This window comes from Lysobacter sp. TAB13, from assembly GCF_052113885.1.
Lineage (GTDB): Bacteria > Pseudomonadota > Gammaproteobacteria > Xanthomonadales > Xanthomonadaceae > Lysobacter > Lysobacter gummosus.
Window position 1 is genome coordinate 113758 of record NZ_JBFRDR010000003.1, and the last position, 54879, is coordinate 168636.

At 67.5% G+C, this 54879-nt stretch carries 57 protein-coding genes and 1 tRNA gene (1 of these 58 only partly in view); 26 read left to right on the top strand and 32 right to left on the bottom strand.

Annotation, left to right across the window (positions count from 1 at the left end):
- Positions 1–23 precede the first annotated feature (23 nt).
- The 9 genes from secF to AB4Y92_RS05195 all read right to left on the bottom strand — a co-directional run bounded on the left by secF (position 24) and on the right by AB4Y92_RS05195 (position 10216).
- A complete protein-coding gene (gene secF / locus AB4Y92_RS05155; RefSeq protein ID WP_441818663.1) occupies positions 24–989 on the bottom strand; it encodes a protein translocase subunit SecF in 966 nt (321 codons plus the stop codon).
- Positions 990–1004: 15 nt separating this feature from the next.
- Complete coding sequence (gene secD, locus AB4Y92_RS05160) at positions 1005–2867, bottom strand: protein translocase subunit SecD (RefSeq protein ID WP_441818664.1); 1863 nt, start codon at positions 2865–2867, stop codon at positions 1005–1007.
- A 58-nt stretch (positions 2868–2925) separates the two neighbouring features.
- The gene (yajC, locus tag AB4Y92_RS05165; RefSeq protein WP_441818665.1) at positions 2926–3285 is read right to left on the bottom strand and encodes a preprotein translocase subunit YajC; all 360 of its coding nucleotides are present in this window, start codon (positions 3283–3285) and stop codon (positions 2926–2928) included.
- 281 nt (positions 3286–3566) lie between these two features.
- Entirely contained in the window at positions 3567–4673 is a 1107-nt protein-coding gene (gene tgt, locus AB4Y92_RS05170; RefSeq protein ID WP_441818666.1) for a tRNA guanosine(34) transglycosylase Tgt, read from the bottom strand.
- 88 nt (positions 4674–4761) lie between these two features.
- On the bottom strand, positions 4762–5808 hold the full coding sequence (gene queA / locus AB4Y92_RS05175; RefSeq protein ID WP_441818667.1) for a tRNA preQ1(34) S-adenosylmethionine ribosyltransferase-isomerase QueA: 1047 nt from the start codon (positions 5806–5808) through the stop codon (positions 4762–4764).
- Between the two features lie 333 nt (positions 5809–6141).
- The gene (locus tag AB4Y92_RS05180) at positions 6142–6744 is read right to left on the bottom strand and encodes a response regulator transcription factor (RefSeq protein ID WP_057943648.1); all 603 of its coding nucleotides are present in this window, start codon (positions 6742–6744) and stop codon (positions 6142–6144) included.
- The gene (locus AB4Y92_RS05185; protein WP_057943649.1) at positions 6741–7928 is read right to left on the bottom strand and encodes a sensor histidine kinase; all 1188 of its coding nucleotides are present in this window, start codon (positions 7926–7928) and stop codon (positions 6741–6743) included. The genes AB4Y92_RS05180 and AB4Y92_RS05185 overlap by 4 nt, the downstream gene beginning before the upstream one ends.
- 166 nt (positions 7929–8094) lie before the next feature.
- Complete coding sequence (locus AB4Y92_RS05190; RefSeq protein ID WP_441818668.1) at positions 8095–9978, bottom strand: CIA30 family protein; 1884 nt, start codon at positions 9976–9978, stop codon at positions 8095–8097.
- Positions 9979–10018: 40 nt separating this feature from the next.
- A complete protein-coding gene (locus AB4Y92_RS05195) occupies positions 10019–10216 on the bottom strand; it encodes a hypothetical protein (RefSeq protein ID WP_441818669.1) in 198 nt (65 codons plus the stop codon).
- Between the two features lie 428 nt (positions 10217–10644).
- Between AB4Y92_RS05195 and AB4Y92_RS05200 the strand changes: the two genes are divergently transcribed.
- The 5 genes from AB4Y92_RS05200 (at position 10645) to upp (ending at position 14294) form a co-directional block, all read left to right on the top strand.
- Positions 10645–12144 (top strand): aminotransferase class III-fold pyridoxal phosphate-dependent enzyme, encoded by a 1500-nt coding sequence (locus AB4Y92_RS05200; RefSeq protein WP_441818670.1) that lies wholly within the window; start codon positions 10645–10647, stop codon positions 12142–12144.
- A 108-nt stretch (positions 12145–12252) separates the two neighbouring features.
- On the top strand, positions 12253–12495 hold the full coding sequence (locus AB4Y92_RS05205) for a hypothetical protein (protein WP_036101983.1): 243 nt from the start codon (positions 12253–12255) through the stop codon (positions 12493–12495).
- A gap of 32 nt (positions 12496–12527) precedes the next feature.
- Positions 12528–12974: a hypothetical protein gene (locus AB4Y92_RS05210; RefSeq protein ID WP_441818671.1), complete on the top strand. Its 447-nt coding sequence runs from the start codon at positions 12528–12530 to the stop codon at positions 12972–12974.
- Positions 12975–13014: 40 nt separating this feature from the next.
- Positions 13015–13326: a hypothetical protein gene (locus AB4Y92_RS05215; protein WP_441818672.1), complete on the top strand. Its 312-nt coding sequence runs from the start codon at positions 13015–13017 to the stop codon at positions 13324–13326.
- A gap of 332 nt (positions 13327–13658) precedes the next feature.
- Positions 13659–14294 (top strand): uracil phosphoribosyltransferase, encoded by a 636-nt coding sequence (gene upp / locus AB4Y92_RS05220; RefSeq protein ID WP_057943655.1) that lies wholly within the window; start codon positions 13659–13661, stop codon positions 14292–14294.
- A gap of 132 nt (positions 14295–14426) precedes the next feature.
- Here upp and AB4Y92_RS05225 read toward each other — a convergent pair whose 3' ends face one another.
- From AB4Y92_RS05225 to rsmD, 8 genes are all read right to left on the bottom strand, one after another.
- Positions 14427–15197, bottom strand: coding sequence for a TMEM43 family protein (locus AB4Y92_RS05225; RefSeq protein ID WP_441818673.1), 771 nt, complete (start codon positions 15195–15197; stop codon positions 14427–14429).
- Entirely contained in the window at positions 15194–16084 is an 891-nt protein-coding gene (locus AB4Y92_RS05230; protein WP_441818674.1) for an MBL fold metallo-hydrolase, read from the bottom strand. The genes AB4Y92_RS05225 and AB4Y92_RS05230 overlap by 4 nt, the downstream gene beginning before the upstream one ends.
- A 167-nt stretch (positions 16085–16251) precedes the next feature.
- Complete coding sequence (locus tag AB4Y92_RS05235; protein WP_441818675.1) at positions 16252–16836, bottom strand: hypothetical protein; 585 nt, start codon at positions 16834–16836, stop codon at positions 16252–16254.
- Between the two features lie 96 nt (positions 16837–16932).
- Positions 16933–18657: a gamma-glutamyltransferase gene (gene ggt, locus AB4Y92_RS05240; RefSeq protein WP_441818676.1), complete on the bottom strand. Its 1725-nt coding sequence runs from the start codon at positions 18655–18657 to the stop codon at positions 16933–16935.
- A 38-nt stretch (positions 18658–18695) separates the two neighbouring features.
- On the bottom strand, positions 18696–18944 hold the full coding sequence (locus AB4Y92_RS05245) for a YfhL family 4Fe-4S dicluster ferredoxin (protein ID WP_057943660.1): 249 nt from the start codon (positions 18942–18944) through the stop codon (positions 18696–18698).
- Positions 18945–19540: 596 nt separating this feature from the next.
- Positions 19541–20035: a hypothetical protein gene (locus AB4Y92_RS05250; RefSeq protein ID WP_441818677.1), complete on the bottom strand. Its 495-nt coding sequence runs from the start codon at positions 20033–20035 to the stop codon at positions 19541–19543.
- 42 nt (positions 20036–20077) lie between these two features.
- Positions 20078–20581 carry a pantetheine-phosphate adenylyltransferase gene (gene coaD, locus AB4Y92_RS05255; RefSeq protein WP_441818678.1) on the bottom strand — a complete coding sequence of 168 codons (504 nt, stop codon included), beginning with the start codon at positions 20579–20581 and terminating at the stop codon, positions 20078–20080.
- A 173-nt stretch (positions 20582–20754) separates the two neighbouring features.
- On the bottom strand, positions 20755–21399 hold the full coding sequence (gene rsmD / locus AB4Y92_RS05260; RefSeq protein WP_441818679.1) for a 16S rRNA (guanine(966)-N(2))-methyltransferase RsmD: 645 nt from the start codon (positions 21397–21399) through the stop codon (positions 20755–20757).
- Positions 21400–21464: 65 nt separating this feature from the next.
- Here rsmD and ftsY point away from each other — a divergent pair, with 65 nt between their 5' ends.
- The 6 genes from ftsY (at position 21465) to AB4Y92_RS05290 (ending at position 26417) form a co-directional block, all read left to right on the top strand.
- Complete coding sequence (gene ftsY / locus AB4Y92_RS05265) at positions 21465–22808, top strand: signal recognition particle-docking protein FtsY (protein ID WP_441818680.1); 1344 nt, start codon at positions 21465–21467, stop codon at positions 22806–22808.
- 6 nt (positions 22809–22814) lie between these two features.
- Complete coding sequence (locus tag AB4Y92_RS05270) at positions 22815–24161, top strand: hypothetical protein (RefSeq protein ID WP_441818681.1); 1347 nt, start codon at positions 22815–22817, stop codon at positions 24159–24161.
- 6 nt (positions 24162–24167) lie between these two features.
- Positions 24168–25322: an A/G-specific adenine glycosylase gene (gene mutY, locus AB4Y92_RS05275; protein ID WP_441818682.1), complete on the top strand. Its 1155-nt coding sequence runs from the start codon at positions 24168–24170 to the stop codon at positions 25320–25322.
- A gap of 58 nt (positions 25323–25380) precedes the next feature.
- The gene (locus AB4Y92_RS05280; protein ID WP_215057408.1) at positions 25381–25650 is read left to right on the top strand and encodes an oxidative damage protection protein; all 270 of its coding nucleotides are present in this window, start codon (positions 25381–25383) and stop codon (positions 25648–25650) included.
- Between the two features lie 154 nt (positions 25651–25804).
- The gene (locus tag AB4Y92_RS05285; protein WP_441818683.1) at positions 25805–26059 is read left to right on the top strand and encodes a hypothetical protein; all 255 of its coding nucleotides are present in this window, start codon (positions 25805–25807) and stop codon (positions 26057–26059) included.
- A gap of 100 nt (positions 26060–26159) precedes the next feature.
- The gene (locus AB4Y92_RS05290) at positions 26160–26417 is read left to right on the top strand and encodes a DUF6289 family protein (RefSeq protein ID WP_441818684.1); all 258 of its coding nucleotides are present in this window, start codon (positions 26160–26162) and stop codon (positions 26415–26417) included.
- A gap of 69 nt (positions 26418–26486) precedes the next feature.
- Here the strand turns inward: AB4Y92_RS05290 and AB4Y92_RS05295 are convergent, their stop codons facing one another.
- On the bottom strand, positions 26487–26996 hold the full coding sequence (locus AB4Y92_RS05295; protein ID WP_441818685.1) for a GNAT family N-acetyltransferase: 510 nt from the start codon (positions 26994–26996) through the stop codon (positions 26487–26489).
- Between the two features lie 71 nt (positions 26997–27067).
- A complete protein-coding gene (locus AB4Y92_RS05300; RefSeq protein ID WP_441818686.1) occupies positions 27068–27328 on the bottom strand; it encodes a YjhX family toxin in 261 nt (86 codons plus the stop codon).
- Positions 27329–27643: 315 nt separating this feature from the next.
- On the opposite strand from AB4Y92_RS05300, the gene AB4Y92_RS05305 reads away from it, so the two are divergent.
- The gene (locus tag AB4Y92_RS05305; protein ID WP_441818687.1) at positions 27644–28570 is read left to right on the top strand and encodes a hypothetical protein; all 927 of its coding nucleotides are present in this window, start codon (positions 27644–27646) and stop codon (positions 28568–28570) included.
- Positions 28571–28697: 127 nt separating this feature from the next.
- Complete coding sequence (locus AB4Y92_RS05310) at positions 28698–29882, top strand: hypothetical protein (RefSeq protein WP_441818688.1); 1185 nt, start codon at positions 28698–28700, stop codon at positions 29880–29882.
- 70 nt (positions 29883–29952) lie between these two features.
- Here AB4Y92_RS05310 and AB4Y92_RS05315 read toward each other — a convergent pair whose 3' ends face one another.
- The 6 genes from AB4Y92_RS05315 to AB4Y92_RS05340 all read right to left on the bottom strand — a co-directional run bounded on the left by AB4Y92_RS05315 (position 29953) and on the right by AB4Y92_RS05340 (position 36106).
- Complete coding sequence (locus AB4Y92_RS05315; RefSeq protein ID WP_441818689.1) at positions 29953–30867, bottom strand: lysylphosphatidylglycerol synthase domain-containing protein; 915 nt, start codon at positions 30865–30867, stop codon at positions 29953–29955.
- Entirely contained in the window at positions 30854–31915 is a 1062-nt protein-coding gene (locus AB4Y92_RS05320) for a glycosyltransferase family 4 protein (protein ID WP_441818690.1), read from the bottom strand. Before AB4Y92_RS05320 ends, AB4Y92_RS05315 begins: the two co-directional genes overlap by 14 nt.
- Positions 31897–32955 carry a glycosyltransferase family 2 protein gene (locus tag AB4Y92_RS05325; RefSeq protein ID WP_237049769.1) on the bottom strand — a complete coding sequence of 353 codons (1059 nt, stop codon included), beginning with the start codon at positions 32953–32955 and terminating at the stop codon, positions 31897–31899. Before AB4Y92_RS05325 ends, AB4Y92_RS05320 begins: the two co-directional genes overlap by 19 nt.
- Positions 32956–33069: 114 nt before the next feature.
- On the bottom strand, positions 33070–35142 hold the full coding sequence (locus tag AB4Y92_RS05330; RefSeq protein ID WP_441818691.1) for a hypothetical protein: 2073 nt from the start codon (positions 35140–35142) through the stop codon (positions 33070–33072).
- Between the two features lie 378 nt (positions 35143–35520).
- Positions 35521–35742, bottom strand: a complete 222-nt coding sequence (locus tag AB4Y92_RS05335) for a hypothetical protein (RefSeq protein ID WP_441818692.1) — start codon at positions 35740–35742, stop codon at positions 35521–35523.
- A gap of 43 nt (positions 35743–35785) precedes the next feature.
- Complete coding sequence (locus AB4Y92_RS05340) at positions 35786–36106, bottom strand: hypothetical protein (RefSeq protein ID WP_441818693.1); 321 nt, start codon at positions 36104–36106, stop codon at positions 35786–35788.
- Between the two features lie 979 nt (positions 36107–37085).
- On the opposite strand from AB4Y92_RS05340, the gene AB4Y92_RS05345 reads away from it, so the two are divergent.
- Positions 37086–37328 carry a hypothetical protein gene (locus AB4Y92_RS05345; protein ID WP_441818694.1) on the top strand — a complete coding sequence of 81 codons (243 nt, stop codon included), beginning with the start codon at positions 37086–37088 and terminating at the stop codon, positions 37326–37328.
- 12 nt (positions 37329–37340) lie between these two features.
- Here the strand turns inward: AB4Y92_RS05345 and AB4Y92_RS05350 are convergent, their stop codons facing one another.
- A complete protein-coding gene (locus AB4Y92_RS05350) occupies positions 37341–38582 on the bottom strand; it encodes an MFS transporter (protein ID WP_441818695.1) in 1242 nt (413 codons plus the stop codon).
- 352 nt (positions 38583–38934) lie between these two features.
- Between AB4Y92_RS05350 and AB4Y92_RS05355 the strand changes: the two genes are divergently transcribed.
- Both AB4Y92_RS05355 and AB4Y92_RS05360 read left to right on the top strand, forming a co-directional pair.
- Complete coding sequence (locus AB4Y92_RS05355; RefSeq protein WP_441818696.1) at positions 38935–39159, top strand: hypothetical protein; 225 nt, start codon at positions 38935–38937, stop codon at positions 39157–39159.
- A gap of 54 nt (positions 39160–39213) precedes the next feature.
- Positions 39214–39453: a hypothetical protein gene (locus AB4Y92_RS05360; protein ID WP_441818697.1), complete on the top strand. Its 240-nt coding sequence runs from the start codon at positions 39214–39216 to the stop codon at positions 39451–39453.
- Here AB4Y92_RS05360 and AB4Y92_RS05365 read toward each other — a convergent pair.
- From AB4Y92_RS05365 to AB4Y92_RS05380, 4 genes are all read right to left on the bottom strand, one after another.
- Entirely contained in the window at positions 39450–39680 is a 231-nt protein-coding gene (locus AB4Y92_RS05365) for a hypothetical protein (protein ID WP_057943680.1), read from the bottom strand. The two genes, AB4Y92_RS05360 and AB4Y92_RS05365, sit on opposite strands and share 4 nt — an antisense overlap.
- Before the next feature lie 222 nt (positions 39681–39902).
- The gene (locus AB4Y92_RS05370; RefSeq protein ID WP_441818698.1) at positions 39903–40253 is read right to left on the bottom strand and encodes a hypothetical protein; all 351 of its coding nucleotides are present in this window, start codon (positions 40251–40253) and stop codon (positions 39903–39905) included.
- A 214-nt stretch (positions 40254–40467) separates the two neighbouring features.
- The gene (locus AB4Y92_RS05375) at positions 40468–40881 is read right to left on the bottom strand and encodes an acyl-CoA thioesterase (RefSeq protein WP_441818699.1); all 414 of its coding nucleotides are present in this window, start codon (positions 40879–40881) and stop codon (positions 40468–40470) included.
- Between the two features lie 58 nt (positions 40882–40939).
- Positions 40940–41398, bottom strand: coding sequence for an Rrf2 family transcriptional regulator (locus AB4Y92_RS05380; protein ID WP_441818700.1), 459 nt, complete (start codon positions 41396–41398; stop codon positions 40940–40942).
- Positions 41399–41619: 221 nt separating this feature from the next.
- On the opposite strand from AB4Y92_RS05380, the gene AB4Y92_RS05385 reads away from it, so the two are divergent.
- From AB4Y92_RS05385 to AB4Y92_RS05400, 4 genes are all read left to right on the top strand, one after another.
- A complete protein-coding gene (locus AB4Y92_RS05385) occupies positions 41620–42510 on the top strand; it encodes an NAD(P)/FAD-dependent oxidoreductase (RefSeq protein WP_441818821.1) in 891 nt (296 codons plus the stop codon).
- A 247-nt stretch (positions 42511–42757) separates the two neighbouring features.
- Positions 42758–43150, top strand: a complete 393-nt coding sequence (locus AB4Y92_RS05390; RefSeq protein ID WP_441818701.1) for a GFA family protein — start codon at positions 42758–42760, stop codon at positions 43148–43150.
- Between the two features lie 116 nt (positions 43151–43266).
- Positions 43267–43821 carry an RNA polymerase sigma factor gene (locus AB4Y92_RS05395; RefSeq protein WP_441818702.1) on the top strand — a complete coding sequence of 185 codons (555 nt, stop codon included), beginning with the start codon at positions 43267–43269 and terminating at the stop codon, positions 43819–43821.
- A 36-nt stretch (positions 43822–43857) separates the two neighbouring features.
- Entirely contained in the window at positions 43858–44532 is a 675-nt protein-coding gene (locus AB4Y92_RS05400; RefSeq protein ID WP_441818703.1) for a serine/threonine protein kinase, read from the top strand.
- 236 nt (positions 44533–44768) lie between these two features.
- Here the strand turns inward: AB4Y92_RS05400 and AB4Y92_RS05405 are convergent.
- A tRNA-Phe gene (locus tag AB4Y92_RS05405) sits at positions 44769–44844 on the bottom strand.
- Positions 44845–45016: 172 nt separating this feature from the next.
- On the opposite strand from AB4Y92_RS05405, the gene AB4Y92_RS05410 reads away from it, so the two are divergent.
- Positions 45017–45475 (top strand): DUF6491 family protein, encoded by a 459-nt coding sequence (locus tag AB4Y92_RS05410; protein ID WP_441818704.1) that lies wholly within the window; start codon positions 45017–45019, stop codon positions 45473–45475.
- 1093 nt (positions 45476–46568) lie between these two features.
- On the opposite strand, the gene AB4Y92_RS05415 is transcribed toward AB4Y92_RS05410, so the two are convergent.
- On the bottom strand, positions 46569–47960 hold the full coding sequence (locus AB4Y92_RS05415) for a S8 family peptidase (RefSeq protein ID WP_441818705.1): 1392 nt from the start codon (positions 47958–47960) through the stop codon (positions 46569–46571).
- 336 nt (positions 47961–48296) lie between these two features.
- Here AB4Y92_RS05415 and AB4Y92_RS05420 point away from each other — a divergent pair, with 336 nt between their 5' ends.
- The 5 genes from AB4Y92_RS05420 to AB4Y92_RS05440 all read left to right on the top strand — a co-directional run.
- A complete protein-coding gene (locus AB4Y92_RS05420; RefSeq protein WP_441818706.1) occupies positions 48297–49175 on the top strand; it encodes a DUF6689 family protein in 879 nt (292 codons plus the stop codon).
- 150 nt (positions 49176–49325) lie between these two features.
- Positions 49326–50291, top strand: a complete 966-nt coding sequence (locus AB4Y92_RS05425; RefSeq protein WP_441818707.1) for a GAF domain-containing protein — start codon at positions 49326–49328, stop codon at positions 50289–50291.
- Positions 50288–53641, top strand: a complete 3354-nt coding sequence (locus tag AB4Y92_RS05430; RefSeq protein ID WP_441818708.1) for a protein kinase domain-containing protein — start codon at positions 50288–50290, stop codon at positions 53639–53641. Before AB4Y92_RS05425 ends, AB4Y92_RS05430 begins: the two co-directional genes overlap by 4 nt.
- Positions 53638–54354: a sensor histidine kinase gene (locus AB4Y92_RS05435; RefSeq protein WP_441818709.1), complete on the top strand. Its 717-nt coding sequence runs from the start codon at positions 53638–53640 to the stop codon at positions 54352–54354. The genes AB4Y92_RS05430 and AB4Y92_RS05435 overlap by 4 nt, the downstream gene beginning before the upstream one ends.
- A gap of 71 nt (positions 54355–54425) precedes the next feature.
- A protein-coding gene (locus AB4Y92_RS05440; protein WP_441818710.1) for a response regulator crosses the window boundary here: on the top strand, positions 54426–54879 show its 5' portion. The gene runs 194 nt beyond the window's last position; 454 of the gene's 648 nt are visible here — the first part of the coding sequence; it begins with the start codon at positions 54426–54428; the stop codon falls past the right edge of the window.

Genomic DNA, 54879 nt, shown 5'->3' on the forward strand with positions numbered 1-54879 from the left:
TTCCGTACAACCACCAAAAACCGTTACGGCCGGCGCGCCAGCGCCGCGTCGTCCTTGGCCTTGGGCAGCAGGTCCTGCTTGGTGACCTTCAGCAGGCCCAGGGTCAGCAGCGGGCAGGCGACGAAGATCGAGGACAAGGTGCCGATGATGATGCCGAGCATCTGCGATTCGGCCATGCCGCGCAGCGAACCGCCGCCGTAGATGTACAGGGCGATCACGGTCAGGAAGGCGACGAAGGAGGTGATCACCGTGCGCGACAGGGTCTGGTTGATCGACTTGTTGAGCACGGTTTCCGGGTCGGCGCGCATCGAGCGGAAGTTCTCGCGGACGCGGTCGAACACCACGATGGTGTCGTTGATCGAGTAGCCCATCACCGACAGGATGCCGGCCAGCACGGTCAGGTCGAACTCGTGGCCGCTGATGGCGAACCAGCCGGCGACCACGACCACGTCGTGCAAGGTGGTGATGATCGCCGCCACCGCGAACTTCCATTCGAAACGGAAGGCGATGTAGATCAGGAAGCCGACGATCACGAAGATCAGCGCGTACAGGCCGTTGAGGGCGAGCTCCTTGCCGACCTGCGGGCCGACGAACTCGTTGCGCAGCACCTTGCCGGTGTTGCCGCCCACGCTGACCGCCTTCATCACCGACGCGGCGGCGTGGCTGGTGGCGGCCGCGGTGCTATCGCCTTCGCGCGGCTGCAGGCGGATCAGCAGCTCGTTGCCGGCGCCGTAGGTCTGGACCTGGGCGCTGTCGTAGCCGTCGGCGGCGAGGCGGTTGCGCACCTCATCGAGATTGGCCGGCTTTTCCAGATGCACCTCGACCAGGTTGCCGCCGGTGAAGTCCAGGGCGAAGTTGAAGTTGCGGGTCACCATCGCGCCGATCGCGACGAACATGATGATCGCGGCGATGACGATCGACACCCACCGCATCTTCATGAAGTTGATGTTGGCGTCGTTCGGCAGCAGGGTCAGCGGGAAAATTTTCATGTCTGGGTTCTCCCGTCAGATCGCGATGGACTTGAGCTTGCGGCGGTTGCCGTAGATCAGCGTGGCGATGCCGCGCGACACGGTCACGGCGGTGAACACCGAGGTCAGGATGCCCACGATCATGGTGATCGCGAACCCCTTGAGCGGGCCGGTGCCGAACATCAGCAGGGCCAAGCCGGCCAGCAGCGCGGTCATGTTGGAGTCGAAGATGGTGCCCGAGGCCTTGTCGTAACCGGTGGCGATCGCCGACTGCGGCGGCATCCCGGCGCGCAACTCTTCTCTTATTCGTTCGTTGATGAGCACGTTGGCGTCCACCGACATGCCGACCGACAGGGCCAGGCCGGCGAAGCCGGGCAAGCTCATGGTCGCGCCGACGAAGGGCAGCGACATCACCGCGACCACCATCAACAGGTTGAGCAGCAGGGCCAGACAGGTGATCAGGCCGAACATGCGGTAATAGATCAGGAAGAAGGTCAGCGCGAAGATGAAGGAGAACATCACCGCGGTGGTGCCGCGCTTGACGTTGTCCGCGCCCAGGCTCGGGCCGACCACGCGCTCTTCGACGAAGGTCATCGGCGCGGCCAGCGCGCCGGACTTGAGCTGCTTGGCGAGGCTGGTGGACTCTTCGCGGGTCAGGCCGGTGGTCTGGAATTCCTTGCCGAACACGCCCTGGATGGTGGAGTTGCTGATCACGCGCTCTTCGGTGCGGGTGGTGCGCACTTCCTTGCCGTCCACGATCTGGGTGATCGGCACCTGTTCCACATAGACGATGCCCAGCGGCTTGCCGACGTTTTCCAGGGTGTGGTTGAGCATGCGCTGGCCGCCGATGGCGTTGAGCGTGATGCTCACCTGCGGCTGGCCGGTGCGCGAGTCGGTGCCCGGCACGGCGTTGATCAGCTGATCGCCGGAAACGAGCAGGCGCTTGGACAGCAGCACCGGCTGCTTGTTCTGGTCGTAGTAAACGCGCGCCTCCGGCGGAACGTTGTGGTCGCGCACCGCGGCCGCGGCGGCGGCGCGGTCGCCCACGCCGGCGCGGAATTCCAAGGTGGCGGTGGCGCCGATCTGGCGCTTGGCTTCGGCGGTGTCCTGCAGGCCCGGCAGCTGGATCACGATGCGGTCGGTGCCCTGGCGCTGGATCACCGGCTCAGCCACGCCGAAGGCGTTGATGCGGTTGCGCAGGGTGGTGAGGTTCTGCTCGATCGCTTCCAGCGAGATGCGCTGCAGTTCCGACTGCGGCACTTCCAGGGTCAGGGTGCGGGCGTCGAGGTTCTGGGTCAGGGTCGGGAAGGCGATGCGCAGTTGCTTCTGCGCCTTGTCGGCGTCGGCGTTGACGGCCAGCGTGGTGACTATGGCTTCGTTGCCGCGGCGCACGACCGAGGTGTAGGGCACCGAGTTGTCGCGCAAGGTCGCGCGCACGTCTTCCACGTAGGCTTCCAGGCGCTTGTCCAGCGCGGCGGCCTGATCGACCTGCATCACGAAGTGCACGCCGCCCTGCAAGTCCAGGCCGCGCGGCATCGGCTTGGCGCCGAGCGAGGCCAGCCAGTTCGGCACGGTCGGCGCCAGGCTCAGGGCGACCACGTAGTCGCTGCCCAACTGGGGCCGCAGCAAGTCGGAGGCTTTGGTCTGCTGATCGGTGTCGTTGAGCCGCACCATCAGGTTGCCGTCTTCGACCTTGATCGACTTGGAGGGGATCTTGGCTCCGGCCAGGATGCCGTCCACCTTCTTGGCCAGCGCCGCGTCGATCGCGGTGCCGCCGGTGCGCGCCGCGGTGATCTGCACCGACGGATCCTGCGGATAGGCGTTAGGCAGCGCGTAGATCACGCTGATGATCAGCACGACCAGAATGGCGAAGTATTTCCAGCGCGGAAAGGTCAGCATCGAGAACCCCTGCGGCGACCTCCCCGGCCGCCGCGTTTGAAGATGGCGTGGCGTCGGCTCAGGCCGACTTCAAGGTGCCCTTGGGCAGAACGTTGGCGATCGCGCCCTTCTGCACGCGGATGCGCACGTTGGCGGCGATTTCCACGGTAATGAAGTTTTCGCCGATATCGGTGACGGTGCCGGCGATGCCGCCGTTGGTCAGCACTTCGTCGCCCTTGGACAGCTTCTCGAGCATGCCGCGGTGTTCCTTGGCGCGCTTCATCTGCGGACGGAAGATCAGGAAGTACATGACGGCGATCAGCACCAGCGGCAGGACCAGCCCGCCAAGACCGCCACCGAGGAAACCGCCCGGAGCCGGAGCGCCGCCGGCGGCGCCTTGGGCGTAAGCGGGGCTGATCAGAAGGTCGAGCAGATTCATCTGAATGTCCTGAAACGAAAAATAGCCGGGGATTATGCCACGGCTGGGTTGGGGCCACGGCCGGGGCCGAAATGGGCCGCGGCGCACGCTTTCGAATGGGTTCCCCGCTGTCCGGGCGGGGCCGGACGCGGTTCGCCGGCCTTGGGGCCTGCCCGCGACTCCGGGGCCCGGCCGGGCGGCTGGGAGGGCGGAAACGGCGGGGCGGGCCCTCACCCCTGCCCTCTGCCGTGAACGGGAGAGGAGGACTGAGAGTTCGCCCGCTTGCGCGGGCGAACGGCTTTCTACTGGCGTGCGGCGTAGAAAGACTCGCGGAAGGCGGTAAAGGTTCCCTGCTCGATCGCCTCGCGCATCTGCGCCATCAAACGCTGGTAGTAGCGCAGGTTGTGCAAGGTGCCCAGCATCGGCCCCAGCATTTCATTGCAGCGGTCCAGGTGGCGCAGGTAGGCGCGGCTGAAGCCGTTGCGACAGGCGTAGCAGTCGCAGCCTTCCTCGATCGGGCGCAGATCGCGCTCGTACTTGGCGTTGCGCACGCGCACCGTGCCCTGGGCGGTGAAGTAGTGGCCGTTGCGGGCGTTGCGGGTCGGCATCACGCAATCGAACATGTCCACGCCGCGCGCGACCGATTCGACCAGATCCTCCGGCCGCCCCACGCCCATCAGATAACGCGGACGGTCTTCCGGCAGCTGCGGGCAGGTGTGTTCGAGCATGGCGTTGCGCTCTTGCTCCGGTTCGCCGACCGCCAGGCCGCCGACTGCGTAGCCATCGAAGTCCAGCGCTCTCAAGGCTTCGGCCGAGCGCGTGCGCAGCTCGTGATGCACGCCGCCCTGGACGATGCCGAACAAGGCCGCATCGTTGCCTTCGTGCGCGCGCTTGGAGCGTTCGGCCCAGCGCAGGCTCAGCTCCATCGACTTGCGCGCGACATCGATGGTCGCCGGATACGGCGTGCATTCGTCGAAGATCATCACGATGTCCGAATCGAGCACACGCTGGATGTTCATGCTCTCCTCCGGCCCGAGGAACACCTTGCTGCCGTCCACGGGCGAGGCGAAGGTCACGCCCTGCTCGGTGATCTTGCGCCGGTGCGCCAGCGAGAACACCTGGAAACCGCCGGAGTCGGTCAGGATCGGCCCGTTCCAGCGGGCGAAGCCGTGCAGGCCGCCGTGATCGCCGATCACGTCCAGGCCCGGACGCAGATACAGATGGAAGGTGTTGCCGAGAATGATCTGCGCGCCGAGTTCGGCGACGTGCTCGGGCATGATGCCCTTGACCGAGCCGTAGGTGCCCACCGGCATGAACGCCGGGGTTTCCACCGTGCCGCGCGGAAACGTCAGCCGGCCGCGGCGCGCGGCGCCGTCGTTGCCCAGCAGTTGAAAGGACATGCGGCTCATGCGCTTGCTCCGGAGTAAGCGGACGCAGTGCCGCGGTGGTTCGAAAGAGGACAACGCGGCGCGCCGCGCGCGCGGCCGGACGACCGCATCACGACGCCTGCGGCCACAGCAGCATCGCATCGCCATACGAGAAGAACCGGTAACGCTCGGCGATCGCATGCTCGTAGGCGGAAAACACCTGATCCTTGCCGGCGAAGGCCGACACCAGCATCAGCAAGGTGCTTTCGGGCAGATGGAAGTTGGTGATCAGCGCATCGACCGAACGGATCTGGTAACCCGGCAGGATGAACAAGCGGGTTTCGCCGGCGAACGGGCGCAGTTCGCCGTCGGCGTCGTGGTTGAGGCGGATCGCGCTTTCCAGCGCGCGCACCACGGTCGTGCCGACCGCGATCACGCGGCCGCCGGCGGCGCGGGTGCGGCGGATCTGTTCGACCAGGCCGGCGCCGACGTTGAGCCACTCGCTGTGCATCACGTGCTGGTCGAGATGGTCCGCGCGCACCGGCTGGAAGGTGCCGGCGCCCACGTGCAGGGTCACGTGGCCGAATTGCACGCCGCGTTCGCGCAGCCGCTCCAGCAGTTCTTCATCGAAATGCAGGCCGGCGGTGGGCGCCGCGACCGCGCCGACTTCGCGCGCGAACACGGTCTGGTAGCGCTCGGCGTCGTCGTGCCCGGGTTCGCGCTGGATGTACGGCGGCAGCGGCAGGCGTCCGGCGTGCAGCAGCCATTGCTCCAGCGACTCGGGCACGTGGAAGCGCAGGCGGTAGAACTCGCCCTCGCGGCCCAGCACTTCGGCTTCGCCGCCAGCGTCCAGGGCGATGCGCGCGCCTTCCTTAGGCGACTTGCTCACGCCCAGTTGGGCCCGCGCTTCGCTGCCGCCGAGCAGGCGTTCGATCAGGATTTCGACCCGTCCGCCGGTGCTTTTCTGGCCGAACAGGCGCGCCGGGATCACCCGGGTGTCGTTGAACACCAACAGGTCGCCGGGCTGCAGCATCTGCGGCAGGTCGCTGAAGACCCGGTCCTCGCGCGCGGCCGGCTGCGGCGGCACGACCAGCAGACGGCTGGCCGAACGCTGCGCCAGCGGCGCCTGGGCGATCAGCTCGGGGGGGAGTTCGTAGTGGAAATCGGACTTTTTCAAGGAAACCGGAGCAGTGAGCGCGATGCGCCGCAGCCACCGGCGCGGCCTAGAACCGGCCGAGGGTGGAGGACGCGGGCGAGACCCGGCGGCGGTGAAGGCCGGATTCGGTCTCGGGGAAGGCGGCCATTATCCGGGTGTTGGGGTGGATCGCCAAAAGTTGGCTTGGGGGAGTTAAGAGCAAATCCCCCCTGCCCCCCTTTTTTAAAGGGGGGAACAGCAAAAGCGGGGCTCGGGGAGGCTGGCGACCTTTACGCCACCACGCCCCGACCAGACCGGGTTCCCCCCTTTGAAAAAGGGGGGCCAGGGGGGATTTGCTCTTAGCTTTCGCTCTTCCTAGAGCCACCCATTCTGCCGAGCCCGCCGATACGCCTCGATCCGATTGCTGCTGTCGAGCTTGCCGATCGCCTCGGACAAATAATTGCGTACCGTCCCCTGGCTCAAATGCAGGCGCTCGCCGATCTCGGCCGTGGACAACCCTTCGCCGGCCAGACGCAGCACCTGCCGCTCGCGCTCGGTCAGCGGGTCCTCGTCGCTCCACGCCGCCACCGCCAGTTGCGGGTCGATCGCCCGGCCGCCGCGATGCACCTGACGCAGCGCCTCGGCCAATTGCCCGGCCGGCGCATCCTTCAGCAAATAACCGCGCACCCCGGCGTCCATCGCCCGGCGCAGATACCCGGCGCGGCCGAAGGTGGTGACGATCACCACCCGCGTCGGCATGCCCGAATCGCGCACCCGCATCGCCAGATCGATACCGGTCATGCCCGGCATCTCGATATCGGTCACCACCACATCGGGCTGGATGCGTTTGACCGCCTCCCAGGCCTGCGCGCCGTCGCCGGCTTCGGCGACGACTTCGATGTCGGGTTCCAGGTTCAGCAACGCGGCCAGCGCGCCGCGCACCAGGGCCTGATCTTCAGCGAGCAACAGACGGATCATGCGGTACCTCGTTCGAGCAGGGCCGGCTCGCGCGCGGCCCCTGGGAGAGTGGCGGCGGGCGCCGGCAAACGCCGCGCGGCGGCCAGCGCCTCGCGCGACACCAGCAGACTCAGGCGGGTGCCTGCGCCGTTCGGACTTTCGATTTCGAGCATGCCGCCGACCGAACGCAGGCGTTCGCGCATGCCGGTCAGGCCGTGGCCTTCGCCGGATACGCCGCCGCGGCCGTCGTCGGCGATCAGCAGCACGATGCCGCCGCGCGCGTCCTGGGTCAGTTCGACATCGACCCGGCGCGCCCGCGCATGCCGCAGCACGTTGGTCACCGATTCGCGCAAGGCCAGCGCCAGCACGGCTTCGACATTGAGCGGGATGTCCACCGGCGCGAGCTTGTGATCCAGGCTGATTTCGCCGCCCAGCAGCGCCAGCCGCGCCGCCGCCAGCTCGGCCTGCAGGCCGTTGGCGCGGATGCCGGCGACCGCTTCGCGCACCTGCGTGAGCGCTTCGCGCGCGACCCGTTCCACTTCGCAGATCTGATCCTGCGCGGCGTTCTTGTCGTGCTCCAGCAAGCGCGCGGCCAACTGCGATTTGAGCACCACCACCGACAGCGTGTGGCCGAGCAGATCGTGCAGATCGCGGCCGATGCGTTCGCGTTCGGCCAGACTGGCCAGACGCCGCACTTCTTCCTGGGTCAGACGCAATTCGGCATTGCGGCGCTCGCGCGAGCGCGCGGCCAACACGCCGGTGAACACGATCGAGCCGACCAGCAGATGGATCATCACGCTGAACACCGGCATGCCCACCGCCGGCAAGGTCATGATCGATTCCACGCCGAAGATCGCGAACAGGCCGATCGCCAGGGCGATGCCGCGGCGCAGCGGCAGGAAGCTGGCGATCATGCCGGCGGCGAAGATCAGATAAGTGCCGCCGCCGATGCCGAACGGCACGGTCGCGAATCCCACCGCCGCCACCGCCAGCACCAGCCACAGCCGCAACTTGGCGCCGCCGCGGTAGAACGCCCAGTACATCGGCAGGAACACCAGCACCGAGCAGGTCGCCAGCACGAAGATCCACCACGGCGCCGGCCAGGAAAACAGCGGGATGAAGACGAAGCTCAGATACAGCAGCGACGCCAGATGCCAACCGAGCAGGTTGTCGTGGGTGTCCAGCGGCGGTCCGGGCAGGCGCATGGTCGGAGTCCTGAAGTTCGATCGCGACCCGCCGAAGCGGGCCTTGATCAATGCATGTACGGCGGGTATTGCAGCCACGTCTTCACCTGTAGGTGTGGAATCGAGGCATGGCCCACGTGTGGTTCTGAATGATTCAGGCACCCCCGTGCCACGATCGATGCGGACTTTAGCGGAGTTCGACGGCCTCGATCTCGAATGAGAACGGCCCCGGCGCGCCCATCGCGCTCACCGCGATGCCGCGCAAACGCTTCAAATCGACGTTGGGCATGGTCGCCAGCGGCACGCGCACCTCCTGCCATTGCTTGCCGGCCGGGATCGTTTGCATGCCCGGACGGCCGTTTTTGTCCGCGCCGGAGAACACGAACAAGGTCAGGGCGTGTCCGTCGCCACGCAGGCGGAAGCTCAGCTCGCGCACCGCGCTCGCGTCGGCCACGCCCATCGGCACCTGTGAGGGATTGAACATCAATCCGGCCCAGGGCTGGGCGAAACCGGTCGTCAATTCGCCCTTGGCCTGGAGCGAAGGCGCCTGGCCGCCGCCCTGCCCGGCCTGCAGAACCGAGGTGGAGGTGCCGCCCATGTAGGCGTCGCTGGTGGCCAGCCAGCGCTCGCTCGGCTTGCCGTCGATGAACAGCGCGATCGGGCCCGTCGCGACCGTCGGCACGTTGGCGCCGATCGCGCGGCTCACCGGATAGCCGTTCTTCCAGATCGTGCGGACGGCGCGGGTGGCGGTGATGTCGGTGGTCGGATCGCCATCGACCAGCAACAGGTCCGCGCGCAGGCCCGGCGCGATACGGCCGCGATCGTCGAGCTTGAAGCTGCGCGCCGGCACCGAGGTCGCCGCGCGCAGGGCTTCGACCGGGGTCAGGCCGGCGCGCACCAGCAGATCGAGTTCGCCGTGTTCGCTGGCGCCGTGGGTGGTGCCGGGATTGCCGGCGTCGGTGCCGGCCAGCAGCGGCACGCCGGCCGCGTGCAGATTGCGCACGTTCTCCAGCGACTTATTGAGAACCTCCGCGGCGCTGGGCCCGGCGCGGAAACTGTTGCCCAATAGGTCTTTCTGCGGCTGCTGCAGCCACGGCGCGATGCGCGGATCGGCGGCGAGGCGGGCGCCTTCGCCCGCGCTGGCGACCGAAGCCATCACGCTCAGCGTCGGCACCACGAAGGCTTTGTTGCGCTTGATCGCGGCGATCAGCTTGGGATCGTCGATGCGGTCGCCGTTGATGTGGACCAGGCCGTCGGCGCCGGCATCGATCGCCAGCGCGGCCTCTTCTTCCAGCGATACGTGCACGACCGCCAGACGCTTGCGCGCATGCGCGGCCTTGATCGCCGCGCGCAGCGCCGGTTCGCTCAAGGTCGCCATGCGCGGCTTGCCGTTGGCGTCGCGGGCCTGTTCCAGCACCAGCTTGATGTAGTCCGAACCTTCCTCGATGCGCGCATCGACGAAGGCCTGGGCCTGGGCGGGATCGTCCAGGGTCGGGATCGCGAAGCCGTATTCGGTGCCATGGCCGCCCTTGGCCGTGACCAGGGTGCCGGCCGACCACAGATCGGCCTGCGTGGTCTTGGCGCGGCTTTCGCGCTCGCGCTTGGCCGCGGCCAGCAGGTGGTGGTCGGTGAACATGTCCAGTTCGGTGGTCACGCCGAAGCGCAGCGCGTCGCCGCGGGCATCGCCCCAACTGTGCACGTGCGAGTCGATCAGGCCCGGCAGCAGGGTCTGGCCGGCACCGTCCAGCACCGGCACGCCGTCGGGCACTTTCACCTTCGCGCCGACTTCGGCGATCAGGCCGTCGCGCACCAGCACCGTCGCCGACGGCAGCACGCGTTCGCCGTCGAACACCCGCACCTGGCGGATCGCGAACTGCAGCGACGGCGCGCCCGCGGACGGATCGGCCGGGGCTGCGGCTTCGGAGGCGGCCGGCGTCTGCGCGGCGGCGGCCGGCGGCTCGGCGGCGAAGGCCGCGGCGCTGGCGAGCAGGCCCAGCAGCAGGCCGGCGCTCAGCGCGGTGCGGGTCAGGGTTCGGGCCTGGCGGAACCGGGCCGGTGTCATCGGGTGCATACGGATCTCCATGAATAGGTACGCCTGCGGCAGCCGTCGTTCAGAGGCTGCGCTGCGGGCCGGCGCGGTCTTGCCGGCGCAGGCCTGGGAAAATGGGTTGGTATTGCGAACGCCGCGGCAGCGCGCCGACGGCGCGGCCATGAGCCGGACGCGCCGCCTTGGCCGCCGGGATCTCGCCCGGATCCGGTTGCCGCGCGGCCACGGCGACGACGCGATGGAAGGGATGGATCGCGTTCATGGCCGAACCTCACGCGGTTGCCGGAAGGTGCGGCCACTGTCGGTTTCGCGATCGTTCCGCGGCAGTGCACGAAGACATTCATCGCCGGTGACAAGCGTCACCAGCGGTACGAAACGCGGCCCGGGCGGGCAGTCTGAACCTGCGCAGGCAGGGGGTTATCGGCGAACGCAGCACGTGATAGACTCGCATAAATCATTGAAATGAAACGAAAAATCGTCAAAAGGCCATGGCCTTACGCAAAATTTTTGCGCGATGTTTCGGGGTTTCAACGAGTTACGCGGGGACTGCGTCCTGGTCCTCTTCGTTCGATGTGAGAGATGGCGCTTGGCGGCCGGGGGGCTGCTGCAACCGCGCGCGTCCAGCCATGAAGGCGGACCGGTCTCCCACGCAACACACGGCACGACGCCGACGACCTTTTGGAGATCGAGATGACCAATTTGCTCAGCCAACTCGCGCCGCTGCGCGCGCATGCCGGCAAGCGCCGCACCGTCGGCCTGGACGACGACACCGTCGCCCGCTTCGCCGTCACCCATCCCGATCTGGGCGAAGCCATCGCCGCCGCCGCCGCCGAGTACGCGCTGGTGCGCGATCTGCACGCCGACTTGCTCGAGCTGGACGAAGACGCGCAGATCGACGCGGTCCAGCAGGGCTACGTCAATTTCTATCCCGACGACGGCGTCAACCCGTACATCGCCCTGGCCGCGCGCGGCCCGTGGGTGATCACCCTCAAGGGCGCGGTGCTGCACGACTCCGGCGGCTACGGCATGCTCGGCTTCGGCCACACGCCCTCGGCGGTGATCGCGGCGATGGCCAAGCCGCAGGTGATGGCCAACATCATGACCCCGTCGCTGTCGCAGCTGCGCTTCGAGCGCGCCCTGCGCGCGGCCATCGGCGTGAACCGCGGCGGCTGTCCGTTCGAGCGCTTCTTCTGCCTGAATTCGGGTTCCGAATCGGTCTCGCTGGCCGCGCGCATCGCCGACGTCAACGCTAAGCTGATGACCGACCCGGGCGCCAAGCACGCCGGCCGCGCGATCAAGCGCGTGGTGGTCAAGGGCAGCTTCCACGGCCGCACCGAGCGTCCGGCGCTGTACTCGGATTCCTCGCGCAAGGCCTACAGCCAGCACCTGGCCAGCTACCGCGGCGAGGATTCGGTGCTCACCGTCGAGCCGTACGACATCGACGCGCTGAAGAAAATCTTCAGCGACGCCGAAACCAACCACTGGTTCATCGAAGCGATGTTCCTGGAACCGGTGATGGGCGAAGGCGACCCGGGCCGCGGCGTGCCGCCGGCGTTCTACGCCGCCGCGCGCGAACTCACCCGCAACCACGGCTCGCTGCTGCTGGTCGATTCGATCCAGGCCGGCCTGCGCGCCCACGGCGTGCTGTCGATCATCGATTACCCCGGCTTCGAAGGCCTGGACGCGCCGGACATGGAGACCTATTCCAAGGCCCTCAACGCCGGCCAGTACCCGTTGTCGGTGCTCGCCGTCGGCGATCGCGCCGCCTCGCTGTACCGCAAGGGTCTGTACGGCAACACCATGACCAGCAACCCGCGCGCGCTCGACGTCGCCGTCGCCGTGCTCGAACACGTCACCCCGGAACTGCGCGCCAACATCCGCGCGCGCGGCGCCGAGGCGATCGCCAAGCTGGAGAAGCTCAAGAGCGAGCTCGGCGGCCTGATCACCAAGGTCCAGGGCACCGGCCTGCTGTTCTCGTGCGAACTGGCCCCGCAGTTCAAGTGCTTCGGCGCCGGTTCCACGGAAGAGTGGCTGCGCGAACGCGGCATCGGCGTGATCCACGGCGGCGTCAACTCGCTGCGTTTCACCCCGAACTTCACCATCGGCAGCGACGAGCTGGAACTGCTGGTGTCGATGGTCGGCCGCGCCCTGCGCGAAGGCCCGCGCGCGCAGCAGGCCGCGGCGGCCTGACGGCCTGGGAGTGAGTGGAGAAGAGTGAGGAGTGAGCGAAAGCCGCTTCTCGCTCTTACTCACTCCTCACTCTTCTTCACTCACTACTGCTCCAAAGGAGCCAATGGAATGATCCGTTTGTCGAACAAGGAAACCGGCGCCGACATCGGCGAGATCAGCGAAGAAGAGCTGCAGATCCTGGTGGCCGCGCTGGAAGAAGAAGACAGCAAGGACCAGGACTACTGGATCGACCACGCCGTGGTCGACATGATCGAGATCGATCACCTCAACGCCGGCTCGCTGATCACCGTGCTGCGCGCAGCGATCGGCGGCAGCGACGGGATCGAGATTCAGTACGTGCGTACGGCCTGAGCCCCGCGCACCTTCACAGCCCGATCCAAGCCATGCCGTTGCCGCGCATACTCGGCGCTGCGGAATTCCGTCTGCCTCCGGTAGACGGATTTCATCTGCCGGACGGGCGCATTTTCGCCCTGCATGGATGCCCCGACGGGGATTTTCGTGTCGCGGCGCAGGCCTCGCCTCCCGCACCGGCCGACGACATCGGATTTGCGACGCTCTACCCCTCATTCGAAACCCGGCACCCCGACGGACACGAAGCCTTGGTCGGCGGCGACGGCGCCTGGGAGGGCGAAGGTTTCCTGGCGTTGATCGACTTGGCCACGCAAACGCCGACGTGGATCTTCTATTGCGTAACGGCCGAAATCTTCATCTCCGGCGCTTTCGAGCCTCACTGCATCCAGGCGGTCTCGCTTGGCGACGTCTATCGTTATCACTGGTCGTTCGATCGCACGTTGCCGCCCACGATCCGCATCGAACGCAGCCGCGCGTGAATGCTCGGCCGCGGCGGCAGAACAAGGAGCAAGTTCGCTCATGGCCCTCGACCTGATCCAGGCCCGGCACGAGCGCGAGATCCACACCTCGCGCAAGCTGTTCGCCATCGACGAGATGCTGCATTCGCAGTTGCTGGCCCGGGCGCAGCCGCGCGACGAGTATCCGCTGCTGCACAAGTTGCGCGACTACTACGCCGACAGCACCTTGTTGTTGGGCGAGTTGCCGGGCTTGCAAGCGGAGTTGATGCGGATCGGGGCCAAGTTCACCGATCCCACCCAGGTGCATGAGTTCTCGCGCTTCGTCGAGCAGGCGCTAGCCGACGGCGACAACCTCTACGCCACCGCCGATTAAGCTGCAAGGCCAAGACATCCCAACCTATTGGGTTCCCCCCTTTGAAAAAGGGTGAAGGGCCGCGCTTGCGAACCTCAGGTTCGCGCGGCACTGAACGCCCACAGGCTGTGCCTGTGGGCCGGAGGGCCAGGGGGGATTTGCTTTTGCTTTCCCCCGCAGAAGCAACAGCAAAGGCAAAAGCAAATCCCCCGCGACGCTTCGCGTCGTCCGCCCCCTTTTTCAAAGGGGGCAACAGCAAGAGCCTTCGGCTGACGAATCCACGCTTGCGCCCCGCCCCGCAACCGTCAATCCTTTGCAACAACGATCGCCCGCCCCCGCACCCAGGCCGCCCAATGAAAATCGTCGAAGTCCGCCACCCCCTCGTCCAACACAAACTCGGCCTGATGCGCCGCGCCGACAACAGCACCAAGTCGTTCCGCGAGTTGGCCTCGGAAGTCGCGACCCTGCTCACCTACGAAGCCACCGCCGACCTCGAAACCGAGGAAGCCGTGGTCGAAGGCTGGGCCGGGCCGGTCGTCACGCGCCGGATCAAGGGCGCCAAGGTCACTCTGGTGCCGATCCTGCGCGCCGGCCTGGGCATGCTGCCGGGTGTGCTGGAGCTGATTCCGGCGGCCAAGGTCGGCGTGGTCGGCCTGCAGCGCGACGAACAGACGCTGCAGCCGGTCGGCTACTACGAAAAACTCACCGGACGCATGGAAGAGCGCACCGCGCTGATTCTCGATCCGATGCTCGCCACCGGCGGCAGCCTGATCGCGACGGTGGATCTGCTCAAGAACGCCGGCTGCAAGCGCATCAAGGGGCTGTTTCTGGTCGCGGCGCCGGAAGGATTGAAGGCGCTGGAAGCCAAGCACCCGGATGTGGAGGTGTTTACCGCGTCGGTGGATGAGCGGCTCAACGAGGTCGGCTACATCCTGCCGGGGTTGGGCGATGCGGGCGACAAGATTTTCGGAACCAAGCATTACGCTTGACGTGTTGGCTCATGGTTTGCTGATCGAAAAGCGTCGGGGCTGAAAGCCCCTCCCACAACAGACGCCGAAGCCACGCAATCTTTTGTGGGAGGGGCTTTCAGCCCCGATGCCTTTCGTTCCGCTCGCGCGAAACTATCTCCGCGCCTGCCGCCGCTTACGCAGCCGATACAACACGATCAGCGCCAACACCACCGCCACCGCGAACCACCCCGGCGACCAGCCGCGGGTTGCAGGTTTCGCCGCCGCCGGCGCGAGCGGCTCACGCGCCGGCGCTGCGTTCAAGGCCGCCGCGGCCGCTTCCGGGCGCAGACGCCACACGCCTTCGCGCAATTCCAGTTTGCCTTCCAACGCCGGCAACCGCAGTTCGCGCCAACTCACGCGCAAATCGCCGATCTGCGGATCGAGCGGATTCTCCGAACTGCCCAGGCCATCGCCCTCGGGCTGAAACGTCGCCGCCAGGTTCGACGGCAAACGGCTGAAATTAGGCCGGAACACCCGCCACTCGCCGATCGCGCGCAAAACCTCGCTGCCCAGCGGTTTGCCGTCGAGCGTCGCCGACTCCGACCACCAGCGCCGGTTCTCCAGCGGCATCCGCGACGGATTGGCGTGACCGGGCGAGTACCCGCTGGAATCGATCGGCGCCGCGTTCCACACGCGCTCGTAACCGTCGCCCTGCGAAGCGATGCCGAACTCGCGCCGCCACTGATACATCTCGACCCGACGGTCCAGGCCGAACTGCCGCGTCAGCACGCCGAAATCGCGATCGCTCAGCGCCTTGCCGCTGATCGGTTCGCCCACCGGCTCGCCGTCTTCGGCGTCCTGCGCCCAGGCCGCGCCCGCGCAGGCCAGCATCGCGACCAGCGCGATCGCGCGCCAGCGCCGCGCTGGGCGGCGCAAATTCATGCAGCCAGCGCCCGCGCCTGCAGTTCGGCGACTTCGTGCACGGTGCCGAACTTGCCCTTGTCGTCGCGCACCACCTGCGCCAGCGCGCAACCCGGGTCGTGGGTGAAGAACAGATGCACGTTGCGTTCGAGCTTGTCGCTGAGAAAGGCTTTCTTCTCATCGATCAGCAGCTCGGCGTTGCGGTCGTAGCCCATGGTGATCGGCACGTGCACCCACGGCCGGCCCGGAATCAGGTCGGCGCAGAACACCACGCCGCCGTGCGGCTGGCCCTGGACCTGCTCGGGGCCGACGATCTCGGCCAGCATCAGTCCCGGCGTGTGGCCGTCGCTGTAATGGAAACGCACGGCGCCGCCGAGCAACTTCGAATACTCGCCCTCGACCAGTTCCAGCCGGCCGGTGGCTTCCAGCAGCGCCGGCAGTTCGGCGATGAAGCTGGCGCGATCGCGCGGATGCGGCTGCAGCGCGCGCTGGTAGTGCTCGCGCCCGACCAGATACGAGGCATTGGGGAACAGCAGGCGCGGCGCCTGCCCTTCGGCCCACGGCGCGAGCAGTCCGCCGGCGTGATCGAAGTGCAGATGCGAGAGCACCACCACGTCGATGTCTTCCGGCGCGAAGCCGGCCTTGGCCAGCGAATCGATCAGCACATGGCGCTCTTCGACCACGCCGTAACGCTCGCGCAGCTTGGGTTCGAAGAACGCGCCGATGCCGGCCTCGAACAACACCGTCTTGCCGGCCAGCGGGCTGGCGAGCAAGGCGCGGCAGGCCAGCTCGATGCGGTTTTGATCGTCGGGCGGCGACCATTTGGCCCACATCGCCCGCGGCGCGTTGCCGAACATCGCGCCGCCGTCGAGTTTCTGCGAGTTGCCGAGGATCGACCAGAGCTTCATGGCTGCACCGCCCGGGTTGCGGGCATTGGCGGGGGATGGCTGATTTTAGCCGGAACCAGCCTCGGGAATCGGGAATGGAGAATCGGGAATCGTCCGGGCATTCACTGTAGCTTCCCGCCCGGCTTTTGCCCTTTCCATTCCCTATTCCCGATTCCCCATTCCCGGCACTACTGCGGCGTCGCCACCGTCGCGAAGTGAAAAATGAACTCGCCGTCGCGGCCGTCGGCGGAGACCACGCGCACCGGCGCCAGCGGTTTGTCGGCGACCAAGGTGGCGGTGCCGCTGGCCGACAGCTTGCTGATCAGCCCGGCCGAGCGGCCGTTGATCTTGATCAGCATCTCCTGCCCCGGGACCAGCATCACGCGGCCCATCGACGGGTCGCTGCCGCGCGGAGTGACGTTGCGGCCTTCCTCGGTGTCGATGTAGTCGCGCGAAGGCAGTTCGAACAGATCCTGGCCGCCGGCGCTGACCTGAAACGACCACGAAGTGCTGCCGCTGGTGCCGTCGTTGATCACTTCGATCTTTTCCAGCGTCAGCAGCACCGAATAGCGCGAAGGCGCCTTGGGCAGGTCGGGCTTGACCGCGGGCGTGGCGGCCGGCGACTGCGTCGTCGGCGCGGGCGGCGTCTTGTCCTTGAGGCCGCCGATCTCGCGCACGTTGTTGACCAGCGTGGTCAGAGCGACCAGAAAAGCGACCGCGGCGACCGAAATCGCGGTGACGCGGGTGTACCAAGGCTTGTTCTCGTCGCTCACTGACCTGTTTCCCCTGTCCTTGCCTGGGCCGCTGCCCATGCGGCGCAATCTACTTCACCGCATGGCCGCCGCGCCATCGCACGGCGGCCGTCCGCGTCAGGGCCGGCTCAGCAGCACCGCGGCCTGGCCGACCGGATTGCGCGGATCGGTGCCGCCGGACAAGGTGTTGTCATGCTTGTTCCACATCACCGTCTGCAGATTGCCCCAGGGCGATTCGGCGGCGTTGACCTTGTGGCCCATGGCCTGCAGCTTGGCGACGGTGTCGGCGTCGAGCGCGCCGGCTTCGGCCGAGATCACGTCGGGCAACCACTGGTGATGGATGCGCGGTTGGTCGGCGACCTTCTGCGGCGCCAGGCCGGCGTCGTAGGCCAGCACCGCCAGCAGCACCTGGGTGATGATGCGGCTGCCGCCGGGCGCGCCGACCGCGATCACTTTGTCCTTGGACTCCATGAAACTCGGCGTCATCGAGCTGAGCATGCGCTTGCCCGCTTCCGGCGCGTTGGCGGCGAAGCCCATCACGCCGAAGGCGTTCGGCGTGCCCGGGCGCAGGGCGAAATCGTCCATCTCGTTGTTGAGCAGCACGCCGGTGCCCGGCGCGACCAGGCCCGAGCCGTACAGCAGGTTGACGGTCTGGGTGGCCGAGACGCGGTTGCCGTCGTGATCGATGATCGAAAAATGCGTGGTCTCGTCGTCTTCCAGCGGCGCCGGCTGACCCGACAGCAGGTCGCTGGGCGTGGCCTTGTCCGGATGGATGGTGGCGCGCAGGCCGGCGGCGTAATCGGCGCTGGTCAGGCGCGCCAGCGGGATCTTCACGAAGTCCGGATCGCCCAGGTAAATGGTGCGGTCGCGATACGCGCGGCGCATGGCCTCGGCGATGATGTGGGTGCGGTGCGCGGGATCGAGCTTGCTCAGGTCCCAGCCTTCGAGAATCTGCAGGATCTCGGCGAAGGCCACGCCGCCCGACGACGGCGGCGGCGCGGTGACGATGTCCCAGCTGCGGTACTTCAGGCGCAGGGGTTCGCGTTCGCGCACCTTGTAGCCGGACAATTCCTCAGGCTTCCATTGGCCGCCTTCTTCCTTGACCGAAGCGAGCAGCTTCTGCGCGACTTCGCCGCGATAGAAGCCATCGAAGCCCTTCTCGCCCAGCAGTTCCAGCGTGCGCGCCAGATCGGGCTGCTTGAAGATTTCGCCGACCTTGGGCGGATCGCCGTCGGCCAGATAGACCTCGCGCGTGCCGCGGTAACGCTCCATCACTTCGCGCCGGCTGCCGTAGCTTTTTTCCAGGCGCGCGTAGACCGGGAAGCCTTCGCGGGCGATGCGGATCGCCGGCGCCAGCGACGTCTTCAGCGGCAGCTTGCCGTACTTCTGCGCGAGATGGACCAGTGCCGCCGGCAATCCGGGAATGCCCGCCGACCACGGGCCGTTGACGGAGCGATCGCGGTTGAGCTCGCCCTTCTCGTCCAGGAACGCCGCAGGCGTCGCCGCGGCGGGCGCGGTTTCGCGCGCGTCCAGGAAGATGTCGCGATTGGTCTTGGCGTCGTGCAGCAGGAAGAAACCGCCGCCGCCGATGCCGGAGCTGACCGGTTCGACCACCGACAAGGTCGAGGACACCGCGATCGCGGCATCGAAGGCGTTGCCGCCCTGGCGGACAATCTCAAGGCCGGCCTGCGCCGACAGCGAGTGGGCGCTGGCGATGACGGTCCCGGGCGGATGCGCGGCGGCGGACTTCGCCGTCTCGGCGGGCGCGGCCTTGGCGACGGGCGCCTTGGACAGCGCGGGCGCGGCGATCAGCAACAACGAAGCCAGTAAGCAGGCAGACATCAGACCGGCTCGCGGTCGCGGTGCCTTTCGCATCGGGTTCACTCCTGTTGTAGACGGCGCAGCTTTTCGAGCAGCTGCGGTTCGGATTCGACGAACTGCGGGTCTTTGTCGATGCACTCGACCGGGCACACGACCACGCATTGCGGTTCGTCGTAATGGCCCACGCACTCGGTGCAGCGGGCCGGATCGATCACATAGATGCTCTCGCCCTGGGAGATGGCCTGATTGGGACAGGCCGGCTCGCAGACGTCGCAGTTGACGCACAGCTCATTGATCTTCAGCGACATGGGGGTTCACGGGTGCCGGCGAAACCGCGCGATTCGCTGTACCGGCAAGGCCTTCAGTGTAGGCCCCCCGCCGCGCCCGGCATAGCGGCGGGCCGGGATGCTGCGTGCCGGGGGTGAGGGATTTGGCGGGTTCGGGCGGATTCGGTGCTCAGCGCCGCCCTTTTTGCCGTGCTGTTCCCCCTTTGAAAAAGGGGGCTGGAGGGATTTGCTTTTACGTCAGATCACCACGCACCCGCAAAAGCAAATCCCCCGCGCTGGAGCTTCTCGCGAAACCCGCTCTCCGCAGGCGCCGCCCCCTTTTTCAAAGGGGGCACTCACTGGCGCTGTCCTCCCCCTTCACCGTGCTGTTCCCCCCTTTGAAAAAGGGGGGCTGGGGGGATTTGCTTTTTACGTCAGATCACCCCGCACTCGCAAAAAGCAAATCCCCCGCGCTGCGGCTTCGCGCGAAACCCACTCTCCGCAGGCGCCGCCCCCTTTTTCAAAGGGGGCACTTCTTTCAAAGGGGCACCGACCCCACCAACGAAATCGGGCCGCACAAGGCGGCCCGATCCGGATACAACTGCCAGCCCGACCGCGCAAGCGGCCGAACCGCGCGCTTACTTGGCTTCGACGAAGATGTAGTTCACGCCGGCCGGTGTCACCGCGGCCTTGACGCGCTCGTTGTCGGCGGCGGCGCCGATGAAGATGAACTTGACGCCCTTCATGGTGGCCGGATCGACCTTGGTGAAGGAAGCCACGGCCAGGTCGGCGGTCTTGGCCGAGTCGGGCGAACCGAACGCGACCAGGTTGCCTTCCAGGATGCCGCGCGACATGTCGGCCTGCGACTTCTCCAGCATCAGGTCGTAGTCGCGCTGGAAGGTCGGCGAATCCGGCGCCGGCAGGACGTAGACGTAGGTGCTGCCGTTGACGCCGTCGAGGTTGCGCTTGACCACGTCGGTCAAATACGCGTTCCAGGCGTTTTCGTCGCTGGTCTTGGGCGCCGACAACGCCGCGGCTTCAACGGCGACCTCCTTCTTCTCCTCTTTCTGGCAGGCAGCCACGAACGGCAGCGCCAGGCAGGCGATCAACAGCAGACGGGAGGAAGTTTTCATCGGTAGGCCCCTTGGGTTCGGTTCGGGTGTGTCGTTGAGTGATCAGTTTTTCTTGCGTTGCCACTCGGCCTGCAGCGCTTGCGCCACCGCCGGCGGCACGAAGCCGGAAACGTCGCCGCCCAGGCGCGCGATTTCGCGCACCAGCGAGGACGAAATGAAGCCGTATTGCTCAGCCGGGGTCAGGAACAGGGTCTCGACCTCGGGAATCAGATGGCGGTTCATGCTGGCCAGCTGGAATTCGTATTCGAAGTCCGACACCGCGCGCAGGCCGCGCAGCAGCACGCCGCCGCCGACTTCGGCGACGAAATGCGCCAGCAGGCAATTGAAGCCGCGTACCTCGACATGAGCATGGTGCGCCACCGCCTGCCGCGCCAAGTCCACGCGGGTCGCCAGCGGCAGCGCCGGGCCTTTGCCCGGGCTCTCGGCGACGCCGATGATCATGCGTTCGAACAGCGGCGCGGCGCGATCGACCAGGTCGATGTGACCGTTGGTGATGGGGTCGAACGTGCCGGGATAGACGGCGATGCGGTTGCGGGCCGAGCTCATTCGATGTGTCGTTCGCTGCTGGAATGACGGGGAGCGGGTTGAGGCCGCCCCCGCCGGATGCGGCGCAGTGTAGCAGCCGTCCGCGCGGCCGGGTCACGGCCCGCCGGACGGCCCTCGGCGCGGTCGCGGCGGCGCGTCCGGCCGTCCCGGGCCGGCGCCGCTAACCCTGCAAATCAAGCGTCCAGGCGCCGATACAGCGCGTAACGCACATCGCGCGTGGCGCCTTCGCGATGCAGCGACCACGGCGGCGGCAATGCGACGGCCGTCGCGATCGGCGCTTCCACGTACAGCCAGGCCGAAGGCGCCAGCCTCGGCAACAAGGCCGGCCAGACCGCGTCCCACAGCCCGGCCGCGAACGGCGGATCGACGAAGGCCAGATCGAAACCGGCCCCGCCCTCGCCCGCCGCCGCCTGTCCGGCCAGCCAGCCCAGCGCGTCGGCCTGGACGATCTGCGCCGCCTCGCCCCCCTGAAGCCGCGCCGCCAGCGCGCGCAAGTTCGCCGCCAGCGCCGGGTCGCGTTCGACCAGCACCGCCGAAGCGGCGCCGCGCGACAGCGCCTCCATGCCCAGCGCGCCGCTGCCGGCGAACAGATCCAGCACGCGCGCGCCCGGCAGCGCCGGCAACAACCAGTTGAACAGGGTTTCGCGGACCCGGTCGGAAGTCGGGCGCAGGCCCGGCGAATCGGCGACGTCCAGGCGGGTGCCGCGCCAGCGCCCGCCGATGATGCGCACCTTGCCGGTCGGGGCGTCGGCGCCGCCCGGGCCTCGTCGGGACGGGCCAGAAGGGGCGCCAGGCGGGCCGCGTCGGGAATTGTTCATCGGGACTGTCCGGGGGCCGGTGCTAGCATGTGGAGATTCTCGCGCATGGCCCCATCTCCCGTCTCATGCTCAGTTTTTTCCGCCGCAAGAAAAACGAAACCGCCGCCGAGAAATCCTCCGAGCGCGGCTTCACCACCGAAGAATTGGCCGCCGCGTTTCCCGATGCGCAGGCCGATACGCACGTCGACGCGCAGCAAGCACCGTCGCCGGGCCTGTCGCCGCAAGTCGATGCGTCCGAACCCGACGCGCCGGTCACGCCAGCACCCAGCCCGCAGGCCTTCGCCGCCGAACCGCCGGTGCCGCCCGAGGTCGTGGCCGCGCTGCACGAAATCGAACCGCCGCTGCCGCAGCCTTCGGCGCCCGTGCCGCCGCCGGCCGCAACCTTCGCGCCGCCCGCCGCCGCGCCGAGCGCGCCTTCGCAGCAGACCATCTCGGCCGAAACCGAACCGGTCGCGCCGACCGACTACATCGACAAGCCGGCCGCGCCCGCCGGCAAGCAAGGCTGGCGCGACCGCCTGCGCGGCAGCGTGTTCGCGCGCAGCTTCGGCGGCCTGTTCTCGCGCAACCCGCGCCTGGACGACGACCTGCTCGACGAAATCGAAACCGCGCTGATCACCGCCGACGTCGGCGTCGGCGCCACCACCGCCCTGGTCGAAGGCCTGCGCAAGCGTATGAAGTCGCGCGAGTTCGCCGACGCCCAGGCGCTGCTGGCCGCCTTGCGCGCCGAGCTGATCGCGATGCTGCAGCCGGTGGCCAAGCCGCTGGTGATCGACGTCAACGCCAAACCCTTCGTGCTGCTGACCGTCGGCGTCAACGGCGTCGGCAAGACCACCACCATCGGCAAGCTGGCCAAGCGCTTTCGCGACGAAGGCCGGCCGCTGATGCTCGCCGCCGGCGACACCTTCCGCGCCGCCGCGGTGGCGCAGTTGCAGGCCTGGGGCGAACGCAACGGCGTGCCGGTGGTCGCTCAGGGCCAGAACGCCGATGCCGCATCGGTGGCATTCGACGCGCTGCAGGCGGCCAAGGCCCGCGGCACCCAAGTGCTGATCGCCGACACCGCCGGCCGTCTGCACACGCAACAAGGTTTGATGGCCGAACTGGGCAAGATCCGCCGTGTGCTCGGCAAGGTCGATCCGACCGCGCCGCACGAAGTGCTGATGGTGATCGACGGCACCACCGGGCAAAACGCTTTGTCGCAGCTGCGGCAGTTCCATGCGGCCGTGGGCGTAACCGGGTTGGTGGTGACCAAGCTCGACGGCACCGCCAAGGGCGGCGTGGTGTTCGCCCTGGCGCGCGAGTTCGGCATTCCGATCCGCTTCGCCGGCATCGGCGAACGCCCGGAAGACCTGCGCGTATTCGACGCGGAAGCCTTCGTCGACGCGCTGCTGCCCGAAGCGCTCGGCGGCTGAGGCGCGATGCCCGCCGAAACGACGGCGCCGCCGCAACGCCGTTCGCGCAAGCGGATCTACATCTTCCTTGCCTTGCTGCTGGCGGCGCTGATCGGCCTGCATTGGCTGACGCGGCCTAGCCAGGTCAGCTGGATCGTGTTGGCCCAGGCCGGCAATGCGCTCGGCCTTGAGATCAGCGCCGGCGGCGCCAGCGAATACCGGTTGCGCGGCACCCCGATGATCGTGGTGCGCGATCTGCTGGTGCGCGAGCCCGGCGCGGAAAAACCCCTGCTGCGCGCCGAACGCGCCTATCTGTCCCTGCCCTGGGCGACGATCCGCGCCGCCGGCGATTCGCTCGACATCGAACGGGTCGAACTCGACGCGCCGCAGATCGATATCGCGGCCTTGAATCATTGGCTGGCCACGCGCCCGCCTTCGACCGAGCCGATCAAGATTCCATCATTAAGCCGCGGCGCGCGGGTCGTGCGCGGACGATTGATCGGCGAAGGCTGGTCGGTGGAAAACTTCGGCGTGGATTTCGCCGAACTCGGCCCGGACAAACCGGTGCGCGGCCGCCTCGACGGACGCGTGCTCAGCGACGGCCTCGCGATCCCGTTCGACGTGGCCGCGACCTTGCAACGGCCTTCGCTCGCGCGCGGCGTCGGCATGGCCGGGAAAGTCTCGGTCGAGGCCAAGGACTGGACTTTGCCGATGCGCGTGCGGCTCGGCGCCCTGCTGCATTCGGGCGCCGATGGCCTCGGCCTGGATCGTCTGCGCCTGGGCGCGAACGCGCGTTACCGCGCCGGCGATACCGACCTGCCCTTCGTCTACGGCCTGGCCGGTCCGCTGCGTTATCGCGACGGCAAGCTGAGTCTGGCGCCGATGGGCGCGGTGTTGCGCGGCGACGCTGCGGCTACGAATGCATCCGCGGCCAAGGCATCGGCACCGAAGACCGCAGCGCCCGCGAGCCTGATCCCCGACCTCGACGCCCACGGCAGCTTCGCGTTCGGCGAGACGATGCAACTGCACTGGCAGGGAACGCTCGCGACCTGGCCCGCAGGCTGGCCGGCGCTGCCGCCGCCGCTGGGCCAATCCGATTCGCCGCTGCCGTTCCGACTCGATTACGAAGGCAAGGCGGATTTCTCCGGTCCCGCCGCACTGCAACTGCAACGCGATCAAACCCGTTTCGATGCCGGCTTCCGCCTGCCCGCCGTGCTGCAATGGCTGGACGCGAGCGAAGGCTCGCTGCTGCCGCCCTTGAGCGGACGCATGAGCACACCGAAGATCGAAATCTCCGGCGCCACTCTGGAAGGCGTCGAGATCGAAATCGAAGACGATCCGCCAGAACCCACTGCGCCGACCGCGGCGCGCTGAAAACCGATGACCTCCCGTAGCCAAAGCGCCAACGACTCCGCCCCGACCCGCAGCGGCAAGACTGGCCGCGCGAAGAAAACCGCCGCGCCGGTTCGCGATGCGCACGCGCCCGCCACCGCCAGCGGCGACGACGCCTTCGCCAGCCGCCTGCTGGCATGGTTCGACGTCAGCGGCCGCCACGATCTGCCCTGGCAACATCCGCGCTCGCCGTACCGGGTGTGGCTGTCGGAAATCATGCTGCAGCAGACCCAGGTCAAGACCGCGGCGCCGTACTTCGAGCGCTTCGTCGCCGCCCTGCCGGACGTGCCCGCGCTCGCCGCCGCTTCGCTCGACACCGTGCTCGGGCTGTGGTCGGGCCTGGGCTACTACGCCCGCGCGCGCAACCTGCATGCCGCGGCGAAGTTCTGCGTCGAACACCACGGCGGCGATCTGCCGCGCGAGCTCGACGCACTGACCGCGCTGCCCGGCATCGGCCGCAGCACCGCCGCGGCGATCGCTTCGCAGGCCTGGGGCGATCGCCACGCGATTCTCGACGGCAACGTCAAGCGCGTGCTCAGCCGCTATCACGGCATCGACGGCTATCCCGGCCTGCCGGCGGTGGAGCGGCAGTTGTGGACGCTGGCCGAATCGCATCTGCCGCACGCGCGCATGACCGACTACACCCAAGCGCAGATGGACCTGGGCGCGACCTTGTGCACGCGCGCCGATCCGTCCTGCATCCTGTGTCCGCTGCAGCACGATTGCGTTGCGCGTATCGAAGGCCGCGTCGCCGAACTGCCGGTGCCCAAGCCCGGCAAGGTTCCGCCGCAGCGTTACGCGCAGGTGCTGTGGCTGCTCGATCGCGACGGCCGCGTGCTGCTGCAACGGCGCCCGCCGGCCGGCATCTGGGCCTCACTGTGGACCTTGCCGCAAAGCGACGACGAAGCCCAGGCCGCGCGATGGTTCGGCGCGCACGTGCGCGGCGAATTCGCCGACGGCGCGGCGCTGGCGCCGGTCGCGCACGCCTTCAGCCACTACAAACTGGAATTGCAGCCGCGGCGCTGGCGCGAAGTCGCCTTGCGCGACGCGGTCGGCGACAATGACGACCTGCGCTGGTTCGCGCGCGATGAACTCGCATCGCTCGGCATTCCCGCGCCGATCCGCAAACTGATCGAATCCTGACCGCGGCCACTCGCGCCGCCGCGGCCACCTCCACCGTTCACCTCAACAGGATGTCCCCATGAGCCGCAGCGTTTTCTGCCAGTACGAACAGCGCGAGACCGAAGGCCTCGACTTCGTTCCTTGGCCCGGCGAACTGGGCAAGCGCGTTTACGCCAACATCGGCAAACCCGCCTGGGCCGCGTGGCTGGCGCACCAGACCATGTTGATCAACGAGAACCGGCTCTCGCCGCTGGACCCCAAGCACCGCGCTTTCCTGGAAGCGGAGATGGAGAAGTTCCTGTTCGGCGGCGGCGCCGAGAAGCCGGCCGGTTACGTGCCCGAGGCCTGAACAGCGCTCGCGCCGCGATCGTCGTTCGCGCCGCTTCAATCTGCGACCCAGTACCACACCTCGGCACCTCAGCGCGCGGGCGGTTTCGTGTAGAACCAGGATTCCGGTCGCGACCGGAAACCAGGCACCAGTTCACGCCATCAAGGAGAGGCCGATGTTCAAGACGAACAAAGCGCGGATGCGCATGCTGTCGCTGTCACTGCTCGCCGCCGGTCTGGCCGTAACGGCCGCCGCCTACGCGCTGCCGGTACCGCACGACGACGAAAGCTACAACTTCACGTTCTACTCCGACGCCAGCCGCACGGTCATCGTCGGCGAGCGTATCTACGGCAACTGCGGCGACCCGTATTCCTGGGGCCGCATGACGCCCTGGTCGAGTTACTACAAGACCACCTGCACGCCTCCCTGAGCCGGTTCCACCAGCTCATCCATCGCAGTTCAGACCACTGCCCGGCGCCGCTGTCGCCGACACGCGCAATGCGTGCGGGCAGGCCACAAGGAGAGTTGTCATGTCTGAAGTCAAGCAATCGTCCAAGCGCAAACTGTCGTTGATCCTGCTCGCCGCCGGCATGGCGGTATCGCTGGCCGCCGCCGCGCTGCCGCATGCAGGCCCGGGCCAGGGTTATGTGTTCACCTATTACTCCGATGCCAGCCACAGCGAAGAAGTCGGCGGCATGGCCTACGGCTCTTGCGGCGAACCCTTCGATTGGGGAACGCACACGCGTTACTTCACCTACGTCAAGGTGACTTGCAACCCGAATCCCTGAGTAGCGTTGATCGCGACCCAAAGCCCGGCGCATGCGCCGGGCTTTGTGTTTCCGCGATGACGCAAACCTTCAGTGGCTCTCGACAATGCCGAACGCGGGCGGATAGCTCACCCGCCCCGATTCGCCGCGCAGCGCGCCTTCGACCAGTTCCAACGCCATGAAGACCTCGCCGGAAAACGGCGCGGCGAGTTTGGCCGCCAACGCCGCGCTGAAGCCGAAGCGCGGGTAGTAGGCCGGATGCCCGACCACGACCACCGCTTCGAAACCGCTGTGCGCCAGACGCGCGAGCGCTTCGCGGATCAACATCGATCCCACGCCCGTGCCCTGGTAATCCGGGCGCACCGACACCGGCGCCAGACACAGCGCTTCGACCTCGCGGCCGTCCACGCTCACCGGTAAGACGGTGAACAGCGCGTGGCCGACCACTTGCCCGTCTTCGACCGCCACCAGCGACAGCCGCACCAGGCCGTCTTCGCGCAGGCGATCGACCAGATTGGCTTCGTCGTCGCCGCCGAACGCGGCCTGGGTGATCGCGCGGATCTGCGCGCGATGCGATTCGTTTTCGATCAGAACTTGCATATCGTCCTCCTGCCCGCACGCGGGCGCCGGATCGCGGACAGCACTGAACATCAGCAGGCTCAGCATGCCGGTCACCTATTATCGTATTGGGGACGCACCACCTGCCGTCCCAGATGAGTGATGCGATACGGGCCGCTGTCGCTGGAAGCGATCAACTGGCGCCGCTTGAGTTTCTGGAACACCGCCAGCGAGCAATCGGCAAGACGGAATCCGTCGCGGTTGTAGCAATCGATGGCGACGATGCGTGCGCCGTCATCGGCGCGGCGATGGTGGATTTCCCCACCCTGAGCCAGCGCGTGCAGGACGCGCTGCTCCAACTTGGAAATGTTCATTCGACATGTCGGTTGTAGCCGGAACGAACGCGACGGCGCGCACCCGCTTTGCGCGGATGGCGAACAGATTCGACGCGTTACCCACCTTCACGAAAGCGAAGGATTAGCGGGTGGCTACACTCTCAGACATGGTATCCCTCTGGGCCCGCCGGTCAGCGGTGATTGGGGAAGCGGAACGTAATGGGTCGGCGCGGCCATGTCAACCGCATGCGGCCGGCAGCGTGTGCGGCCGCGCGGCGGAATTTTTCTCGCGCGCGATTCGCGGCGACGAAGACACGCACGGCGATCGAGCGCGACGACTTCGATGATCGATGCATGACGCGTTCGCGTCGATCGCGTCGAGGCCGTCGAGATGAAACCGGAATCGAATCGCCGCGCGCACCGGCATCGGGCGAATGCGGGCGCGCACGTTTATCGAGCCCATCGACAAACTCAAAACGCGAAAAGCGAAAACAAACGGCCACGCCGATATTTCGCGACAATTTTTCTTCGCCGGAACATTTTCCGCCGTTTTCCCGGGGTAAACGGGTAATCCGGCGCGAATCAAAAGCGCGCACGCGACCCAATACTCAATTCATAGAAGCCGCCTGTTGCACTAAACAAAAGCGCGGAGTTTCCGCCTCGCTTTACCGCCGCTTGTCACGTTATTGGCATCGCCGAAGCGATAAAAAGCTTTTCAATATCGACGCTGCCGCGAACGTCGCCGCAGCGATGCCCGTGAGATACGAACACCGCTTCGACTTCAATCAGGGGGACCACATGGCCGCAACGACGCGCCTTCCCAAGGTATTGCTTGGCGGCATCGCGGTGATTCTCATCGCACTGGCGTGGAAGCCTTGGAGCCAGAATCGGCAAAGCGAAGACCCCGTCCCGACGCCCTCCTCCAGCGCGCTGTCCACGGACCCGACCGCGCCCGATGCCGCATCGGCCGGCCACAGCGCCAACGCCGGCACCACCGCGCCCAGCGCGCAAACTGTCGCCGCCGAACGCGCCCGCAACATCTCCAGCCAGGCGCAACCGCCGCGCACCTACACAGGTCCGGACGGCAAGCAGCACGAGATCGTCTACAACCAGGGCCTGAACCTCTCGCCCGGCACGCGCGAACAACTCAAGAGACAGTTGCTCGCACAGATGCAGCAGCATCCCGATGCGGTGTCCCGCATCTACGCGATCAGCAAAGACGATATCGCAGCCGTCGTCGCCGGCACCAAACCCTTCCCCGACGAGCTGCTTAATCAATAAGCGGACTCAGGCGTCGGCGGCGACGAGCAGTGCGTTAGCCCGGACACCGGCTCGATAACGGCCGGGTTGGAGCGATCATCCATGAGCATGCGCTCATGGCCTTTATGGACGAAAGAGGATTTCTGCTATGAAAGCCTATAAGTATTGCGTGTTGGCTGCGGCATTGATGAGCGCCAACGCGCTCGCGCAGAGCACCGACGGTTACGGCACCACCATACGGGTTCCGCTCGCGGTCAACAGCGGCACGTATTCCTCGACGTTGTTCGTGCGCAACGGAGGCAGCGACGTGGCCAGCGTCAAGGTGACCTATTACGGAGCGCCGGGAACGCCGTACGCCGGCGAACGCCCTTGCACGACGCTAAGCATCGCTCCGGGCGCGGTCTCCGAAAATTCACTCGCCTCGCTGTGCGGCGTACCGGTCAGCCCGACCAGCAACTACGGCCAGGTGTCGTTCGTCGAACAAAGCGCGGCCAATGTTCCGATTTCCGTCTTTACCCGTATCCAGGCCATCAGCGGCTTGGGCTTCTCCGTGGAAGGCTTCAAGATCGGTTCGCTGACCGGCGGCGCCACCAGCTCGACCGTCTCGGGTCTGCGCCGTCAGGCCGCCGCGCCTGGCTATCAGTCCAACTGCTTCGTCGGTTCCGTCGGCGAACCGGTGACGGTGACGTGGTCGCTGCGCACCGCCGCCGGTGCGGCGCTCGGCAATCCGCAAACCACGAACCTGAGCAGCAACGAGACCATCCGCTTCCTCGATGTGTTCAGCGCCGCCGGCGCGCCGGCCGGCGACTACAGCAACGTGCAAGCGGTGTTCAGCGAAGCCACCGCCGGTTCCAATCCGGGTTTCGTCGCTTATTGCACCACGCAGGAAAACGTCAGCTTCGACGGCGATTTCCGCATCGCGAAGGAAGCCGATCCGGACGACCTGCGTTCGAAGAAGGTCGGCGTCTCCACCTCCAGCTCGCTGGGCACGCTGCTCGGCCTGGCCAGCGGCCAGGATCAGTTCGGCCTGTATCTGCAGCATCCGGACTGGGTGCAGTGCCGGATCAACGGCACCAACGCCCCGCAGCTGGAAATGCGTCTGGAAGATCCGCAGGGCAACGTGGTCGCCGGCGGCAACAACATCAGCTCGTTCCAGAAGGTGTACCTGGGCGAAAAGAGCACGCGCAACAACGGCGTGAGCGGCCTGTGGACGCTCAAGGTCGAGTCGCGCAATCTGCTGTCGTTGTCGCTGCCTTACGGCGTGACGTGCGAAACCGGCAACGGCTCCAATCCGCCGCTGCTGGTCAACCACTCGGTGATCGAAGAGTTCTGATCGCACAGCTGGAGACATAGCATCGGGCTCCGCCTGCCTGGCAGGCGGAGCCCGCTTCGTGTTCGTCGCCTTATCGGCGCCACGCGCCCCAGGCGAAGCTGATCGCGGCGAACGCCGCCTCGGCGAAGGTGATCGCGACCCGCCAGGCCAAGGCCAACATCGCCGCGTTGCCGGCGCCGATCAACGGACTCAGGCACCAGAATAGACCGGCCTCGCGCACGCCCAACCCGGCCGGCACCAATATCGCGGCGACGCCGGCCAATCCGGCGAAACACAGCGCCGCCGCCAATTGCAGCCAGCCCAAGCGCAAACCGAAGCCGTTCACCAGCACCGCGAACGCGGCGCACATGGCCAGATAACCGGCGAACTGCAGCAACCAGACCTTGGCGATCGTCGCCATCGCCGGCCGCGCGGCGTTCCAGCCCGCCAGACTGCGCGGCAGTCGCGAGGCGATGAAGTCCGGCACGCACGCCCACACCGCGATCGCCGTCAACACCACGGCGAACGCCACGAACGCGAGCTGGAACATCAGCCTCAAATCCGCCGGCAGCGCCGCCGGTGCCGCGACCGCCGCGATCAGGGCGCTAATGCCCAGCGACAACAATTGTTCGCGCACGAACAAAGCGAAGGTGTCGCCGACGCCGCGCTCGTCCGCATACAACATGCCGCGCGCCACGCCCTGCCAAATCTTGCCCGGCAGATACTTGGCCAGCAGGCTCTGGCCCCAACGCAGCTGATCGCCGAGGATGTGCTCGGCAACGAATCGTCCGCGCGCGAACACGTGCCAGCCCAGGCCGAACAACACCTGCATCGACAGACACAGCAGCAACACCGCGAGCAGATCCAGCGCTCCAAGCTGGCGCCACAGAGGCAACCATTGATCCTGCCGTGTCCAGGCTTGCCAGACGACCAGCGCCAGCGCGATCAGGCCCAGGATCCAGCCCAGGCCCTTGGAAATACCCGAGGCGGTCTTAGACCAGCTCATCCAGCCGCTCGGCATAACGCAGGCCCATCGCGCGCCATGAGCAATGCGTCGCGACATACGCACGCGCGGCTTCGCCGCGTTCGCGCAGCCGGCGCGGATCGGCGAGCAAAGTAGTGATCGCGGCGAACCACGCATCGGCGTCCTGCGGCGGCAACAGCGCGCCGATATCGGCATGGCCGACGGCGTCGCGCAGGCCTTCCAGGTCCGCGGCCAGGACATAGCGCCGGCTCATCGCCGCTTCCAGCGCGACCATACCGAACCCTTCCGGATCGCCGTCGACGCAGCGATTGGGCATCAGCACCAGATCGCATTCGTCCAGGCGCTGCGCTTTCTGCGCTTCGTCCACATCGCCCCACAACCGCACCTTGTCGCCTAGTTGCGCCTGCGCGATCGCCTGTTCGATCGCCGCGCGCTCCGGGCCGTCGCCGACGATATCCAGACGCAGGTCGGCGTTCCATGCGCTCAATCGCGGCATGACCTGCTGCACGAACCACAGTGCGCCCTTGCGCTGCACCAGCCGTCCGAGGATCAGCAGGCGCAACCCGGGTTCCTGCACGCGCGCCGGCGTATCGGTCGGCGCAGACACGCCAGGAACGATCACCGCGCATTGCGCGGCCGCGATCCCCTGACCGAGCAACTGATCGCGCACGAAACGGCTGATGCACAGGTAAGCATCCAGGCGCCGCCAGAAAAATCGGCGCAGATACCATTGATACACCGGACTCGGATAAGTGACATCGAGCCCGTGCACCACCGCCGCGACCGGCACGCCGGCCCAGCGCGCCGGCACCGCCAGCACCGACAGCACCGGATCGCCGATCAGCACGACCCGCACTTGCCGGCGCAGCAAGCCCCAACTCAATCGCAGCAGCGCCCACGCCGCGAACAGCGGCAATCCCCATTGCCCGGCCCACCAACGCACCAGGACCAACGGCCGCAGCGCCGCCAGTTCGGCGGCGATGTGATGGCTGAGCTGCTGCATCCCGCCGCGCGAGGGCGGGAACTTGCGGGTGAGATACCAAACCGGCTTCAAGGCATCGGCCGCCATTCGGCGCGACGCCGGCTCTGCTGCTGTTCTTCCAGCAAGCGCCGGTTGACCGCGAGCTGATTGGCGAGCAAGCCCACCGCGCCGCCGATCGTGCCGACCATGACCAGCATCGCCGCCAGGATCAGCGACTGGATGTGGCCGTCGCCCTGGCCATAGAAATAATCGAAGGTGAATTTGGCGCCGATTGAAATGCCCAGCAGCGCGCACAGCACCGACGGCAGCATGAAGAATTCCAGCGGACGGTAGATCAGGAACGATCGCAGGATCGTCAGCACCGAGCGGGCGATGTACTCCGGCACGCTGCGGATCAGCCGCGACGGACGCGTCGGCGGATTGACTTCCACCGGCACCGACTTGATGCGAAGCCCGGTCTGTCCGGCCTGGATCAGGGTCTCCAGCGTGTAGGTGTAGCGCGAGTAGACGTTGAGCCGCATCGCCGCATCGCGGCTGTAGGCGCGAAAGCCGCTGGTGGCGTCGTCGATGCGCACGTTGGACACCGCACGCACCACCGCGCTGCCCAGGCGCTGCAGCCGTTTCTTCCACCATGGGAAATGGGCGATGCGCTCGATCGGCCGGCAGCCCACGACGATGTCGGCGCGCCCGGCCAGGATGTCGGCGACCAGCGCCGGAATCGCCGCGGCGTCGTATTGGTTGTCGCCATCGACGTTGACGATGATGTCGGCGCCGCGGCGGCAGGCCGCTTCCAGCCCGATCGAGAACGCATTGGCCAGGCCGCGGTTCTCCGGCAGGCGCAGCACCGCGTGCACGCCGTGTTCCAGCGCGACCTCGGTCGTGTCGTCGGAAGAGCCGTCGTCGATCACCAGCCATTCGACCTCGTGCACGCCGTGCAGGAACGCAGGCAGCGCCGCCAGGGTTTCGGGCAGTTGCTCGGCCTCGTCGCGGCAGGGAATCTGGATGACCACCTTGATCGGCTTGCGGAACTCGCCCGGCACCGCCGCCGGCGCGGTCTCGACGACGCCTGGATGCCCGGACCGCCACGTTTCGATGTCGTGTGTGCGAAACAATCTGCGTGCGTTCATAGGGCGAACTCCTGTCAGATGCCGCGACGAAAGCGTCGCCGCCGGCCTGCCGATAGAACAAACTGCCTTGTTTCATGCGCACGCAAGATCGGGACGCGGGAGGACAACGCCGCCTCACGGTTCGAGCTTGGTGATGCTCCAGTCGCTGCGTTCCTCGTGAGTGCCGCGCGCCAGCGGAACCACCGAGGTATTGCGGCGCAACCGTTGGATGGGCACGTCCGCCAGCCAGGTCGCGCCGCGTTCGCCGAAAGTCATGCCCTTGGGGTGCACGACCCAGCAGCCTTGCTCGACGCGCCCGGCGACGCGCGGACACGCGCCGGTCCAGTCGTACTGCTCGGCCGCCGCGACCGGCACGACCCGGCTGCCGAAGCCGGTCAGCAGCGCGCTGGTCAACGGGCCGGAAGCCACCACGTAACTGACGCGATCGTTCGGCAAGCGGCGCGCGATTTCCCCGATCTGCGCGACCATGCCGGCGTCTTCGCGCAGCCACAGGGTTTCGCGCTGTTTCAGCAGCAGATGCGCGCTGACGGCAACGGTGACCAGGCCGACCGCGGCATACACGTAAGGCCCGCGCCAACGCCGCGACAGCATCGCGCAGGCGATTGCGGCTAGCACCACGGCGGCGGGGAATACGGTCGGCACCCAACGGCGCGCGGCCCAGATGTGATCCGGCGAGACCATCGGCCGCGACAGATACACCAGCGCCGGAATCAGCAGGAACACCAGCGCCCAGCCCTTGATCGGGCTCAGTCCGCCCTTCAAGGCCGCGCGCAGTCCCATCGCCGCGCCCAGCGCCGCGGCCACGACCACCGGCCACGACAGATAGGCGGCCACGCTGAGCACGCTGGCCTCGCGGTAGTCGCGCTGACCGTTCAACTGCGGCACCAGCTTCGATTCGATCAGCGCATAAGGCTGCAAATGCGGGCGTATCCAGACGGCATAGGCGAACAGGGCCACGATCACGAACGTCACCGTTCCCGCCGAATTTCGCGCCACCGCCTTGGACAAGCGCAGCGCGCGCACCCGCCGCAGAATTACCGTCGCGCAGGCGAGCACCGCGGTCGCGATCACAGCGGCTTTCACCAGATCGAACAAGCCGGCCATATACGGCTGCACGAACACCTGGAAATAGCCGAGCGCCAGCAAGGCCGCCGCCAGACATCCCAAGCCCATGCCCGCCAACGCGGGATTGCAGGCCAGGCCACGCCGCGAGCGATCGACGAACACCGCCGCCAGACAGGCCGCGCCGACCGCCAGCGGAAACACCACCGCGTCGATCCGCACCAATCCGCTCATGCCGATCAGGCCGCCGGCGAGCAGGCCCAGATTGCGCGAGCGCCGCGCCATCGCGACCATCGCCGCGAGCAAGCCGTTGAGCACGAACCAACTGCACAGCGGCTCGCTCAGGCAGTTTCGCGATATCCATACCTGCGCCGGCTGGAACGCGAACACCGCCAGCGCCGGAATCGCCCAGACACGCCGCGCCGGCGTCAGCATCCGCCGCGCCAAGGCATACAGCGCCATGCAGTTGAGCAGGCCCAGCACGGCGTTGAAGCGGAAGATTCCCTGCGGGCCGAGCGTCGCCGCGAGCGTGGCCATCCACACCGGCGTCGCGGAGGAAAACTGGAACGTCCAGCGCGAGCCGGTGGGATAGATACCGGGCAGTTCCGCCGCGCGGCCCTGCTGGATCATCAGCATGCCCGGTTCCGTCGCCATCCCCATCGCCACCAGATCCACCGCCGAGCCGCCGGTGCGCAGCAGATGCAGCGCGTGCTGGGCGTAGATGCCCTCGTCGCGCTCGCCCAGCAGGCTCTCCTTGGGAAACAGCGCGTACAGACCCATGGCTGCGGCCAGGATCGCGGCGACCGCCAAGCCGCTGAGCGCCGATGCGCGGCGCACGCGGGTGTTTTTGAGGCGATCCAAAGCATGGGCCCAGGCCCGATTGCGAACGCTCCACACCGCCAGCACGATCCAGCCGGCGGCGCCGATCCAGGTCGGCGCGAACAGTCCCAGCACGGCCAAGGCCATCAGCAAAACGGTGGCGATAGCGCTGCCGGTGCAGATAACGATCAAGATATTTCGGCGAAGATGCCGGGCATCGTGGCCGGTCAGGGCGAGCGTCCCTGCGCCCAGTGGGTAGACCGCCAACCAAACGCCGAGCTCCGCCAGCGCCTTCAGATATTCCATTGAATACCCCCTCAATAGGATATCGAGTCTACGCAGCGTGCCACTGGTGAACTGCCCAACACGTCAAGCTTCCTTATCGATCACATGCGCGTGGTCGGCTCGGAGGCGGTGGTCACAGTTGATCGTGTCGGCGCGGGTTCGCGTCGAGTAATGCCGGCGTCGCGGCTGAATAAATTTTGGCCATGTCCGCGAAGGAGTCCGCGGCTGTTTGCCGAGTCTGGCTGCCGGGTTCGTGCAGGGCCGGAGGCGTCGCGTCGGCGCGGCATGCCGCCGCTGGCGGCGATGGAAAGATCGCGGATAAACGCGGGCGGCCCTGCCTGCCCTGTCGCCGGGCCCGGCATGCCGCCACGCACTGCGGATTCGCCCGTCGGGGCGAGGCTACTTCGCCCCGCGAAGCTGTTCCAGATCGACGTTGATCCGCACGCACACGCTGGTGGGCACCTCGACGCAGTCGATCAGGTCGTACTTGCTGATCAACGCCATCCCGTCGCGGCCCATCGATCTGAGCGCGGCTTCAAGTTCGTGTTTGTAGCGCGCCCATGTCGTCACCTGCGTCGTTGCGCTGACGTTGATGGGGCGGCCAAGAATCTCGATCTGCATAGTTGCCTCAATGGTCTGAAAACAGGTGGCCGGATCCAGGCGCTCACCATCCAGTGGTGCAGGCGATGCCCAGAAGCACCAGCCCCGCGGCCGGCGTCGTCCAATAGGAAACCAGCATGGCCGATCGGTTGCGATTGCAATATCGAACGCCGTCCCGATCCAGGCTGGAGCGAAAGGAACGGTCCCGCAAATAGATCATCAGCATCCGGGTGCCGCGGCGCACGCCGGTCGCGTTCTCGCGCGAATGCCGCCACTGCGCCGGATGCAGTCGGCGCAGGCGGCGTTCGAAGGAAAGGCAGATCAACACTTCCAGCAGCAACGCCATCAGGAAGGCGATCAGCGCCAGGGCGGTCGTTGGGTTCATGCACGACCGCGCGCGGCTGGCGCGTGCTGCGCGCGACCGCGTCTGGGGACATGAAGTTTGCCGGGCGTCGCGGCCGGATCGGAGTCGGGTTCGCGGCCCGCGGGCCAACCTTCGTTCTGTGCGCACTGCACCGCCAACGCCTCGCCCGCGATGCGCAAGGCAAGCGATAAATCCGGGCGCAGCGTGCGATGTTCTTTCGTTATGGACACGTAACACTCCAACGCATTGCACGAGGAGCAAGCAGCAACCACCTTAACAGGTCGCGGTCTCAAGCGCAGACGCGCTGTCGGCATCGTCACACTTGAGTAACGCACGCCGGCGCAGCGTCCTGAAGCGCCGCGGCAAAAAGCCGCAACGCCCGCGAACGCGGAAACCGCCGACACGCGTGTTTTCCCAGACACGCACAGGCTTGCCGACATCAACGCCGCGCCGATCGCCGAAGCGACCGATCCAAGCGCCTACGCGGCCCTGGGCGATTGCGTTTCGCTCACCTGGCTACTGTAAAGGTCGTTCATGACGACATTGCAGGCCTGCTGCAGCATCGTCTTTGCGTGCCGTACCGCTTCGTTGCGCAGCCAGCTCCGGCAGAGTCTGTTCGAGAATGGCGCTACGGGCCAGCGCGCCCTGGCCAGCATTGCTCACCTGCATAAAGCCCGCACCCAACTTCCGGCGCGCCTTCACTGTTTTCGATCGCCGCCGCAAACGAGATGCCTATCACCTAACAAGGCGAATGCGGGCCCGACTGAACATCCATGGCGCCGCGCGGAACCCGCGGAGGGCCGGGCCGATCATCGGCGCGCGCGCAGCGGTTCGGCGGGCACGTTGCAATTGCGCATCATCCGCGGCCGCGCGATCCGGCGGGGCGGATGCGGTCCGCCGACGGAATGCGCAATCGGTAAATCAGTTTGGTATAAGGGCGGCGGGGACGTTGAAAGCCGCAGTTGACCCGAAGTTGAGCAACCTGCATCCGGGAGGTCTTATGGCCATCAGGAATTCGGGCTGGACGATCTCAGCCGTGAACGGCGACGGCTGGCCCTGCCTGCTCACCTGCATCCGCCAGGTCGAGGTCACGCTACTGCCCGACGGCAGCGAACAGATCAAGCAGATTTCGCTGCAGATCCGCGATCCCAGGGGCGTCGTGCTGCGGCCGAAATCGCCGGGCATCTTCGTCAACGACTTCGACGCGGTGACCTACTGGTCGGCCGATCTGCAGGCGCCGTAGCCGCCGCAGCGCTCACGACTGCAGCGCCGGACGCAGACCGCCATCGCCGCGGCTCCGGCGCGCGGCCGGAAACAGCATCGCGATCGACGCCGCCGCCAGCCCCATCGCCATCGAGCCCACGTAGAGCCAGGTGTAGCTGCCGTAGCGGTCGTACAGCCAGCCGCCGATCAGCGGCCCCAGCGCCATGCCCAGGCTCGACAGCATCGTCGCCGCGCCCAGGACGGTGCCGAGGATGCGCGGACTGAATGCGTCGCGGGCGAGCGATGCGTAGAGCGGCATGGTGCCGCCGTAGGCCATGCCGAACACGATCGCCACCGCGTAGAAGCCGTCGAGCTGGTTCACGGCCAGATACGACACCGCCGCGAGCCCCTGCACCAGCAAGCCCGCCACCAGCACCGGCTTGGCGCCCCAGCGGTCGGCCAGCACGCCGAACAACAAGCGCCCGCCCAGGCCGGCGGCGCCTTCCATGCTGTAGATCGTCACCGCCGCCGTCACCGACAGGCCGCAGCCCACCGCGTAGCTGACGGTGTGGAAGATCGGCCCCGAATGCGCGGCGCAGCAGGCGAAGAACGCGCCCGCCAGCACGATGAAAGGCTTGGATCGCAGCGCCTGCCCGGCGCTCATCGACTCGCCGGCGGCGACGCTCTGCGGCGCGGCCGCGGCCATGGGCACCGTGCGCACGAACCACACCGCCGGCAAGGTCAGCGCCCAGGCCAGCACGCCGACGATCATCAAGGTGCTGCGCCAGTCGTAGTGCGTCACCAGCCACGCCACCAGCGGCGACAGCGTCATCGGCGCCACGCCCATGCCGGCCGAGACCAGCGATATCGCCAGATTGCGGCGGCGCTCGAACGAGGCCGCGGTGGCGGCGATCACCGGTGCAAGGAAACTGGCCGAGGCCGCGCCGAGCAAGACCCCGTAGGTCAGCTGGAACTGCAGCAGGCTGCCGGCGCGACTGGCCAGGATGCAGGCCAGCCCCAGCAGCAGCGAACCGGCCAGCACGACCACTCTGGGACCGAAGCGGTCGCTCAGGATGCCCCAGCCGAAACCGGCGAACCCCATGCTGAGGAAGGCCAAGGTCATCGCGCTGGACAAGCCGGCGCGCGACCAGCCGGTGGCGGCGCTCATCGGCTGCAGCAGCACCGCCAGCGAGAACACCGCGCCGATCGCCACGCAGCCCATCAGGGCGCCGGCGGCGACCAGGGGCCAATTGCGATCCAGGGAAACGGAAGAGGCGGTGGTGGGGCTGTTCATGCGCGCAAATCCTCGGCGGGTTCCTACACGACGAAGCAGGACGGCCGGAATCGACATCGCTGTCGCCGGGCCGGGCGCCGGCCGTGCGCGAGTTCATCGGTGCGCCGCCGCCGGCAACCGGCCGGCGCGCGCAATCGCTGAATGCGGTTGCGGCGAGGTCCGTGCGCTTTTCGTCGGGCCCGATCGAATCGCCGCGAGCGAATATTGATGGCCGTCGCCTTGAGCGCAAAGGCCCGGCGCTATGTTGATCACGCGCAACTGCAGTCCCCTGCACGATCGCCTGCCTCCGGCTTGCGGCGCCGGACACACGCTTCACCGCAACCGTTCGCATCCATCGACAAGGAGAGCACGCATGAAGAGCACGATGTTCCGCCGCAGCCTGTTGTTCACCGCCGTGGCCCTGTTCGCATTCTCGGCGACCGTCGCCGCCGCGTGCAGGGATCGCTGGTGCACGACCAACTACTACGCATGCCTGAGCGACGCCAACGCCGACGGCGTCGTCACTTATCCGGAGCGGCAACATTGCGTGGACGAATGGAGCGATTGCCTGATCGCCAACGGCTGCACGCCGCCGTAAGCGAATTCCCGCCGCGGCGACACGCCCACGAGCGCGCAAGCAAAAGGCCGGCGCATGCCGGCCTTTTCGCGTGACGATTCACTGCGCGGCGGCGGCCGCTCGCTGTTTACGCGCGAAGCAGCTCACAGCCCATCGCAGCTGAATGCGCTATGGTCGAACCTGGTCTCAGGGATGGCAGCCATGGGCGAAAGACGCTTCTTCCTGATCGCGACCGCCGTGACGCTGCTGGTCGCCGGAGTCGCGATCCTCACCGCCTTCATCATCATCGAACACTGGCGCGGCGGCGTGCCCTAGAGCCGTCGGTTCCACTGCGCCCACGCCGGCGGATCGCCCGACTTCGCCGTGGCCCGGTCGAACAACAGCGCCACCGCCGTCTCGAATCCGACCGGATCGTTCGGGTGGCTGGCATAGGCCTCGGCCACATAGACCTCGAACGCGGCGCGCGGGTCGTATTGGCCGTGGATCCAGTTGGTCAGGTTCCCGATCGGGAAATCCCGCAGATAATCGTCCGGACTGCTCATGCGATCGCCCTCGTGCGAGAACCACGACGCTAACACCGTTCCGGCTCCGGCGCCGACCGACTGTCGCTTGCTCGCAGAACATTGGCGTGCCTACCCGGGCCGGACGATGCGCGGGTTTCGGCTCGGCGCCGCGTTCGCGCACCCTCGCCGTAGCGGCGGGCGATCTGCGCAGCGGTAAGGCTTACCGCTGCGCAGGCAAAACCTTATCCGGCGATCAGCCCGTCAGCTTTGCTTCACGCAAACGACATAGGTATAGCCGATCCACTTCACCGGCATGTCCCGGTCATACATCAGATGGGCGAAGAAACGGGCCTTCCAACCCTGCGCCGTTTCGTTGGAAGTAGGCATGTTGTCGTCGATGCGCGCAACGATTCCGTACCCCGACTCGAAACCACCGCCGGTCGCGATCTCATCCGGCAGACACCAGGCGACTACTTCCCGAGTCTGCGGTACGCCGGTAGGGATGGCCGCTCCGTTGTAACGCACCGTCCGCACCAGCGCCGCGTCGGCCGAAGCGCAAAAGCCCACCATCAACGCGCCGATGACCACTGCCTTGAAATTCTTCTTGAACATAGGTTCCTCCATGGAATTTTCGGTTTAACCCTGCGATCACACCGCGGTTCGCGACTTGAGACGCAGGGCCGGTCATCGTGGAGGCATTGCCGATGAATCGCCATCGCGAACCGGTCATCCTTCCGCGCCGAATGCGATCGCTATCGATGTTTGCGACGCGGACTCCCGAGCGCAGAACGGCAACGCAACCGCCGGACGCGCTTCAGCTGAAGCCTCAGCCGCTCAGCGTTCTCTCAAGCGCGGCCCTGAGCTCAACCGGCAGCGGCACCGGCCGCATCGTCTGCGGCGACACCGTGACCTGCGTGATCGTGCCGCGGAAGGTGCCGGTGCCCTCGGCGTTGGCGGCGCTGACCGACAGCGTGAATGAGTGCTCGCCCACGCGTTCCACCGACACTTCGATATCGATCGCCTCGTCCCAGCTCATCGGATGCAGGAATTCGATCGACAGCGCACGCGCGGGCGGAAGAATGCCCATGTCGAACAACCGCCGCGCCGCCGGCCCGCCGAGCGCCTGCGACAGGAAGGCGAGCCCCGCTTCCACGACGAAGTGAGCGACGCGGGGCGTGTAAACCACTCCGCCCGGATCGCAGTCGCCGAACAGGATGACCCGGCAGGTTCGGAAGGGCATGGCGGACTTCCGCGGTGAGTGATACGAAAGCCTAGCTAACCACAAGCCGGCCGCAAGCTCACTTCGCGCGCGGCCCGTCGATGCCCCAGCCGGCGGCGGTGCACAGCGCATCGAACTCGTGCGCGAGATCGGCCAGGGCGATCGCGCCCAACTTCTCGATCAGCAGCGCTTCGGCCTGGCGCAACACGTCGTCGAGCGCGGCGTTGACCACGCGCTCGACCGCGCATTCGGGATTCGCGCTCTCGTTGCCGATGGCGAAGATCTGCGGACCGCCGACCGCCCGGTGCACGTCCAGCAGGGTGATGGCGTTCAGATCGCAGGCGATCCTCCATCCGCCCCCGTGGCCCTTCTCCGAGCTGACGTAGCCGGCCTTGCGCAATCCCGCCATGGTGCGGCGGACCACGACCGGGTTGGTGTTGAGCATCCTGGAAATCTGCTCGGAGGTGAAAGCCTGGTCGTGGCGCGCCATGTGCAGCAGGACGTGGAGCATCCGCGAAAGTCTGCTGTCACTTCTCATCGATCACGCCTCGCATTCGTACCGGCCGGCGACGCCGGCCAACTCGTAACATCATAAGTTGCGCGAAGCATGGGCTCAAGTTATCATGGAACTTCAATTGTTTCGTGATGCGTCCGAGCGCGGAAAACGCTCGCTGCCCTGCCCTGGCGTCGCCAGCGCATCGCTTATCCCTGCCTCAGCGCGGAGCCGCGATGAGGCCTCCATCGAAAGGAGCACGCTTCATGCAATACGACGTGATTGTTGTGGGCGGCAGCTACGCCGGCCTGGCCGCCGCGATGCCCTTGGCGCGGGCGCGCCGCAAGATTTTGGTCGTGGACGCAGGACAAAGGCGCAACCGTTTCGCCGGGCACTCGCATGGCTTTCTCACCCAGGACGGCACGCAAGCGGCGGCGATCGCGGCGAAGGGACGCGAGCAACTTCTCGCTTACCCCACCGTCGGCTGGCTCGACGGAAAAGTCGTCGGCGCGCAACGCCACGAAAGCGGGTTTCGACTCGATATCGAAGGCATGCCGCCGCTTGAAGCCAGGCGGCTCGTATTGGCGACCGGCGTCGTCGATCGATTGCCGCAGGTGCCAGGCCTCGCCGAGCGTTGGGGCACGCACGTGTTCCATTGTCCTTATTGCCATGGTTACGAATTGAACCAGGGCCCGATCGGCGTTCTCGCGACCTCGCCCATGTCGATGCACCTGGCGCTACTGCTCCCCGATTGGGGACCGACGACGCTGTTCTTGAACGACGCCTTCGAACCCGACGCCGAACAACTCGAAAAACTCCAAGCCCGCGGCGTGAGCTTGGAGCGCAGCCGGATCGACCGGATCGAAGGCAGGTTGAATCTGGTGCTGCACGATGGCCGCATCGCGAACCTCGACGGCCTGTTTACCCTGACCACGCCCGACGTCGCCAGCCCGATCGCGGCCATGCTGGGTTGCGAATTCGACGAAGGCCCGATGGGCCGCACTGTCAGAACCGATGCCATGAAGGCGACCACGGTGCAGGGCGTCTTCGCCTGCGGCGACGCGGCCCGGCCCGGCGGTTCGCTGCCGTTGGCGGTCGGCGACGGAACCATCGCGGGCGCGGCCGCGCATCAATCGCTGATCTTCGGCGGGTATTGAGCGGCAGGCATTCGCTCATCGCCACCATCGCCGCCCCGCGATCATTCGCCCGCGGCAATAACCGCGGCACGATGAGACAGGTTCGTTCCGCAACGAACGAACCTGTCTTCGCGGTCGGCGGCGCGAGCATCTCGTATCTGCGTGAACTCGGCGGCGATTGATCGATCCGGGCAAGCCCGGCGCGTGCGAATGCAATACCATCGGCTCGTGGTGAACATTCCATCGCTGGATTCACAGGAGGCGCAACATGGATCGATTCACGGGCGGCTGTCTGTGCGGAAACCTCCGCATCGTGGCGACCGGGCTCCCTTACCGGGTCGGCCTGTGCCACTGCCTGGATTGCCGCAAGCATCACGGCGCTCTTTTTCACGCATACGCCATCTTCCACGAGGACGCGGTGACGGTCGAAGGCGAAACGCGCGACTACGGCGGGCGATCTTTCTGCCCCCGCTGCGGCTCGTCGGTTTTCGCCCGCTGCGAGGACGAAATCGAAGTGAGCCTGGGCTCGCTGGACACGCCGGACCAACTCACGCCCACCTACGAAAGCTGGATGGTCCGTCGCGAGTCCTGGCTGCCGTCGTTCGGGCTGACCAGGCTCTACGACCGCGATCGCCCCTCTGAGAGCCGCTTCGAGGGGTAGCTCTCGCGGCCCGGCACCCCCGCCCGCCTCAGCCCGCCCGCCATGGTTCGCCGCCAGGTGTGATGATTCACCCCGTCGCGCGAATAACTATGCATACGGGCAGGAACCGGCAGGCGATGGAACATACAGGGACCCGATCGACGCGCGGCGGCAAGGCCGGAGACGACAGCGAGGCGGCGCAGGCGCGGCAGCGTTTTCAGGCGCTGCTGCAGGCCCATCGCGGCATCGTCTACAAGGTCGCCAACAGCTACTGCCGCGGCGATGAGGACCGCGCCGATCTGGCGCAGGAAATCGCCGTGCAGCTGTGGCGCGCGTATCCCGGTTTCGATCCGGCGCGTGGTTTCTCCACCTGGATGTACCGCATCGCCCTGAACGTGGCGATCTCGCACGTGCGCAGCAACGCGCCGCGGCAACGCCACGCGATCGCGCTGGACGAGCAACTGCACGACGTCGCCGACGAGCGCGCCGCCGATCCGGAAACCGAGCTGCGCGTGCACGCGCTCAACCGCTTGATCGCGGCGCTGGAGCCGCTCAATCGCGCCTTGTTGCTGCTGTATCTGGAAGAACACAGCTATCGCGAGATCGGCGAAGTGCTCGGCCTGAGCGAAACCAACGTCGCCACCAAGATCGCGCGTCTCAAGCAACGCATCCGCAGCGATCTGGCCGACTGACCTTCCACGCATCACACGCCACGACACCACGACCCCATGAGCACACTCACGATGGAACTCGACGACCTCAAACTGGCCTGGCACGAACTCGACCGCAAGCTCGAGCGCCAATACACGATGGATCTGCTGCGCTTGCGCGAGAAGCGCGGGCAGCGGATGAAATCCGGCTTGCGTCCGCTTGTTTGGGGACAAGCGCTGCAGATGCTGTTCGGCGTGGCGTGCGTGATCTGGGGCGTCTTGTTCTGGATACATCACTTGGGCAGCGCGCACTTGGTCGCGTTCGGCCTCATCGTGAACGTCTACGGCATCGCCCTGATCGCTTGCGGCGGCGCGATCCAGGCCTTGCTCGCGAACAACGACTACACCGCGCCGGTGGTGGCGATCCAGAAACGTCTGGCGGCCTTGCGCACCACTTACATCCGCGCTGGCCTTGCGGTCGGACTGGCCTGGTGGCTGATCTGGATGCCGTTCGTGAGCATGCTGTTGATGACGCTGTTCGGCGTCGATCTGTACCGCAATGCTCCATCGGTATTCGTCATCGGCACCGTGGTCGGCGTGGTCGGATTGCTCGCGACCTGGTGGTTCTACCGCTGGGCGCGCCACCCCAGCCGCCCGCGCCTGGCCAAGCTGGTGGAAGACAACGTCACTGCCGCCAGCCTGCGTCGCGCGCAGGCGCTGTTGGACGAGATCAAGCAGTTCGAACGCGAGTGAACTCTCCCGCCGCAGGTCGCGTGTTCGCATCATGCAACTCGCCTGTGCGAACGCGCGGATGCCGATACGCGCGATGGCCGCAGGCAGCTTCGATACGTTGCGAACACACGCCCGTTCGCGCTGCGGCCGCAAGCGCTCGGCTTCGAACTCCACGAACCGCAGACGACAAAAAGCCCCCATTTCTGGAGGCTTTTGAACTATCCGCGGATTTGGCCGAACCACCACGAACTGAATCTTGGTGGCCGGGGAGGGAATCGAACCCCCGACACGGGGATTTTCAATCCCCTGCTCTACCAACTGAGCTACCCGGCCATTTCACGGGCAACCCGTGAGAGAGGCGGCATGATACGGAGGCGCGGCGGGGATGGCAAGCCTCCCGGTCGCTGAATGATGCGCGCGCCCGCTGCGGCGGGCCGATACGGCGGGCGCATCATGTGCGCCAACACCCATCGCGGCGGCCCCCGACCGCCAGAGGAAGCCGATCATGAAACGCTTTTCCTTGACGATGTCTTCGCTGCTCGCGGTCGCGTTAGCGCTGGCCGGATGCGCGAGCACCGGTCCGAAACTGGACGACGCGCAACGACTGGCGCTGTACCGCGCGCACGCCGGCGCGGCGGTGGACAGCTTCCAGTATTTCGGCCGCATCGACGGCTGGACGCCGCTCGGCGACAGCGCGCTGGCGGTGTGGACCAAACCCAATCAGGCCTATCTGCTGGAATTGCAGGGACGCTGCCCCGACCTGGATTTCGCCCAGGCCATTTCGGTGAGCAATCAGATGGGGCGCGTGCATCAGCGCTTCGACAAAGTCACCGTGCTCGGACCGCAGGCGATCAAGATGCCGTGCTTCATCGGCCGGATCCTGCCGCTGGACGTAAAGGCGATCAAACAGGCCCAGCAGGACATGCGCGCGGCCGGGACGATGCCGGAAGACGCGAAGTCCTGAGCTTGCGTTGACCGGTCGCGTCGCCGCCGCGGCGAAGCGATTCAACCGATCTGGACGACCCTGCCCGTGGACAAGCCCGCGGGCGGGTGAGTCGCCCCATCGGTAGACCGATCCTCAGGCCGGATCGACATCCGCCTGAAGCGAGGCCCGGGCCGGATCGAGCCGGGAACCCGCCCCGCCCCCGCAAAAACGCCAGGGCGCCCAATCCCGTCCGGCCGCCCCTTACTCCCTCCGACCGCCGCCGCGACGTGACGGGGGTCAGAAAAGTCCTACACGCGGCCGCGAGGTAGGCCTACTGCTTTCGTCTAAGCCGGAGCCCAATCTGTGCACGCCCCGGCAGCACGGTCTGCGAATGACACGGATGCCGCTCAGCAAAGGAAAAAGGCCGTCGCCTTGAGCAAGCGAACCAGCGGAGCCGGGGCTACTGATTACAGATGTTGGGGATGCGGTATGCACGGCAAAACGGAATTTGCGCCGACAGCCAGGACGGCTGTTCGGTCTGTCCCGCGTGGAGTACGCGGGGTTCGTGCATGAAGGCAGCGATTTGGGTTCTGGACTCGTTCCGCGCGCTGCCCCGCTATCTCCTCGTACTGGCCGCCGTCTCGGCGCTGGCGCTGTTGGCCCGAGCGGCGGTCCCTTCTTTTTCTCCGATCCGCCAGGCCACGCCAGGCCCGCGCGCGGTCGCACCCGCGGGCGATGCGCGATCGGCCGCCCTGGCCGCCCCTTCGGCCGCTGCCGGGCAAAACCTCCCCGAATACGGCGCCAGCGGCGTTCCTACCTCGACATCGGTTCGATAAGCCGTACCCGGCGGCGTCTTCCTGTCAGCGACATCCGTAGATCGACCCGGACGATCTGGCGCGCCTCGACGTTCAAGCCCGTCTCGACCTTCGTTCGCCCCGCCCACACTCCACCGCTCCAATCCCGCCCACAAAAAAACGGATACCCGAACACACCCGGATATCCGTTCATGACAATCGATTGAGTAGCGCTGGAGAGAGCTGCGCCGGACACAGAAGCCGTCCGCGGCGCCGGGGACGCGACGCCGCGGACGTGGAGCGGGCGGGAGGGTTCGCGACTCCCGCCCGATACATCGTCAGTAGGCGTTGGCCACGCCCACCGCCTCGTAAGCATCGACGTGGCCGCTGCCGACTTCGAAACGCTGGCGGCCCGCCATCGGATTGGCGGTCTGGCTGAGGATCTGCTTGACCTCCAGCGGCTTGAGCGACGGCTTGGCCTCGAACAACAAGGCGACGATGCCGGCCACGTGCGGGGTCGCCATCGAGGTGCCGCTCATGTGGGTGTAGAACGGCAGCCGCGCGCCGAGGGCGAGATCCTGCTGGGTCGCCAGCAGCGGCAGCGCGCCGGTCAGGGCGCGGGTGGAGACGATGTCCACGCCGGTCGCGACCAGGGTCGGCTCGTTGACGTAAGTCCAGCTCTGCCCGTCGGGCATGGTGAACTGCCCGGTTTCGCCCGGATTGCCGCGCGAGGAGAAGTCGGCCAGCGTGCCGTCCTTGTTGCCGGCGCCGACCGAGATCACCCACGGCGCCTGCGCATAAGGATTGTGCGTGTTGGCGCCGGGGCCGTCGTTGCCGGCGGCGAAGACGCTGACGATGCCGTTCTTGTAGGCCTCGTAGGTCGCCAGGCTGACCGGATCGGTCGGATCGAACGTGCCCGAGCTGCCCCAGGAATTGGAGATCACCTTGATCGGCGCGGCGAAGCTGTTCTTGTGCGAGATCGCGTAGTCGAAACCGCCGACCGCATCGAGGATGGAAATCACCGCGCCCGAGCCGTAGCCGACCAGATCCGCGCCGGTGGCGACGCCGCGATACAACCCGGCCGACTGCGCGCCGCTGCCGCCGACCGTGCCGGCGCAGTGGGTGCCGTGGCCGGAGCTGATATCGGTGTTGAGCTGGTTTTCGAGCACCGTCACCGGCAGGAAATCCAGCACCGAATGCAGGTTGGTCAGCGCCTGCACGTTCTGCACCACGCGCTGGCCGTACTTCAGATCGGCATGGGTGGCATCGATGCCGGAGTCGTTGATCATCACCGTCACACCCTTGCCGGTGAACGGCGTGGTGCGACCGAAATCGCCCGGATTGGCCTGCACCCGGTTGACCCCGGACAACTCGCGCGCTTCCTGGTTGTAGTAAGTCAGCGGTTTGTTGAGATGGATCGACAGCACATCGCCGCGCTGGGCCAGCGCGCGGATCTGCGCCGGCGTGGCCAGGGCGCCGGCGATCGGCAGCGCACGCATGCTCACGCCCTGGCCGATACCGAGCAGCTTCAGCGCCTGCAGTTGACTGGCGCGCAGCGGGCCGGGCTGGTTGTAGGACACGATCACTTCCAGCGGCTTGGCGGCTTCGGCGCTGTCGAGCGCGCTTTGCAGCGCGGCGCCCAGACGGGCTTCGGCGAAGCTGAGCCCGCTGGCCATCATGCCGATGGCCAGGGCGGACAGTTTGAGGATGTTGCGGCGGCTGTGTCGCATGTCGGACCTGACTCCCTGCGTGGCCATGACGGCCGGGTGGCCCACCTTGGCGTCCGCGGCGGTGGCGGCGACATCCGGAAGACTGCCCAGCCGGCATAGGGAAAAACCCCTACAGACCGGCCGGCAAACCCGCAGTAGGCTGGTCAAATCCGGACCGCCGCCGCAAGATCGGTGCGACGAGGTGCCGGGTTCGCAACAAATCCGCGCCGGATGAGGCGTCGGGTTCCGCACGGTCCGCATCGGCCCAAGCCGCCGCAGCCGCCAGGGGCCCGGCCATCGGGTTCAGTTTCGGCCCTGAGCCTTGCGCGAGGCGGCCGCCGTACAGGGGGACAGGACATGAGGCATTCGATCGCGCCGCTGCGGACTTCGCACCGGATCGCCCGCTGGCTGAGCGGCTGCGCGCTGGCGCTGGGATTCATCGCCGCCGGCGCCGCGCAGGCGCAGGCCCTGCCGGTCAGCGTCAGCGCGTCGGGCAACCACGCCGAAGCCTCGGTGACCCTGCCCGGGCTGCCGGGGACGGTCCTGGCCGAGGTGCTGCTGGATTTCGAGGACGCCTCCGGGCTCAGCCCGTCCAGCCTGGGCGCCAGCGCCAAGCTGGTGAGCCTGAGCGATGCCGACCTGCTCGCGCGCCTGCCCGATGTGGACACGACCAAGCTGCAGTCGAGCCTGCCGCTGCTGATCACCCTGCAGCCGCCGCGCTACGGCGGACTGAGTTTCCACGGCACCGGCCGGGTCGAGGTCCACACCCACGCCCTGCCCTACGCCGCCGGCAGCCGCCTGCGCCTGTTCAAGGCGCCGCTGGGCGGCGCGTTCTACGACATCACCGATGAGATCGCCGCCGGCAGCGTGCGCGCACGCGGCACCTACGGCGGCTTCTCGCAGTTCCTGATCCTGCTCGACCTGCGCCCGACCGGCGTGGCGATCGCGGCCAAGGTGCAGCGCCTGCGCGATCGGGTCGATGCGCTGCCGTGGAGCGAACGCGCCGCCTTCGACTCTCTGCTCGACGATGTCGAAAACGCGCTGGCGATAAACGACTATGCCGCCGCCCTGAGCGCCGCCGATGCGGTGCGCAGCCGCGCGCAAGCGCGCGCCGGCAGCTACCTGCCGGACGAATGGCGCGCCACCCGCACCCACCACAACCACGCCGGCGAACTCGCCGCGGGCGCGGCGACGCTGCGCTTCAGCATCGCCTTCGCGCGCGACTACGGCCCCTGAGCCGAATTCGCCGACGGCGACCGCCGGTACGCGGAAGTGAGCAGTGAGCGACAGTCGATGGCGGACGTCGCTCACTTCCCGCGCGTGTGCGTCGGATCTGCGTCCTGCGCCCCGCTGCCGCGTCCGCCCCACCGCGCGTAAGATGCGGCCATGCCGGCGAGACTGATCGCTTACCCGCCCGAAGCCGCAGCCATCAGCCGGTGGATACCCGCGGGCTCGCGCCTGCGCATCGGCCGCGACGCCGATTGCGATCTGCGCATCGAACACCCCACCGTTTCGCGCAGCCACGCCGAATTGCGTCACGACGCCGACGGCTGGCATCTGCTCGACATGGGCAGCAAGAACGGCTCGCACGTGGACGGCATCGAGATCAGCGACACCCACCTCGACCGCAGCGACTGCTGGCTGCGTTTCGGCGACGTGCTGTGCGAGTTCTCGGTGCACGAGGAAGTCAGCGCGCAGGAACAACAGCAACGCCAGCGTGAACGGCGCGATCTGTCGGCGGCGTGGACGCGGCGGATCGAAGTCGAACGGCTCGGCATCGGCGCCGACCCGTCGGCGGACACGCCCGCGCCGCTGCCCACCGCCGCCCCGCCCGCGCGCGAAACCGGCGCCGGACTGGCCGACGACATCCTGCGCGGCGTGGTCGAACTGGCCGGTTGCAGCCGCGGGTTCCTGCTGCTGGCGCAGGACAACGACTTCAGCGTCCGCGCCAGCCTGATGCTCGATCCCGACGCCCTGCAGGGACAGTGTTTCTCTGGCAGCGTCGGCGCGGTCCAGCGCTGCCTGTCCGAACGCCGGCCCATCGTGGTCAATTGGATCGCGGACGAATTGTGGCTGGCGCGCCGTGCCTCGGTGCTGGCCGGCGGCCTCAAGAGCCTGATCTGCCTGCCGCTGCTGCATGCCGGGCGCGTGCTCGGCGCGGTCTATGCCGACCGCCGTGGTCCGGGTGAGGCGATCAGCGAATTCGATCTGGAACTGCTGTGCGCCTTCGCCGACAGCGCCGCGGTCTGGCTGCTGGCGCAGCGCGCGTTCGACGCGCTCGCGCCCGAGTCGCCGCCGGGCGCGGCGCCGCGCTGGACCCGCATCGTCGGCGCGCAGATCACCACGCCATGACCGACGCCACCGCGACCGGGCTGTACCAGGCCCACGCCCTGGCGCCCGGCAGCGTATTGGCCGGGCGTTTTCGCATCGAATCGCTGCTGGGCGTCGGCGGCATGGGCGTGGTGTACCGCGCCCACGACACCGCGCTGGGCATCGACATCGCGCTGAAACTGCTGCGGCCGGAACTGGCCGCGCGCGGCGACGCGTTCGAACGTTTCCGCCAGGAGCTGCTGACCGCGCGCCAAGTCTCCAGCCCGCGCGTGGTGCGCATCCACGATCTGATCCGCCACGACACGCAGTGGCTGATCGGCATGGACTTGATCGACGGCGAAGCGCTGGACAAGCGTCTGGACCGCGACGGCGCGCTGCCTTTCGACGATGCGATCCGCATCGCCCGGCAGATCGCGGAAGGTCTGGCGGCGGCGCATGCGCGCGGCGTGATCCATCGCGATCTCAAGCCCGCCAACGTGCTGATCGATCGCCAGGGCGATGCCTATATCAGCGATTTCGGCGTGGCCCGCTCGCTGGCCGGCAGCGGCCTGACCCAGACCGGCGCGATCGTCGGCACGCCCGATTATCTTTCGCCCGAACAAGCGCGCGGCGAAGGCGCCGATGCGCGCAGCGATCTGTACGCGCTGGGATTGATCCTGCACGAAATGCTGACCGGCAAGATGCCGTTCGACGGCGGCACGGTCGGCGAAGTGCTGGCCCAGCGCATGGTGCGCACGCCGCCGCCGGTGAGCCGGTTGCGCGCGGATACGCCGCTGTGGCTGGTGCGCCTGGTCGATCGGCTGCTGCGTTCGCAGCCGGCGCATCGCATCGGCAGCGCGGACGAAGTCGTTCGCGCGATCGATACGCGCCACGTGCCGCGCGATTGGCGGCCGACGCGCGCGATGTGGCTCGGCGCGGCCGGCGCCGCCGCGCTCGCGGCCGCGGTCGCCGCCGGCGCGCTGTGGTGGCCGCGCGCGACGCCTCCGGCGAGCACGAGCGCAAGCACCGCGGCCAAGGCGCGGCCGCTGCACCGATTGTTCGTGATGCCGCTGCAGGCGCCCGCGGATGCGCTCGATCCCGCATTGCAAGCGGCGCTGACCGCATTGCTGCGGCAATCGCTGGAACTGGCCCCCACCATCGCCTTGGTCGATGAGGAACGCAGCCAGCAAGCGCTGCGCCAGCTCGATCCCAGCGGCGCGGCGCCGCCGGATACGGCGAGCCTGCTGCGCGTCGCCGTGGCGGATCGTGCGCTGGCGATCCGGCTCGATCGCGCCGGCGCGCAGTGGCGGGCCAGCGCATCGATCCGGCAAGACCGCAACAGCACTGCGATCGCCGCGAATCAAGCGGCCGAACCGCTGGCCGCGGTGGCGGCGTTGTTCTCGTCGAATGAATTCGCCCGTGCCCTCGGAGTCGGACTCGACACCGGTTCCAATCCGCTATCGCCGTGGACCAGCGATTCGATTCCGTCGCTCGCGCCCTACGGCCGCGGCGTACTGGCGCGGCGCGGCAGCGACATCGAAACCTCACGCAAGGCCTTCGCGGAAGCCACCGAGCGCGCGCCCGGCTTCGCCGCGGCCTGGCTCGCGCTGGCCGAAGCCGCGCAGGCCGGCGGCGACATCGACGCCGGTTACGCCGCGCTGGAACAGGGCGAACGCGTGGCCACCGCGCAGCCGCTGTTGCTGCAGCGCCTGAAGGCCGAACGCGCCCAGCTCGACGGCGACGCCGATGCGGCCACCGCGTATTGGCGCGGACGCGTCGGCGCGAGTCCGGACGATACCCGCGCCGCGCTCGGTCTGGCCCGCGCGTTGGGCGCGGGCGGCGACGCCGCGGGCGCCATCACGCAGTTGCGCGCGCTGACCGCGCGCGATCCCGACGACCCGCGCGCGTGGTTCGAACTGGGCAAGTACTCGATCCTGCACGGTCAGGCGCAGCAAGCGGTGGACGACTATCTGGTGCGCGCGCTGGTGTTGTTCAAGCGCAGCGGCAACCGCTACGGCGAAGGCGAAACCGATAACGCGCTCGGCATCGGCTATGCGCGCCTGGGCCAGAACGATCACGCCGAAGCGCAGTACCGTCAGGCGGTGGAGCTGCGCCGCGCAGTCGGCAACCGACGCGGGTTGGCCACCAGCCTGCGCAATCTCGGCAACGTGCTGGTGCTGACCGGACAGTTCGACGAAGCCGGACGCAGCCTGCTGCAGGCGCGCGAACTGCACGCCGCGCTCGACGATCGCCACGGCCTGGCCGCGGTCGAGAACGAACTGGGCCTGCTCGCGGAAGAACGCGGCGACTATCCCGCCGCGCTGGCCGCGTTCCGGCGCGCACTGTCGGCCTGGCAGCGCGCCGGCGACGCCGGCGGCATCGCCCAGGCACTCAACGATATCGGCTTCGCCCAGTACCAACTCGGCGCCTACGACGATGCCGAGGCCTATCTGGTGCAATCGCGCGAGGCCTATTCCAAGCTCGACGACGAAACCGGCCGCATCCGCACGCTGCAGAACCTCGGCCAACTGGCGACCGCGCGCGGCCAGTGGTCGCAGGCGCGCGAGCGCTTGCAGTCCTCGCTCGACGACGCCGTGTCCAAGCAGATGATGGAAGAAGCGGCGGTGAGCCGGCGCAATCTGGCCGAGCTGGAGCTGATGCAGGGGCGGATCGGCGCGGCCCTGCAGCAGATCGATCAGGCCGGCGCCTTGTTCGCCCAGCGTCGCGACGCGCGCGGACAGGTCGATGTCGGGCTGCTGCGCGCGCAGGCGCTGCTGCGCGCCGATGCCGATGGCGACGCGCGCAAGGCGCTGGACGCGCTGGCGCCGCAAGTGGCCGCGGCGTCCTCGGAACAACGCGGCATCGCCGCCTTGCTGCGCGCGCAGTTGGCGCGGCGCGCGGGCGATCGCGACGGCGAACGCCGCGCCCATACCGACGCGCAACGCGATGCCCGCCAATCCGGTGTGCGGGTGTTGCAGTTGCAGACCGCGCTGCAGAGTACCGCCGCCGGGCAGATGCCCGATCCTGCGCTGGATGCGCAGATCGCCGCGCTCGGCCACGCCGGCCTGCGCCTGCAGTGGGCGCAGGCGCGGATGCGCGCGGCGTTGGCGCACGGCGATACGGCGAGCGCGCTGCAGGTTTATCGCGACGCGCAGCCGCTGCTGCGGCGCGGCGACAACATCGAAGCCGGCGCCCTGCACGCGCTCGCCGCGCAGGCCCAGCGCGCGGCCGGCGACGAGGCCGCGGCCGCCAACGCCGATGCGCAGGCGCTGGCGGCGCAACAGCGCCTGCGCGAACAACTGCCGCCGGCCCTGCGCGCCGGCCACGACCTCAGCCGCGCCCAGGCCGCCAACGCGCCCGAACGCGAACGCGCGCAGGCACCGCGGCCATGAGCGAAGCGGCCGAACTGCGCGAGCTGTACCAGCAATTGCTGCAGCGGCTGGAACGCAACGAACGCGAGTTCCGCCGCCTCGGCCGCGCGGTGTGGAGGGTGCAGGAAGACGAACGCCGCCGCATCGCCCGCGAACTGCACGACGGCGTCGGCCAGAACCTCACCGTGCTCAAGCATCGTCTGTACGAACTCGACGCCGCGCTGGCGCCGCACGACGACGCGCTGCGCGGCACCGTCGCCGCCGCGCTGGCGCTGTGCGGCGACACGCTGGAAGATACGCGCGAACTTTCGCGCATGCTGCGTCCGCCGATCCTCGACGACCTCGGCCTGGAGGCGGCGCTGCGTTGGCTGGTGCGCAGCCAGGGCCAGAGCAGCGGCGCGCAGGTCACCTTGGAAATCGACGCACTGCCGCCGCTGGACGGCGAGTTGCAGACGCTGTTGTTCCGGGTGACCCAGGAGGCGCTGACCAACGCGGCCAAGCACGCCGGCGCCGGCGAAATTCAAGTCAACCTGCATCGGCGCGGCGCCAGCCTGCTGCTGGAAATCTTCGACGACGGCCGCGGCTGCGATCCCGAACTCGCCCTGGCCAGTGGCGGCAACGGCCTGGGCGGCATGCGCGAGCGGCTGCGCTTGTACGGCGGCCAGCTGCAATTGCGCAGCGCCGCCGGCGAGGGCATGCGGGTCAGCGCCCGCGTTCCGCTCGACTACACATGAACGCTGCGCCGCCGCGTTCAGACGAGGCTTCGCGGCTTGACCTGCGGCGAGCGTCTGCGCACGCTGCGCCCATGCCGCCCGCGCCCATCCGCGTCCTGATCGCCGACGACCACACCATGGTCCGCGAAAGCCTGGTGAGCCTGCTGCGCAGCGGCGGCATCGATATCGTCGGCCAGGCCGCGGACGGACTGGACACACTGAAACAGGCGCAAGCGCTGCGTCCGGACGTGGTCGTCACCGATCTGTCGATGCCGCGCCTGAGCGGGCTGGAAGTAATCCGCCGATTGTTCGACAGCCTGCCCGAGGTGCGCGTGCTGGTGCTGACCATGCACCAGGAAGACGAGTACATCCTGCAGGCCGTGCGTGCCGGCGCCACCGGTTACATGGTCAAGGACAGTCCGGCCTCGGAACTGCTCGCCGCGGTGCACAGCGTGCACACCGGCAAAGGCTATTTCGGCCCGCAGGCGGCGCGCGCGCTGGCCGAGCAGCTGCGCCATCCCGAACGCGACCTCGGCGACCCTTACG

Excerpts from the sequence above, each read along its gene's own strand:
- secF (WP_441818663.1), bottom strand. The coding sequence starts at position 989 with ATGAAAATTTTCCCGCTGACCCTGCTGCCGAACGACGCCAACATCAAC.
- secD (WP_441818664.1), bottom strand. The coding sequence starts at position 2,867 with ATGCTGACCTTTCCGCGCTGGAAATACTTCGCCATTCTGGTCGTGCTG.
- yajC (WP_441818665.1), bottom strand. The coding sequence starts at position 3,285 with ATGAATCTGCTCGACCTTCTGATCAGCCCCGCTTACGCCCAAGGCGCC.
- tgt (WP_441818666.1), bottom strand. The coding sequence starts at position 4,673 with ATGAGCCGCATGTCCTTTCAACTGCTGGGCAACGACGGCGCCGCGCGC.
- AB4Y92_RS05180 (WP_057943648.1), bottom strand. The coding sequence starts at position 6,744 with ATGATCCGTCTGTTGCTCGCTGAAGATCAGGCCCTGGTGCGCGGCGCG.
- AB4Y92_RS05185 (WP_057943649.1), bottom strand. The coding sequence starts at position 7,928 with ATGCGCCTGCCCGGACCGCCGCTGGACACCCACGACAACCTGCTCGGT.
- AB4Y92_RS05190 (WP_441818668.1), bottom strand. The coding sequence starts at position 9,978 with ATGCACCCGATGACACCGGCCCGGTTCCGCCAGGCCCGAACCCTGACC.
- AB4Y92_RS05195 (WP_441818669.1), bottom strand. The coding sequence starts at position 10,216 with ATGAACGCGATCCATCCCTTCCATCGCGTCGTCGCCGTGGCCGCGCGG.
- AB4Y92_RS05200 (WP_441818670.1), top strand. The coding sequence starts at position 10,645 with ATGACCAATTTGCTCAGCCAACTCGCGCCGCTGCGCGCGCATGCCGGC.
- AB4Y92_RS05205 (WP_036101983.1), top strand. The coding sequence starts at position 12,253 with ATGATCCGTTTGTCGAACAAGGAAACCGGCGCCGACATCGGCGAGATC.
- AB4Y92_RS05210 (WP_441818671.1), top strand. The coding sequence starts at position 12,528 with ATGCCGTTGCCGCGCATACTCGGCGCTGCGGAATTCCGTCTGCCTCCG.
- AB4Y92_RS05215 (WP_441818672.1), top strand. The coding sequence starts at position 13,015 with ATGGCCCTCGACCTGATCCAGGCCCGGCACGAGCGCGAGATCCACACC.
- upp (WP_057943655.1), top strand. The coding sequence starts at position 13,659 with ATGAAAATCGTCGAAGTCCGCCACCCCCTCGTCCAACACAAACTCGGC.
- AB4Y92_RS05225 (WP_441818673.1), bottom strand. The coding sequence starts at position 15,197 with ATGAATTTGCGCCGCCCAGCGCGGCGCTGGCGCGCGATCGCGCTGGTC.
- AB4Y92_RS05230 (WP_441818674.1), bottom strand. The coding sequence starts at position 16,084 with ATGAAGCTCTGGTCGATCCTCGGCAACTCGCAGAAACTCGACGGCGGC.
- ggt (WP_441818676.1), bottom strand. The coding sequence starts at position 18,657 with ATGTCTGCCTGCTTACTGGCTTCGTTGTTGCTGATCGCCGCGCCCGCG.
- AB4Y92_RS05245 (WP_057943660.1), bottom strand. The coding sequence starts at position 18,944 with ATGTCGCTGAAGATCAATGAGCTGTGCGTCAACTGCGACGTCTGCGAG.
- AB4Y92_RS05250 (WP_441818677.1), bottom strand. The coding sequence starts at position 20,035 with ATGAAAACTTCCTCCCGTCTGCTGTTGATCGCCTGCCTGGCGCTGCCG.
- coaD (WP_441818678.1), bottom strand. The coding sequence starts at position 20,581 with ATGAGCTCGGCCCGCAACCGCATCGCCGTCTATCCCGGCACGTTCGAC.
- rsmD (WP_441818679.1), bottom strand. The coding sequence starts at position 21,399 with ATGAACAATTCCCGACGCGGCCCGCCTGGCGCCCCTTCTGGCCCGTCC.
- ftsY (WP_441818680.1), top strand. The coding sequence starts at position 21,465 with ATGCTCAGTTTTTTCCGCCGCAAGAAAAACGAAACCGCCGCCGAGAAA.
- AB4Y92_RS05270 (WP_441818681.1), top strand. The coding sequence starts at position 22,815 with ATGCCCGCCGAAACGACGGCGCCGCCGCAACGCCGTTCGCGCAAGCGG.
- mutY (WP_441818682.1), top strand. The coding sequence starts at position 24,168 with ATGACCTCCCGTAGCCAAAGCGCCAACGACTCCGCCCCGACCCGCAGC.
- AB4Y92_RS05280 (WP_215057408.1), top strand. The coding sequence starts at position 25,381 with ATGAGCCGCAGCGTTTTCTGCCAGTACGAACAGCGCGAGACCGAAGGC.
- AB4Y92_RS05285 (WP_441818683.1), top strand. The coding sequence starts at position 25,805 with ATGTTCAAGACGAACAAAGCGCGGATGCGCATGCTGTCGCTGTCACTG.
- AB4Y92_RS05290 (WP_441818684.1), top strand. The coding sequence starts at position 26,160 with ATGTCTGAAGTCAAGCAATCGTCCAAGCGCAAACTGTCGTTGATCCTG.
- AB4Y92_RS05295 (WP_441818685.1), bottom strand. The coding sequence starts at position 26,996 with ATGCAAGTTCTGATCGAAAACGAATCGCATCGCGCGCAGATCCGCGCG.
- AB4Y92_RS05300 (WP_441818686.1), bottom strand. The coding sequence starts at position 27,328 with ATGAACATTTCCAAGTTGGAGCAGCGCGTCCTGCACGCGCTGGCTCAG.
- AB4Y92_RS05305 (WP_441818687.1), top strand. The coding sequence starts at position 27,644 with ATGACGCGTTCGCGTCGATCGCGTCGAGGCCGTCGAGATGAAACCGGA.
- AB4Y92_RS05310 (WP_441818688.1), top strand. The coding sequence starts at position 28,698 with ATGAAAGCCTATAAGTATTGCGTGTTGGCTGCGGCATTGATGAGCGCC.
- AB4Y92_RS05315 (WP_441818689.1), bottom strand. The coding sequence starts at position 30,867 with ATGAGCTGGTCTAAGACCGCCTCGGGTATTTCCAAGGGCCTGGGCTGG.
- AB4Y92_RS05320 (WP_441818690.1), bottom strand. The coding sequence starts at position 31,915 with ATGGCGGCCGATGCCTTGAAGCCGGTTTGGTATCTCACCCGCAAGTTC.
- AB4Y92_RS05325 (WP_237049769.1), bottom strand. The coding sequence starts at position 32,955 with ATGAACGCACGCAGATTGTTTCGCACACACGACATCGAAACGTGGCGG.
- AB4Y92_RS05330 (WP_441818691.1), bottom strand. The coding sequence starts at position 35,142 with ATGGAATATCTGAAGGCGCTGGCGGAGCTCGGCGTTTGGTTGGCGGTC.
- AB4Y92_RS05335 (WP_441818692.1), bottom strand. The coding sequence starts at position 35,742 with ATGCAGATCGAGATTCTTGGCCGCCCCATCAACGTCAGCGCAACGACG.
- AB4Y92_RS05340 (WP_441818693.1), bottom strand. The coding sequence starts at position 36,106 with ATGAACCCAACGACCGCCCTGGCGCTGATCGCCTTCCTGATGGCGTTG.
- AB4Y92_RS05345 (WP_441818694.1), top strand. The coding sequence starts at position 37,086 with ATGGCCATCAGGAATTCGGGCTGGACGATCTCAGCCGTGAACGGCGAC.
- AB4Y92_RS05350 (WP_441818695.1), bottom strand. The coding sequence starts at position 38,582 with ATGAACAGCCCCACCACCGCCTCTTCCGTTTCCCTGGATCGCAATTGG.
- AB4Y92_RS05355 (WP_441818696.1), top strand. The coding sequence starts at position 38,935 with ATGAAGAGCACGATGTTCCGCCGCAGCCTGTTGTTCACCGCCGTGGCC.
- AB4Y92_RS05360 (WP_441818697.1), top strand. The coding sequence starts at position 39,214 with ATGCCGGCCTTTTCGCGTGACGATTCACTGCGCGGCGGCGGCCGCTCG.
- AB4Y92_RS05365 (WP_057943680.1), bottom strand. The coding sequence starts at position 39,680 with ATGAGCAGTCCGGACGATTATCTGCGGGATTTCCCGATCGGGAACCTG.
- AB4Y92_RS05370 (WP_441818698.1), bottom strand. The coding sequence starts at position 40,253 with ATGTTCAAGAAGAATTTCAAGGCAGTGGTCATCGGCGCGTTGATGGTG.
- AB4Y92_RS05375 (WP_441818699.1), bottom strand. The coding sequence starts at position 40,881 with ATGCCCTTCCGAACCTGCCGGGTCATCCTGTTCGGCGACTGCGATCCG.
- AB4Y92_RS05380 (WP_441818700.1), bottom strand. The coding sequence starts at position 41,398 with ATGAGAAGTGACAGCAGACTTTCGCGGATGCTCCACGTCCTGCTGCAC.
- AB4Y92_RS05385 (WP_441818821.1), top strand. The coding sequence starts at position 41,620 with ATGCAATACGACGTGATTGTTGTGGGCGGCAGCTACGCCGGCCTGGCC.
- AB4Y92_RS05390 (WP_441818701.1), top strand. The coding sequence starts at position 42,758 with ATGGATCGATTCACGGGCGGCTGTCTGTGCGGAAACCTCCGCATCGTG.
- AB4Y92_RS05395 (WP_441818702.1), top strand. The coding sequence starts at position 43,267 with ATGGAACATACAGGGACCCGATCGACGCGCGGCGGCAAGGCCGGAGAC.
- AB4Y92_RS05400 (WP_441818703.1), top strand. The coding sequence starts at position 43,858 with ATGAGCACACTCACGATGGAACTCGACGACCTCAAACTGGCCTGGCAC.
- AB4Y92_RS05410 (WP_441818704.1), top strand. The coding sequence starts at position 45,017 with ATGAAACGCTTTTCCTTGACGATGTCTTCGCTGCTCGCGGTCGCGTTA.
- AB4Y92_RS05415 (WP_441818705.1), bottom strand. The coding sequence starts at position 47,960 with ATGCGACACAGCCGCCGCAACATCCTCAAACTGTCCGCCCTGGCCATC.
- AB4Y92_RS05420 (WP_441818706.1), top strand. The coding sequence starts at position 48,297 with ATGAGGCATTCGATCGCGCCGCTGCGGACTTCGCACCGGATCGCCCGC.
- AB4Y92_RS05425 (WP_441818707.1), top strand. The coding sequence starts at position 49,326 with ATGCCGGCGAGACTGATCGCTTACCCGCCCGAAGCCGCAGCCATCAGC.
- AB4Y92_RS05430 (WP_441818708.1), top strand. The coding sequence starts at position 50,288 with ATGACCGACGCCACCGCGACCGGGCTGTACCAGGCCCACGCCCTGGCG.
- AB4Y92_RS05435 (WP_441818709.1), top strand. The coding sequence starts at position 53,638 with ATGAGCGAAGCGGCCGAACTGCGCGAGCTGTACCAGCAATTGCTGCAG.